Annotated in this window: 44 protein-coding genes and 1 pseudogene (2 of these 45 running past the window's edge); 31 read left to right on the top strand and 14 right to left on the bottom strand. The window is 71.1% G+C overall.

The annotated features are described in order from the left end of the window. Positions 1 to 101: the 5' portion of an aldehyde dehydrogenase family protein gene (locus tag AC0699_RS26820; RefSeq protein ID WP_478664916.1), read on the bottom strand. The gene continues 1,375 nt to the left of window position 1, outside the view; only the first 101 of its 1,476 coding nucleotides appear in the window; it begins with the start codon at positions 99 to 101; its stop codon lies off the left edge, out of view. A gap of 557 nt (positions 102 to 658) precedes the next feature. On the opposite strand from AC0699_RS26820, the gene AC0699_RS26815 reads away from it, so the two are divergent. After that, entirely contained in the window at positions 659 to 1,318 is a 660-nt protein-coding gene (locus AC0699_RS26815) for a TetR/AcrR family transcriptional regulator (protein ID WP_478664915.1), read from the top strand. A 386-nt stretch (positions 1,319 to 1,704) separates the two neighbouring features. On the opposite strand, the gene AC0699_RS26810 is transcribed toward AC0699_RS26815, so the two are convergent. The 6 genes from AC0699_RS26810 to AC0699_RS26785 all read right to left on the bottom strand — a co-directional run bounded on the left by AC0699_RS26810 (position 1,705) and on the right by AC0699_RS26785 (position 7,747). Then, positions 1,705 to 1,971, bottom strand: coding sequence for a hypothetical protein (locus AC0699_RS26810; protein ID WP_478664912.1), 267 nt, complete (start codon positions 1,969 to 1,971; stop codon positions 1,705 to 1,707). Positions 1,972 to 1,987: 16 nt separating this feature from the next. Then, a complete protein-coding gene (locus tag AC0699_RS26805) occupies positions 1,988 to 4,021 on the bottom strand; it encodes an ATP-binding protein (protein WP_478664909.1) in 2,034 nt (677 codons plus the stop codon). A gap of 356 nt (positions 4,022 to 4,377) precedes the next feature. Continuing rightward, positions 4,378 to 4,770 carry a nuclear transport factor 2 family protein gene (locus AC0699_RS26800; RefSeq protein WP_478664908.1) on the bottom strand — a complete coding sequence of 131 codons (393 nt, stop codon included), beginning with the start codon at positions 4,768 to 4,770 and terminating at the stop codon, positions 4,378 to 4,380. Positions 4,771 to 4,877: 107 nt separating this feature from the next. Further along, positions 4,878 to 6,173 (bottom strand): cytochrome P450, cyclodipeptide synthase-associated, encoded by a 1,296-nt coding sequence (locus tag AC0699_RS26795; protein ID WP_478664906.1) that lies wholly within the window; start codon positions 6,171 to 6,173, stop codon positions 4,878 to 4,880. 269 nt (positions 6,174 to 6,442) lie between these two features. Then, positions 6,443 to 6,859: a hypothetical protein gene (locus AC0699_RS26790; protein ID WP_478664904.1), complete on the bottom strand. Its 417-nt coding sequence runs from the start codon at positions 6,857 to 6,859 to the stop codon at positions 6,443 to 6,445. A 588-nt stretch (positions 6,860 to 7,447) separates the two neighbouring features. After that, on the bottom strand, positions 7,448 to 7,747 hold the full coding sequence (locus AC0699_RS26785; RefSeq protein ID WP_478664900.1) for a PadR family transcriptional regulator: 300 nt from the start codon (positions 7,745 to 7,747) through the stop codon (positions 7,448 to 7,450). Positions 7,748 to 8,238: 491 nt separating this feature from the next. On the opposite strand from AC0699_RS26785, the pseudogene AC0699_RS26780 reads away from it, so the two are divergent. Then, positions 8,239 to 8,373, top strand: a pseudogene (locus AC0699_RS26780) (IS5/IS1182 family transposase); the annotation flags it as partial. A gap of 265 nt (positions 8,374 to 8,638) precedes the next feature. Here the strand turns inward: AC0699_RS26780 and AC0699_RS26775 are convergent. The 3 genes from AC0699_RS26775 to AC0699_RS26765 all read right to left on the bottom strand — a co-directional run bounded on the left by AC0699_RS26775 (position 8,639) and on the right by AC0699_RS26765 (position 10,313). Beyond that, positions 8,639 to 9,004, bottom strand: a complete 366-nt coding sequence (locus AC0699_RS26775; protein ID WP_478664899.1) for an MmcQ/YjbR family DNA-binding protein — start codon at positions 9,002 to 9,004, stop codon at positions 8,639 to 8,641. Positions 9,005 to 9,176: 172 nt separating this feature from the next. Continuing rightward, positions 9,177 to 9,656: an SRPBCC family protein gene (locus AC0699_RS26770; protein ID WP_478664896.1), complete on the bottom strand. Its 480-nt coding sequence runs from the start codon at positions 9,654 to 9,656 to the stop codon at positions 9,177 to 9,179. A gap of 144 nt (positions 9,657 to 9,800) precedes the next feature. Next, positions 9,801 to 10,313: a hypothetical protein gene (locus AC0699_RS26765; RefSeq protein ID WP_478664894.1), complete on the bottom strand. Its 513-nt coding sequence runs from the start codon at positions 10,311 to 10,313 to the stop codon at positions 9,801 to 9,803. 774 nt (positions 10,314 to 11,087) lie between these two features. On the opposite strand from AC0699_RS26765, the gene AC0699_RS26760 reads away from it, so the two are divergent. The 21 genes from AC0699_RS26760 (at position 11,088) to AC0699_RS26660 (ending at position 38,646) form a co-directional block, all read left to right on the top strand. Continuing rightward, positions 11,088 to 12,566 carry a sugar transferase gene (locus tag AC0699_RS26760; protein WP_478664890.1) on the top strand — a complete coding sequence of 493 codons (1,479 nt, stop codon included), beginning with the start codon at positions 11,088 to 11,090 and terminating at the stop codon, positions 12,564 to 12,566. 73 nt (positions 12,567 to 12,639) lie between these two features. After that, on the top strand, positions 12,640 to 13,965 hold the full coding sequence (locus AC0699_RS26755; protein ID WP_478664887.1) for a nucleotide sugar dehydrogenase: 1,326 nt from the start codon (positions 12,640 to 12,642) through the stop codon (positions 13,963 to 13,965). A 1-nt stretch (position 13,966) separates the two neighbouring features. Further along, positions 13,967 to 15,220 carry a glycosyltransferase family 4 protein gene (locus AC0699_RS26750; protein WP_478664886.1) on the top strand — a complete coding sequence of 418 codons (1,254 nt, stop codon included), beginning with the start codon at positions 13,967 to 13,969 and terminating at the stop codon, positions 15,218 to 15,220. Then, positions 15,217 to 16,614, top strand: coding sequence for a YveK family protein (locus AC0699_RS26745; protein WP_478664883.1), 1,398 nt, complete (start codon positions 15,217 to 15,219; stop codon positions 16,612 to 16,614). The genes AC0699_RS26750 and AC0699_RS26745 overlap by 4 nt, the downstream gene beginning before the upstream one ends. Continuing rightward, positions 16,611 to 18,131 (top strand): Wzz/FepE/Etk N-terminal domain-containing protein, encoded by a 1,521-nt coding sequence (locus AC0699_RS26740; protein WP_478664881.1) that lies wholly within the window; start codon positions 16,611 to 16,613, stop codon positions 18,129 to 18,131. The genes AC0699_RS26745 and AC0699_RS26740 overlap by 4 nt, the downstream gene beginning before the upstream one ends. Positions 18,132 to 18,134: 3 nt before the next feature. Further along, a complete protein-coding gene (asnB, locus tag AC0699_RS26735; RefSeq protein WP_478664879.1) occupies positions 18,135 to 20,063 on the top strand; it encodes an asparagine synthase (glutamine-hydrolyzing) in 1,929 nt (642 codons plus the stop codon). A gap of 25 nt (positions 20,064 to 20,088) precedes the next feature. Next, positions 20,089 to 22,293: a bi-domain-containing oxidoreductase gene (locus tag AC0699_RS26730; protein WP_478664877.1), complete on the top strand. Its 2,205-nt coding sequence runs from the start codon at positions 20,089 to 20,091 to the stop codon at positions 22,291 to 22,293. Further along, on the top strand, positions 22,290 to 24,296 hold the full coding sequence (locus AC0699_RS26725; RefSeq protein WP_478664874.1) for an alginate lyase family protein: 2,007 nt from the start codon (positions 22,290 to 22,292) through the stop codon (positions 24,294 to 24,296). The genes AC0699_RS26730 and AC0699_RS26725 overlap by 4 nt, the downstream gene beginning before the upstream one ends. Continuing rightward, complete coding sequence (locus AC0699_RS26720) at positions 24,293 to 25,795, top strand: right-handed parallel beta-helix repeat-containing protein (RefSeq protein ID WP_478664871.1); 1,503 nt, start codon at positions 24,293 to 24,295, stop codon at positions 25,793 to 25,795. Before AC0699_RS26725 ends, AC0699_RS26720 begins: the two co-directional genes overlap by 4 nt. A 1-nt stretch (position 25,796) precedes the next feature. Next, positions 25,797 to 27,029, top strand: a complete 1,233-nt coding sequence (locus tag AC0699_RS26715) for an O-antigen ligase domain-containing protein (protein ID WP_478664866.1) — start codon at positions 25,797 to 25,799, stop codon at positions 27,027 to 27,029. A gap of 2 nt (positions 27,030 to 27,031) precedes the next feature. Beyond that, positions 27,032 to 28,273: a glycosyltransferase gene (locus AC0699_RS26710; protein ID WP_478664864.1), complete on the top strand. Its 1,242-nt coding sequence runs from the start codon at positions 27,032 to 27,034 to the stop codon at positions 28,271 to 28,273. Further along, positions 28,270 to 29,505, top strand: a complete 1,236-nt coding sequence (locus AC0699_RS26705) for a class I SAM-dependent methyltransferase (RefSeq protein WP_478664862.1) — start codon at positions 28,270 to 28,272, stop codon at positions 29,503 to 29,505. Before AC0699_RS26710 ends, AC0699_RS26705 begins: the two co-directional genes overlap by 4 nt. Positions 29,506 to 29,516: 11 nt before the next feature. After that, positions 29,517 to 30,347 (top strand): sugar phosphate nucleotidyltransferase, encoded by an 831-nt coding sequence (locus tag AC0699_RS26700; protein WP_478664860.1) that lies wholly within the window; start codon positions 29,517 to 29,519, stop codon positions 30,345 to 30,347. Then, positions 30,344 to 30,991 (top strand): PIG-L deacetylase family protein, encoded by a 648-nt coding sequence (locus AC0699_RS26695; protein ID WP_478664857.1) that lies wholly within the window; start codon positions 30,344 to 30,346, stop codon positions 30,989 to 30,991. Before AC0699_RS26700 ends, AC0699_RS26695 begins: the two co-directional genes overlap by 4 nt. A 3-nt stretch (positions 30,992 to 30,994) precedes the next feature. Continuing rightward, complete coding sequence (locus tag AC0699_RS26690; RefSeq protein WP_478664855.1) at positions 30,995 to 32,020, top strand: NAD-dependent epimerase/dehydratase family protein; 1,026 nt, start codon at positions 30,995 to 30,997, stop codon at positions 32,018 to 32,020. Continuing rightward, on the top strand, positions 32,008 to 33,291 hold the full coding sequence (locus AC0699_RS26685; protein WP_478664853.1) for a DUF4910 domain-containing protein: 1,284 nt from the start codon (positions 32,008 to 32,010) through the stop codon (positions 33,289 to 33,291). The genes AC0699_RS26690 and AC0699_RS26685 overlap by 13 nt, the downstream gene beginning before the upstream one ends. Before the next feature lie 5 nt (positions 33,292 to 33,296). After that, a complete protein-coding gene (locus AC0699_RS26680; protein WP_478664851.1) occupies positions 33,297 to 34,586 on the top strand; it encodes a hypothetical protein in 1,290 nt (429 codons plus the stop codon). Beyond that, complete coding sequence (locus AC0699_RS26675) at positions 34,583 to 35,530, top strand: glycosyltransferase family 2 protein (protein ID WP_478664848.1); 948 nt, start codon at positions 34,583 to 34,585, stop codon at positions 35,528 to 35,530. The genes AC0699_RS26680 and AC0699_RS26675 overlap by 4 nt, the downstream gene beginning before the upstream one ends. Then, entirely contained in the window at positions 35,527 to 36,765 is a 1,239-nt protein-coding gene (locus AC0699_RS26670) for a polysaccharide pyruvyl transferase family protein (RefSeq protein ID WP_478664846.1), read from the top strand. Before AC0699_RS26675 ends, AC0699_RS26670 begins: the two co-directional genes overlap by 4 nt. Continuing rightward, positions 36,762 to 37,313 carry a dTDP-4-dehydrorhamnose 3,5-epimerase gene (rfbC, locus tag AC0699_RS26665; RefSeq protein ID WP_478664843.1) on the top strand — a complete coding sequence of 184 codons (552 nt, stop codon included), beginning with the start codon at positions 36,762 to 36,764 and terminating at the stop codon, positions 37,311 to 37,313. The genes AC0699_RS26670 and rfbC overlap by 4 nt, the downstream gene beginning before the upstream one ends. Positions 37,314 to 37,320: 7 nt before the next feature. Continuing rightward, positions 37,321 to 38,646, top strand: a complete 1,326-nt coding sequence (locus AC0699_RS26660) for a glutamate-1-semialdehyde 2,1-aminomutase (RefSeq protein ID WP_478664840.1) — start codon at positions 37,321 to 37,323, stop codon at positions 38,644 to 38,646. Positions 38,647 to 38,658: 12 nt separating this feature from the next. Here the strand turns inward: AC0699_RS26660 and AC0699_RS26655 are convergent, their stop codons facing one another. Both AC0699_RS26655 and AC0699_RS26650 read right to left on the bottom strand, forming a co-directional pair. After that, on the bottom strand, positions 38,659 to 39,333 hold the full coding sequence (locus tag AC0699_RS26655; protein ID WP_478664839.1) for a phosphatase PAP2 family protein: 675 nt from the start codon (positions 39,331 to 39,333) through the stop codon (positions 38,659 to 38,661). Between the two features lie 409 nt (positions 39,334 to 39,742). After that, on the bottom strand, positions 39,743 to 40,411 hold the full coding sequence (locus AC0699_RS26650) for a TetR/AcrR family transcriptional regulator (protein ID WP_478664837.1): 669 nt from the start codon (positions 40,409 to 40,411) through the stop codon (positions 39,743 to 39,745). A gap of 56 nt (positions 40,412 to 40,467) precedes the next feature. Here AC0699_RS26650 and AC0699_RS26645 point away from each other — a divergent pair, with 56 nt between their 5' ends. The 4 genes from AC0699_RS26645 (at position 40,468) to AC0699_RS26630 (ending at position 51,918) form a co-directional block, all read left to right on the top strand. Then, the gene (locus AC0699_RS26645) at positions 40,468 to 41,916 is read left to right on the top strand and encodes an MFS transporter (RefSeq protein ID WP_478664835.1); all 1,449 of its coding nucleotides are present in this window, start codon (positions 40,468 to 40,470) and stop codon (positions 41,914 to 41,916) included. Further along, positions 41,913 to 42,305, top strand: coding sequence for a cupin domain-containing protein (locus tag AC0699_RS26640; protein WP_478664834.1), 393 nt, complete (start codon positions 41,913 to 41,915; stop codon positions 42,303 to 42,305). The genes AC0699_RS26645 and AC0699_RS26640 overlap by 4 nt, the downstream gene beginning before the upstream one ends. Positions 42,306 to 42,451: 146 nt before the next feature. After that, positions 42,452 to 50,395, top strand: coding sequence for an SDR family NAD(P)-dependent oxidoreductase (locus AC0699_RS26635; protein WP_478664832.1), 7,944 nt, complete (start codon positions 42,452 to 42,454; stop codon positions 50,393 to 50,395). Continuing rightward, a complete protein-coding gene (locus AC0699_RS26630; protein ID WP_478664830.1) occupies positions 50,392 to 51,918 on the top strand; it encodes a tryptophan 7-halogenase in 1,527 nt (508 codons plus the stop codon). The genes AC0699_RS26635 and AC0699_RS26630 overlap by 4 nt, the downstream gene beginning before the upstream one ends. 268 nt (positions 51,919 to 52,186) lie before the next feature. Here the strand turns inward: AC0699_RS26630 and AC0699_RS26625 are convergent, their stop codons facing one another. Continuing rightward, on the bottom strand, positions 52,187 to 52,615 hold the full coding sequence (locus AC0699_RS26625; protein WP_478664827.1) for a DUF5959 family protein: 429 nt from the start codon (positions 52,613 to 52,615) through the stop codon (positions 52,187 to 52,189). Between the two features lie 405 nt (positions 52,616 to 53,020). On the opposite strand from AC0699_RS26625, the gene AC0699_RS26620 reads away from it, so the two are divergent. From AC0699_RS26620 to AC0699_RS26605, 4 genes are read left to right on the top strand one after another with little or no spacing between them, the layout of a single operon-like run. Then, the gene (locus AC0699_RS26620; protein ID WP_478664824.1) at positions 53,021 to 53,356 is read left to right on the top strand and encodes a hypothetical protein; all 336 of its coding nucleotides are present in this window, start codon (positions 53,021 to 53,023) and stop codon (positions 53,354 to 53,356) included. Positions 53,357 to 53,392: 36 nt separating this feature from the next. Then, positions 53,393 to 53,938, top strand: coding sequence for a hypothetical protein (locus AC0699_RS26615; protein WP_478664823.1), 546 nt, complete (start codon positions 53,393 to 53,395; stop codon positions 53,936 to 53,938). A gap of 14 nt (positions 53,939 to 53,952) precedes the next feature. After that, positions 53,953 to 55,167, top strand: coding sequence for an MAB_1171c family putative transporter (locus AC0699_RS26610; protein ID WP_478664821.1), 1,215 nt, complete (start codon positions 53,953 to 53,955; stop codon positions 55,165 to 55,167). Next, positions 55,164 to 56,732, top strand: coding sequence for an amidase (locus AC0699_RS26605; RefSeq protein WP_478664819.1), 1,569 nt, complete (start codon positions 55,164 to 55,166; stop codon positions 56,730 to 56,732). Before AC0699_RS26610 ends, AC0699_RS26605 begins: the two co-directional genes overlap by 4 nt. A gap of 721 nt (positions 56,733 to 57,453) precedes the next feature. Here the strand turns inward: AC0699_RS26605 and AC0699_RS26600 are convergent. Beyond that, positions 57,454 to 57,671, bottom strand: the 3' portion of a protein-coding gene (locus AC0699_RS26600) for a DUF2000 family protein (protein ID WP_478664817.1). It continues 262 nt past the right edge of the window; only the last 218 of its 480 coding nucleotides appear in the window; its start codon lies beyond the right edge, outside the window — the gene reads right to left on this strand; the stop codon is at positions 57,454 to 57,456.

The following is a 57,671-nucleotide window of genomic DNA, read 5'->3' as shown; positions in this document are numbered from 1 at the left end:
ACCTTGGCCTCGTCGTCCGCCGGGAAGGCGGCCATGGGCCGGGAGCCGGCCGGGGAGTGCGAGGCCGTCTCCGTCGCGCCGGATTCTACGGTGGAGGCCATGTGGAAGTGCCCTTTCGTGGAGGTGTGACCGAGCGGACCGGCCGCGGCGACGGATGCGCATCCGTGGTGCATGGCGGTCGACGGCCTTCAGCACCATGCGGTTGGACCAAGCGCCGGCCGACGGCTCACGCCCGAGGGTCCTGCGGTTCTCCCCGCACATGCACAACATTCCGCTACGGCAGCCTTGACAGTGCCGTGGCGCCGTTTCTACTGTAAAACGAAACGAGCCGTTCTGACCAGGGGGCCGGGAACCCTCTCCCCCACATGACACGGGCCCCCGGCGGGACGCGCTCGCTCAACTCCACCCCCCGGGTCGACTCCCCGCCGTGGAACTGACGCGCAATCACACGAGTGAGGACCTGCGACTTGCCAGCCCGCACATGCCGGCGCGCCCGGACGTGCACGGCTGACTACCGGCCACAGCCACCGGTTGCGCTGGGCACCCGGTGGGCCACAGCTGCACTCTTGCGGCCCATAATGAATACGAACCGACTCGTTCTGGCATGAAGCAGTCGGTCATCCAACCCACCCCTGAACACGTGTTGGAGGAGAGGCGAATGGGGACCAAGCGGACCTTGCAGAGCGTCGTGGACATAAGCGGCCCGCATCGCCGGGACCTCGAGGCGAGGAGGCGCATCCTCACTTCCACCCTCGATCTGCTGGAGGAGCGCGGGTACGCCCGCATGACCATCGAGCAGGTGGCTGTCAGCGCCAAGGTCGGCAAGGCCACCCTTTACCGGTCATGGCCCAACAAGGCTGCGCTGGTTCTCGACGCTGTCCGCAGCCAGCTCAAAGAAGTGCCCACCGCGGAGACCGGGAACACACGCGAGGAACTGCTCAGTGTGGCAAAGGAAGCTCTCGCCAGCTTCTTCGGCTCACCACAGGTACAGGCCATCCTTCCCGCGCTCGTCGCCGACACCGCGCAGAACCCCGAACTGCGCCGGCAGCTCCGCGAAGAGGTGATCGAGCCACGCCGAGCCCGGTCACGCACCGTACTGGAACGGGCGATCAGCCGAGGCGACCTCCCCGAGGACACAGACATCTCCCTGGCCCTGGAAATGTGGGCGGGTGCGATGATGTTCCGCAGTGTCTTCTACGACAGCGGGTACGACGACGACATCCTCGCCCGACTGGTGGACGCCACGCTGGCCTCCCCGCCACGCTTCCACGCCGACATCGCAAACGGACCCATTGACGACGCTCGCCAAGGCTCCTGACCCCTCGCCACCAACGCGTTCACCTTTACGGTGCGACGCCCACCCGGCTCGCCAGCCCCTTTATCCTCACCGAGCACACATCCCGCGTCCACTGGGGAATCCCCAAAATGCCGTCGCCCGATCCCGTGGATTCCACAGGTACCGGCGGGACGGTCCGGCGCCCCGGGGCTGTGCCGCGCGACGCCTGCCCGTGCCGGACGGAGGGTTCGGACGTGGGGAGGAGCCGTGGAGCCTCGCCCGCCGTGGCCCCGCCCCCCCGAGGTCTTGCGGCTGCCCGCACCGCCGAGGACCGTTCCGCGAACATGTGGCTCCTCGCCCCCAGCTGTGGAAGGACCACCTGGCCAAGTAGGCCTCACCGTGGAGACGATCACTGCGATCGGGGACCGTCAGTGCCGGGGATGCCCTGCGTGCTGTACGAGGCGGCGGCGTTCGAGGGCCGCGGCGAGGGCGTAGGCGCCGCCGACTGCGATGGCGAGGACCCAGTAGAGGCCGGGGGTGCCGAGGAAGAGCGCCGCGGTGGAGGTCAGGGCCAGCCGGACGCCGAGGCTGTAGTGCACCAGGTTGCGGCGTGCGGCGCCTTCGGCGAGGTAGAGCAGGCCGACGATGAGGCCGGAGCCGGCGAGCCAGAGGGCCAGGCGGGACTTTCGCAGCACGCCCTACGGCTCCGGATCAGACCTCGTGCGCCTGTGGTTCCCGTCGGGGCTCGCCGTGCAGTTCCCACTGCCACAGGGCCTCGCAGAGCAGGTCCAGGCCCTGCCGGAGGTGGCGGCGGTAGGTGCCGTAGGGCAGGCCGAGGCGGCGGGCGGCTGCTTCCTGGGTGGGTGCACCGGAGAAGTACCCCGCGGTCAGGGCTTCGCGGGCGCGCACTCCACGCGGGTCGCTGGCGAGTTCGTCGACGGCTTGACGCAGCAGGGCGCGCAACTCTTTGACGGGGTCGGCGAAGTCGGCCGCGAGGCGGGCGCGCATCAAGGCACAGGCGGGGAAGGCGCCCGCATCGCGCCAGTGCGCCAGGGCTTCGCGTACGGCCTGGTCGAACGTGGTGCGTGAGATACCCGGGGGTCCCGACTGGGCGGGTACGTCGGTGGCTGATATGAAGCGGCGGAGCCAGGTTTCGACGGGCACCTGGCGCCAGTCGACGCTGAACAGTCCGTAGGTGTGCTCGCCGATTCGCGGTCGCGCACCGGTGTCCGCGAGGGTGCCCTTGACGCGCACGGCCCAGGCGTCGGCGTCCTGGTAGACGGCGAAGCCGTACGCGCGTCCGCGGGCACGGGCGGCTTCCGCCTGGGCCCGGGAACTGCTCAGGTCGATGACGCGTGAGGGGACCTGGTACCGCTCGGGGTAAATCGAGAAGCGGCTTATGCCGATGTGCTCGCCTGGGCTGACGGGCACGGTGGCGTCGGTGTGCTCCCAGGCTGCCGCGACGACGGGATCGGTGGCCAGGTCCTGGGGGTCGGGTGGGGCCGGCAGGACGAGTCGGGCCGTGAACGCCACGATCCGGCCGGTGCTCACGAGACGGTAGACGCTGAATGCCTGCGGTTGGCGCTGCGCCCAGTAGCGGACGAGATCCGCGGAGGCGGGCCCTTCGGTCTGCTCGGCCATGCGGAGCACGACATCGAGGTCACCCGGCTGCAGCGGACGGTCGTGCACCTCGTCCTCGCGGGACCATGTGCGCAGGCGCGCCAGGGTTTCCACCTCCTTGAAGAGGTAGAAGAGTTCGTCGGTGACGGTCCACACACGCTCTTCGGATGCCTCGCGCAGGATGCGCAGGTACTCCTCCGCCAATCGCTCGCGGATCGTCACGAAGGCATGGGGTGCTCGCCAGCGCAGGTCGGCGGCCAGCGTCTCGCGTGCGGCGTCGTGCGGGTGGAGCCCTCGATGCGTGGACTCCATGAAAGGCAGGTCCCTCAGCCACGAGAAGAGCAGGTGGGCGTCTTCCTCGGGCAGTACCGAGGAAAGCAGTTCCTCGGACGTGGAGTGTGCCTGTGCCGCCACCTCCAGGGCTCGGCGGTGGGCTGCCGTGGGCACCTCGCCGATCAGCCCTGCCAACAGGGTTCGCAAAACGTCGGCCGAGGGAGCCCAGATCTCCTCGTTGCTCCAGCCTGCCGGTCCTGCTCCTGCGGCGGCTGCAAGGGACAGGGCCAGCGGATTGCCTCCGGCGAAGCGGAGCACCCGGTCACGCAACTCGGGCCGGAGCCGCGCCGAGGCCAGCAGACTGCGGGCTTGTTCTTCGGCGAACGGCTTCAGTTCGGTGACGTGCAGGACCCCGGCCCATGCGGGGTCGGCGCTCCACTGCGCCTGCGGGGCGAGGCGGCCGGCCAGAACAGCCAGGGCGCCGTCCGCGGCGCGAGGAAGGAAGTGCTGCCACAGCCAGCTCTCCAGCCACTGGCAGTGCTCGAAGGAGTCGACGAACAGGACCGTGCCGGGAACGTCCAGGAAAGGGGCGGCCGCGCGCTCGAAGTCGGCGGGGTCGCGGCTGACGAAACGGCCGTCGAGTTCGACAGCCGACCGACCTGCCGAACGGGCCTGGTCCGCCAGACGCCGCACCAGAGTCGACTTGCCGATGCCACCCGGCCCGAACGCGTAGAACACGAGGGGCGCCTGTGGATCGCCGGTCAATGCCTCCGCGAAGCGCCCGAGTTCGTCTTCCCGGCCGATGAAAGCCCGCACTCGCGCGCTGCTCAGTCTTTCCCCCACGGACCCCATGACGGCTCCTTTCCCCGAACCGGCGCCGGACGGTCATGCCCGGACGTACCCATCGAGCCTCGCGACGGGCGGCACCGGGACGAGGCACGGATGGCGGCGGTCCGGTCCCCCGTTCTTCGGCGCCGCGCTCCCCATGGACGACGGCCGTTCCTCGCCCGTCATCGAAGTGGTGTCGTGTCCGGCACGTCTGAGGGTCGCCATCGATGAGCCGCTAATCCTTTCGGGATCGTAACAACAGCGTCCACGTGTCCATGGCCGGTCCTTGACGCCGGGAAGGCCGTTGCGGAAAGTGCCGGCTTCGGACGGCTCTGGGGCAGGTCCGCAAGTACAGAACTCTTTCTGCGCGCTCCGTGGCGTCAGGTGATGAGTCCCAGGTTTCGGTCGTCGGGGTGCCCGGTGAGCAGGAGGGTGGTTTCTTCGACGCGCTGGAAGCGCCCGTCTGGGGCGTACTGGCCGAAGAGGTACACCTCGGTGCGGGAGGTGCGACCGTTGTGCTGGGCGAGGGTGACGGTGTGGCGGTCGGCGTAACGCAGACCGTCGCGGAATTCGTCGTGGACCTCGATGTGGCCGCTGCGGACCAGGGAACGGAGGCGTGTCATGTGCTGGGCGAAGGCGGCACGGTCGCTCCACACGCCGTCGGTGCGCTGACGGTAGTCGGGGGTGAAATGCCGGTCGAGGGCTTCGGCGAGGTCGAGACCCGGGGTGAACAGCAGGTCGTTGATGGCTCGGGTGATGTCGGTCGGTGTCACTGAGGTCTCTTCCTGGAGGGGTGGCGGGTCTGGGCGGTCCCGGCTCCGGGAGCCGCGGAAGGTTGATCGTCGGCCGGCCTGCTCGAGGCCGGGACGGGGGGCCGGTGTCAGTCGTGGCTCGGGACGCCTTCGCGGACGGGGACGCCTCCGTGGCCCGTGACGCCTTCGTGGCCCGGGACGCCTTCGTGGACGGGGGTGAAGTCCAGGGACAGGGAGGCGGGGCCGCGGGTGTACAGGCCGGTCTCCCGGTAGCGGAAGTCGGGGCTGTAGCGGACCTGGTCGAGCAGGGGGAGGAGCATCGCGGCGACGGTCTCGATCTCGGCGCGGGCGAACGCCGCGCCGACGCACTGGTGGAGTCCGGTGCCGAAGGCCAGGTGCTGGGCGGCGGCGGTGAAGGAGCGGGCGGTGCCCAGGTCCGGGCGGTGGATGTCGAAGGTGTCCGGGGCGGCGAAGGCCTCGGGGTCGCGGTTGGCCGCACCGATCATGCAGAAGACGGTGGCACCTGCCGGGACGGTGGTACCGGCGAACACGGCGTCCTTCTCCGACTGGCGGGGAATGAGCTGGACCGGCGGGGTGTAGCGCAGGGTCTCGGCGATCGCGGCGGACAGCAGGGTCGGGTCCTGGCGGACCTGGGCCATCTGCTCGGGGTGGTCGATCAGGTGCTTGATGAGCAGGGCGAGGGTCTTGTCGGCGGGCTCGGTGGCGGCGGCCAGGACATTGATGATCAGCGCGGTGACTTCGCGATTGCTCATGGCTATGCCGTCGAACTCGGCGGTGCACAGCTTCGATATCAGGTCTTCGCCGGGGTGGCGGCGCCGCTGCTCGATGAGGGGAACGAGGTAGGCCTCCAGCTGCTCGGCGCAGTCCAGGCAGTGCCGGCGGCGTTCAGGGGTGAGGACGATGCTGGTGATGAACTCGGCGACCCCGCTGTGCCAGGCGGCGACCTGCTGCCAGTCCTTCTTGTCCAGGCCGAGGACGTCGAGCGTCACGTAGACGGCGAGGGGCTTGCCGAAGTCGTTGACGAGGTCCACCCGGCCCCGGGGCAGGAACGGTGCGATGAGCTCGGCGGCGTTGGTGTGGATGGCGCGTATCTGCTCTTGCAGGGCCTGCCCGGTGAAGCCCCGGACGACGATCTTTCGTTTGGCCGTGTGCTCGGCCCCGGTCATCTGGGCGAGGACCGGTCCGCGCATCACCGGCTCGGCACGTACCTGCAGCGTCTCGGTACTGAACGCCAGATGGTCGGTCAGCACCCGCTTCACGTCCTGGTAGCGGGAGAGGAAGTAGCTGTCGATCGCCGGCTCGTAGTGCACCGGTGCACGTTCCCTCAGCCCGGCGAAGTACCGGTACGGGGATGCGGCGAACTCGTCGGACAGGACACTGATGCCGGACTCGGCTCTGAGCATGGCAGGAGATCTCTCGAGGGAAGAGGCAAGGAGGGCACGGTATCCGCTCGCCGAGTTCTCAGGCTGGCGGGGCGTCGGCGTCCTGGACCGCGAGGGTCTGGCAGGCAACGGTCGGTTTGGCTGGACTGAGGCCTGTGTCGGGAGCCGTGTCGGCCCCTGCGTGCGCTCCGGTCGACAGGTCTCCCCGTCAGGGGTGGCCGCCAGGGTGGCCGTCAGGGTGGCCGTCAGGGGTGGCCGTCGACACCTACCCTATGGAGCCGGTAGTGCGGCTATCGCTGGGGTGAGCTGTCGCGTTGCTTGCGCACCAGGGAGACGGCGAGGAGCGCCAGGTCCACGGCGAGTGCGCCGGCGGCGAGTGCGGTCAGCCAGACCGGGCCGCCGGAGGCGAGATTGCCCACCAGATATCCGGTGAGGATCACGGCAAGTATCGCGTTCTGGATGTCGCTGCGCAGCCACCACCGTGCGCGGGGAGACTCCTCCTCGGACAGTCGCAGCGCGTACAGCTCTACGGGCCCGAACTCCTCTTCGGGCGCGCGTTCGGTGGCGGCGAGGTGGTCGGCGGCTTCCCCGGTGAGCTCTGCGGCGCGTGCCCGGGGCACAGCGTGGCGCTCTTCGAGCAGCTGGGTCAGTCGGCGGAGCCAGTGCTCACTCCCGATCGTGTTCTGAGCGTCCGTCCGAGGTTGCATGGTGACTCCTTCAGGGTCTGCGGTTGGTTTGTCCCGTGTGGCCCACCCGAGCAGCGCGAGGCCCAGTAGGCACAGGACTGGGGCGGGTAGGTGGCCGAAGGCCTCTCTGGAGAGGACGGTGAAGGCCGTCGCGCCCAGCACCGTTGCGGCGGGCCACGAGCACCCACCCCGCGGCACGCTGTCGCGATCGCGAGGCGGTGGCCGCGAGGTGGCCGCCCGTCAGGGCTATGGCGATGGACGATGAGCCGACCAGCCCGCCAGGGGTCAGAGCCAGCGTGTATCCGTTTGCGACCCACAGGCAGGCGCCGGCCACCAGAGCGGCCGTACCGATCGGGGCGAGTGCGGCGTGGAATGTCCCCGCAAGTGTCTGGCCGCCCCGGTGCCGAAGACGCTCCTCGGGCGGGACGCGCTCGCTGACCACAGTGGCGGCGTACGCCTCCGGCATGCCGAAGGCGTCCTCAGGGCTCTCACCGCTGTCCGCGCAGTGCTGTGCGACCTCGTCCAGCACCGTGTCCGTGAGGGTGCTGTCCACCGATTGTGCAGCCAGTGCCAGTCGAACCCGTGCGTTCCACCGGGTGACCTCATTCGTCATGGCAACTCCTCCATACTGTCGGCGAGGAGTTGATCCATCGCGTCGGAGAACTGCTTCCAGCTGGTGATCTCTTCACGCAGCCGGGCCCGCCCCGCGTCGGTGAGCCGGTAGACCTTGCGTCCCGGCCCGCCGTCACCGGGCTCCCACCGCGCCTCCACCACCCCTTCGGTCTCGAGTCGGCCGAGCACCGGATACAGGGCGCCGCCACGGACCGTGCCGAATCCACGGGCAGTCAACTCCTGCACCAGCGCATACCCGTGCCGGTCGCCTTCGGCAAGCACGGCGGCGAGCGCCATTGGTAGCACCCCACGCAACCAGCCGGACTCCACAGCGACCATCGATAGTCAACTCTACTTTCTACTCCGCGAGTCCGACTAGTTCGTTCTCAGACTAGAGAACCATGTGTCGGTACCACGTCAACAGCCACCCGACGGAACAACCTCGCCGACCGGTGCCGGCCCGGAGCCGAAGGCCGCTGTCCGAGCTTCGTCTCCGTTCGACTCCCACCGGTCGTCGTGCGGCAGCGGCCACACGCCCGCCTCGACGGGGAGCTCAACGCGCCCCTGACGCCGTGGGATTGCGATGGCGGGTGCGGCCGTCGTGGGCTGCTCGCAGGGGCTGCCCGGCAAGGGACCGATGCCCGGCACGAGCGGCGGGCCGGTGCCCGGCGTGAACGGCCCGGGGACCGTGCCCAGGTCGCCGGGCAGGACGGGCCTCGAACCGTCCACGGGCGCCAAGAGGCGCACGCTTGCCGGCCGTACGGACGTCAGACTGTCCAGGACGGTTCGGTGCCCGTGATGAGCTGGACCGGTCGCGGTGTGCGTTCGACTCCGTCGGTGTGGGGCGGCGAGAGGGGCCACTGACCGGACCGAGTCCCACGGACCGGGGCAAGGCTGGATCGAAGATCCACCTGATCACCGACATCGGATCACGGAGAGCCTCGGAGACATCGCACAACGCATCCGAGCACTCAGAGCCGAGAAAGAAAGGCCCGCTCTGCGGAGCGCTCGGCATCACCATCGCCTACGGCCACAAGGCAGTGGTGTACGCGCGGTGGCGGCTGTGCACCGCACGGGAGACGGCAGCCTTCGGCCGCGAGCGAGCGGGAGGCGATCAGCGCCTTCACCGCGACCTGGCGTGCGAGGACCGGCGTGCGAGGACCGGCGTGCGCACGTGGCCGGAGGCGTTCACTCGCCGCTGCCAGCGCCGGGCCGCAGGTCGGGGTGTTCCTCGGTCAGCCGGTCCGGCGCCGCCTGTCTCCAGGAGTCAACGAGGATGTCACGCAGTTCGTCCAGGTCCTCCAGCGCGGTGAGCCGCACCCGGACCCAGGCCGAACTCGCCTCGTGCGGTGGCACCCAGAACTTCTCCGGCTCGGCAGCGATCAGCTCTGTACGCTCGTGTTTGGGGCATCGCACGGCGAAGGACGTCTGGTCGTCGGGGATCGTGACGTACATCTTCCCGGCGACGCGGAACGTGGGCATGCTCCATGCTTCCTTCTCCACCGTCTCAGGGAGGGACAGAGCAAAACGGCGGACATCCTCGGCATCGATCATGTCCCCCACGGTAGCCAGCGCCACCGACACACTGCCGCACCAGGCGGCCCCACAGCGCCCTCACCGGGAGTCAGCTGGGCCTGCACGTCATGACCGCCGAGCAGTGGCGCCGACGCCACGCCCGCTTCCTGCCGCACGTCATCGTGTGACGCCGAGGGCCCGCCCATCTCCCTCAGCGGGATTCGAGGCTCCGCTTGAGGGCGGAGAGAGTCGCCCGCATGTTCGCCTCGTTGTGCTCTGCGCGGGCACCGTTGCTCAGCAGCCTGTCACCAATCCTGGCGACGTACCGCCAGGGGAATCCCGTCCGCAGGTCCCGCCACGACTGCTCCACCCTGGTGCCGTCGCCGACGGCGACAAGCCGGTACGACCACTCGGCGACCGGAATGCCGAAGCGGACCCGCCAGGCGAAGACCTTCCCGGGCTCGGAGTGGGTGACCGTGCACCGGGTGTTCCAGTGCACCGCCCCTTTGCGGTTGCTTCCCACGAACTGCGCCCCGGGACGGGGCTCCTGGACCGGTCCCACCCAGTGGCACCCCGTGCACTCCGGGCTCCACTCGCCGATCCGGGTCACATCGGCGACGGCCTGCCACACCGCCTCCGGCGGTGCGGCTATCGACTCCGTGACGACGGCGGTGCGGCGTTTGGCTGACATGCGATGATCCCGTCGCGGTCTTCCCCCGCGTGCTCTTTGAAGTCTAGCTCCGGAACAGCCGCACCCCGCGCCCCTCACGTCACCGGGTGACACCCAGCACCGCCCGCAGCTGCTCCTGGGCCCAGGCCAGGTCCTCCTTCTCGATCACCTGGACTCGTCGGAAACCTGCACACAGGGGGCGTAGACGCTGATGGACAGGGTCGTGGTCGAGTCGTTCCACCGCACGTCGATCTGGTCGCCGCCTTCCGGGTTCTCCAATCGGAAGCCCAGTTGGCGGAAGGTTGCGCCTGCGCGGTCGCCTTCGTGGGTGAGTTTCCAGCCCTTCTGCACCGGCTGCCGGCGCACGCGCCGCTGCGCGTCTCGGGCGGTGGCTTCGGGGATGTCGGGCACGCTCCAGTCGAGTCCGAAGCTGCGGACGTCGCTTCGTGCCTCGTCGATGTGGGCGATGCTCCTCAGCCCGCGGTAGTAACAGGCGCCGGTATCGACCCTGCCCGACTCCGCGGCGTACTTTTCGGGCAGCACGAAGCCGTCGTAGACCCCGTCGGACCGGGCCTTGAGCCGTTGCGCGACCGCGTCGGGGTCGGCCGAAGGATACGGCGCGCCGTTCCACACGAAGTTCCCCGCCACCACGGCAGCGGCTGACAGCGCCACCATCACGAGCCCTGTGACGGCGTACAGGACGGACCTCCCGGAGGCCCGGGCTCTGCTTACACGGCTCTTGAACATGCATGTGACGGCAGGCGTCAGCATTGCGCGACGCATGAGTAGCCGTGCCCAGGAGAGATCGGACGCCCGTCCTGAATCACGCCGCACGGTCGCGGAGCGGGCGGTGGCGTCAAGGCACCCGTAGGCGGTGATCGGTCGGTGGATCCAGTCTCAAAGCTTGAACACAAATTACACACATCCCCTCTACACACTGGCCCCGATGGTCTAGATTGACCGTGCTTCAGCTGTTCGATCACGAGGCGACCAACAATGATCTGTAGGTCCGGCGCTACGGAAAGCCAGCAGTCACGTCCCCGGCGCCAGACGTGGGGGTGATCAATTCTTGGAGCCCGAGAGGGGGCCTTGGGTGCGGGGAGCATCCGAGGATTCGACGGGATCCCGCGCACCTTGAGAGGCCAGCAGGACATGCGACTCTGCTGCCGCCAGGGTGAGTTGCTCAAGTAGCTCTGAAGTAGCCGGGATGTCATGCGCGGGGGGCGGGGGCCCTCCGCGGGGAGGAACAGCGCGGCGCGGGGGGCGGGGGCCTCCCGGGGGGGGCGGAACAGCGCGGCGCGGGGGCGGGGGCCTCCCGGGGGACGGAACAGCGCGGTGCGGGGGGCGGGGGCCTCCCGAGGGCGGAACAGTGCGGGGGGGCGGGGGCCTCCCGGGGGGCGGAGGAACAGTGTTGGGCGAACACGTCGAGCCACTGGGGACCTGGGGGGTTCTGTGCGGCAAGGGGGATTAGTCAGCCCGTTTCCGTCGGCGCGCGGGCGTCTGGCGAACGGGGCAATCAGCCAGCCCGCGAGCGACTGGGAGCAGCGGTACCGCCGTACCGTGATCACCAGCGATATGGCGGCCACCGCCTTCGTGGTGGCGGCGATCGGCAACTTCTTCGGGGCCCGGGACGCGGCCAACTGGCACGAGAAGTGGGGAATTCTCGCCTTCGGCACCGAGCTGCTGGTGCTGGGGGCGCTCGCGGTGAGCCGGTCGTGGGCTCCGGCCGTGCTCGGCCAGGGCGCCGAGGAATTCCGCCGGCTCGGACGCTCACTGTTCACGGCGACCGTCGTACTGGCGCTCGGCGGGATCGCCCTCACCTCGCGCAACATCAAGCTCTGGATCTTCGTCGCGATCCCCGCGATCGCGCTCGTCACCATGACCGAGCGGTATCTGCTGCGCCTCCGGCTGCACAAACAGCGGAACGAAGGACGGTGCCTGAGACCGGTGCTCGCTGCCGGGAGCCCGGCCACCGTCCGCGACCTGATCACCCGAACCCGCAAGTTCCCGCACCTCGGCTGGCGGGTGGATGCGGTGTGCACGACGGACGGTCTCGGGCTCGACGGTGACCAACTGGACGGAGTGCCGGTCGTCGGCCGCCTGGCGGACGTAGCCAACCACGTCCGCCGCGACGGCTACCGGGTCGTCGCGGTGACACCGGACCCGCACTGGTCACCGGACCGGCTGCAGCGGCTGGCCTGGAACCTCGAAGGCGGCGACGCCGAGATGGTCGTGGCCCCCGTGCTGATGGAGGTGGCCGGCCCGCGGCTGCACGTCGACGCGGTGCTCGGAATACCGCTGCTGAGGGTCAGTATGCCGACCTTCACCGGGGGTCGACGGGCGGTCAAAGAGGTCGTCGACCGGATGGGCGCGGCGATCCTGTTGATGCTGTTCGCGCCGCTGATGGTGCTCGTCGGGCTGCTCGTGGTGGTGGACAGTCCGGGCGGGGCGTTCTACCGCCAGCGCAGGGTCGGCAAGGACGGCCGCGAGTTCACCATGCTCAAGTTCCGCACCATGGTCGCCGGGGCTCACCGGGCACGTGCCGAGCTCGCCGACCGCAACGAAGGTGCAGGGCTGCTGTTCAAACTCCGCCGGGACCCGCGGGTGACCCGGGTGGGAACAGTGCTGCGCCGGTACTCGATCGACGAGCTCCCGCAGCTCTTCAACGTGCTCGCCGGATCGATGTCGCTCGTCGGTCCGCGGCCTCCGTTACCGGAGGAGTCCGCTGCGTACGACCCGGACATCCGGCGGCGGCTACTGGTCAAGCCCGGACTCACCGGCCTGTGGCAGATCAGCGGACGCAGCGACCTGCCGTGGGAGGAGGCGGTCCGCCTCGACCTGCGGTACGTGGAGGACTGGTCGCTCGCCCTGGACGCAGTGATCTTGTGGAAGACGCTGCGTGCGGTGCTCCATGGGCAGGGGGCCTACTGATGCGCGGGGGTCGTCGTCCGGCCGGCGCGCGGACCGCAGGCCACAAGGGCCTGCCTGGGGGGAGGAACGGGTCATGAGAGTCAGCGTTTTCGGGCTCGGCTACGTGGGCTGCGTGTCGGCCGCGTGCCTGGCCAGCATGGGGCACGAGGTCATCGGGGTGGACGTGAACCAGGTGAAGGTCGACCTGGTCAACGACGGCAAGGCCCCGGTGGTCGAGGAGCGGATCGGCGAGCTCATCGTCGAGGTCGTGCGGACCGGAGCGTTACGCGCCACCGGCGACGTCCGCGAGGCGATCATGGGCAGCGAGGTGTCGCTGATCTGCGTGGGCACGCCGTCGGAGCCCAACGGCAGCCTGTGCACCACGTACTTGGAGCGGGTCACCGAGCAGATCGGCGCCGCACTGGCCGAGGGGGCCAAGCAGGGGGGCCGGCACACCGTCGTGTTCCGCAGCACCATGCTCCCGGGCACCTGCCTGAACCTGCTGGTACCGATCCTGGAGAAGTACGTCGGCGGCACGGCCGGGGTGGACATCGGGGTCGCGGTCAACCCGGAGTTCCTGCGCGAGGGCACGAGCGTGCGGGACTTCTTCGACCCGCCCAAGACCGTCATCGGCGAGCTCGACCCGGCGAGCGGCGACGTGGTGGCGGCGCTGTACGACGGGTTGCCGGGCGAGGTGTTCCGGGTGCCGATACCGACGGCCGAGGCGATCAAATACGCGGACAACGCGTTCCACGGCCTCAAGATCGGCTTCGCGAACGAGCTGGGCGCGGTGTGCCAGGCGCTCGGGGTGGACTCGCATCAGGTCATCGACGTGTTCCTGGCCGACCGCAAGCTGAACATCAGCCCCGCCTACCTGCGGCCCGGGTTCGCCTTCGGTGGCTCCTGCCTGCCCAAGGACCTGCGCAGCCTGGTCCACGCGGCGCAGCGGGCCGACGTCTCGGTGCCCATCCTCTCCCACGTGCTGCCCTCCAACTCCGACCATCTGCAGCGCGCGGTGGAGCTGGTCGAGCGCACCGGCAAGCGCCGGGTGGGCCTGTTCGGGTTGTCCTTCAAACCCGGCACCGACGACCTCCGCGAGAGCCCGCTCGTCGAGCTGGCGGAGAGGCTCTTCGGCAAGGGTTACGACCTGCGGATCCACGACGCCAACGTGAGTCTCTCCCGGCTGCTCGGCGCGAACCGCGAGTACATCGAGACCCGGCTGCCGCACCTCGCGCAGCTGCTCGCGGATTCCGTCGACGAGGTGCTCGAGCACGCCGAGGTGTGCCTGGTCGGGACCAGGGATCCGGCCGTGCTGTCGGCGCTGCCCCATGGCGACGGCCCGGTGATCGTCGACCTCATCCGCCTTCCCGACGCCGAGGCGCGCCGGGCCGAACCGGGATACATGGGCCTTGCTTGGTGACATGACCAGCGGCGGCGGCACTGGCCGGCGCGCGCTGATCCTGGTGGAGAACCTGTCGGTGCCGTTCGACCGGCGGGTGTGGCAGGAGTGCACGACGCTGCGCGACGCGGGATGGACGGTGCACGTCATCTGTCCCCGGGGAAGCAAGCGGGACACGGAGGCCGAGGCGGAGATCGACGGGGTGCGGATCCACCGCTACCCGTTGCGCGCGGCCACCGGAGGGCCGGCCGGCTATCTGCGGGAGTACGGATCGGCGTTGTGGCACACGGTCCGGCTGGCCCGCAAGGTCGGCCCGGTCGACGTGGTCCACGCCTGCAACCCACCCGACCTGCTGTTCCTGCCGGCACTGTGGCTGAAGCGGCGCGGCGCGCGGTTCGTCTTCGACCAGCACGACCTGGTTCCGGAGCTGTACCTCTCCCGGTTCGGCCGCGGCAAGGATCTGCTCTACCGCGCCGTGTGCGCGCTGGAACGGATGACCTACCGGGCCGCTGACGTCGTGCTCGCCACGAACGAGAGCTACCGGGACGTCGCGGTGCGCCGCGGCGGCCGGCGGCCGGCGGACGTCTTCGTGGTGCGCAGCGCGCCCGACACCGACCGGTTCCGGCCCGTACCGCCCGAGCCGGAGCTGAAGCGCGGCAAGCCCCATCTGCTGTGCTACCTGGGCGTCATGGGCCCGCAGGACGGCGTCGACTACGCCTTGCGGGCCCTGGCGAAGCTGCGCGACGAGGTCGGGCGGACCGACTGGCACGCGGTGTTCGTCGGCGCCGGTGACACCTTCGACGCGATGGTGGAGCTGTCCCGGCGGCTCGGGCTGGCGGATCAGGTGGAGTTCACGGGGCGGATCGCGGACGCCGATCTGGTGCGCTATCTGTCCACCGCGGACGTGTGCCTCTCCCCCGACCCGCACAACCCGCTCAACGACGTGTCGACCATGAACAAGGTCCTGGAGTACATGGTGATGGGCCGGCCGATCGTCTCGTTCGACCTCCGGGAGGCGCGGGTCTCCGCCGGTGACGCCGCCGTCTACGCGCCCGCCAACGACGAGGCCGAGTTCGCCGGGCTCATCGCGCAGCTGCTGGACGACCCGGAACAGCGGGCCCGGATGGGCAAGATCGGCCAGGAGCGGATCAACGGGCCGCTCTCCTGGCGGAACTCCCAGCGCTCGCTGCTCGCCGCCTACGGCGCCGCCCGCCTCGACCACGCGCCCGCATCGACGGGCGAACCGCACCGGGCCGGGAAGAGGCCGCGCAGTTGAGCGACGACACGATACGGCTGGTCACGATCGGGCGGATCATCGGCCGGCGCTGGCGGCTTCTCACCCTCCTCGCCGTGGTGGGTGCGCTCGTCGGCTACGGCACCTCTTTGCTGTTTCCGCCGCGCTACACGACGTCGGCATCGGTGCTGTTGCCAGGGGCGTGGGAGGAGCGCGAGCTGCTGACTCAGACGGAGATCGCGACCAGTTCGGTGGTGGTCGACCGCGCGGCCGCCACGCTCGACTGGACCGGGGTCAGCGGCAGCGAGCTGCGGGACCGGGTGAGCGCCAAGGCCGCCGACGGGAACATCATCAAGATCTCGGGCACGGCCGACACCCCCGAGCGCGCACAGCAACTCTCCGACCAGATGGCCCAGCAGTTCGTCACATTCGCCGCGCGGATCGTGGACGACAGCACCGACCCCGAAGCGGCGGCGCAGCTCGAGGAACTGCAGCAGATGGTGGTGCAGACCAACCGACGCATCACCGAGCTGGCCGATGCGGCCGATCCGGGGCAGACCGTGGAGAGCGTGCAGACCCGCACCGAGCTCGAGAAGCTGCGCACCTCGCTGCAGGAGGCCATGAACAAGCTGGACCAGGCCGACCCGGCTGCCAACAAGGCCAACATGGTCGTCATGGGGCCGGCGGCCCGGCCGGCCGGCGAGGCACCACCGACGAGGATCCAGATCATCGTCGCCGGGGCACTGCTGTCCTTCCTGCTCGCGGTCATCGGCCATCTCACCGCCGCACGGATGAGTCGCCGACTGCGCACCCAACCGGAGATCGCCGCGGCGCTGGGCTCGGCGCTGCTGGGTACCGTCGACGTACCTGATGAACGGCCCGCGCACCGGCCGGAGGACCGTGGCCCGCGGGCCCGGATCCGCCGGCTGCTGGGCGTCGACATCCGGTGGGACCTACCGACCCCGCAGACGTCCGGCGACGAGGCCGGCAGGCAGATCCGCTACCGGCGGGTGTGCGCCCGCCTCCGGGACCAGCTACCGGCCCCCCGGCGGCTGCTGGTTGTCGTCCCGGACGGCGACGAGATCGCCCAACGGGCGGCCGGGCAGCTCGTCGCCGAGGCCGAGGGCGACCCTTCCCCAAGCTCTTCGAGCAGGGGATACCCCATGCTGCGGGTGGTGGGGGTTTCGGTGTCCCAGCCGATGGTGCCGGACCGCGACAACGAGTCCGGTGTCCTGATCGTGCTCAGCGCGGGCAACTGGACCGCAGGGGAGCTCGCCGGCATCGCCGAGGCGTGCGCGGACGCCAAGCACGAGATCGTCGGCATCGTCCTCGCCGGCACGGTCCGGGTCCGTGCGACGCGGTCCGCCGGCCGTCCTCGGGATGCCGCCACGCCGGCGCTCGCGGTTGGCGGCGACGCAACGGGAGGTTCAAGGTGACGACGAGTACATCTGCGGAGTCGTCGGCCGCCGCTCCGCTGCTGGACCTGCAGGCGCTGGTGGTGGCGGTGCGGAGGCGGCGCCGCCTCTGGTACTCCATGGCGCTGCTGGGGCTGCTCGCCGGCGCGGCGGTGGCGGTCCTGCTGCCACCGCCGCCGACCGCGGTGACCAAGGTGCTGGTCGCGCATCAGGAGGACCAGCCGAACGACCCCGGAACGCTGATCCGCACCGACGTCGCGCTGCTGCAAACCACGCGGATCGCCGACAAGGCCCTGCAGTCCCTCGACTCCCCCGAAAAGCCAGAGGACTTCATGCGGGACTACGGGGCCATCGGCTTGACCAACAACCTGCTGCAGATCAATGTGTCGGCTGACAGCGACGCGGAAGCGGTGGCCCGCGCCAAGGCGCTGGCCGATGCGTTCGTCGCGGACCATGTGAGGCGGATACAGGAAGCCGCGAACGCCGAGTCCAAGGCCCTGCTCGACCAGCGTGACCGAATGCGGGACGAACTCGCCAAGGTCAACAAGGCGATCGGAAACGGATCGCCGGAGAGCGGGCCGAAGGCGTCGGCGAACCTGGAGTCGCTCTTCGCCCGCCGGGCCGAACTCACCTCGCGGATCACCGATTTCGGCCAGCGCGCCGCGGAGGCACGCATCGGCACACCCCAGCTCATCGCCGGCACACAGATCGTGGACGCCCCGCGCGCGGTGCGGCACTCCCTGCCCAGGACCGCTGCCACCAACGCCGCGATCGGGCTCGTCCTCGGGCTCGTCCTCGGGCTCGCGGTGGCCGCGGTCGGCACGGTGGTGGCGGACCGCCCCGTACTGCGCCGGGAGATCGCGGCGAACCTCGGCGCCTCGGTCATCGCGGAGCTGCCCCGCCGGTCGGGCAGGCTGTGGCAGCGCCGACGGACCCGGTTGGCACGGACAAGGCTCACCGCGTCCCTGGCCCGCACCGTGCGCGGCTCCGCGGAACCGGTGTCGCTGCTGGAACTGGGCTGTGCGCGCAGCACGAGCGTGATCGCCCTGGACCTTGCCAGGGCGCTGGCGCCGGAGGGGCCCGTGGTCATCATCGATGGTCTGCCCGGCCCGCAGCTCGCGGGCCGCCGCCCGAAGCCAGGAGACCCGACCGTGGTCAGCGGCGAGCGTGCCGCGGGCGTGTCGCATCAGGAGCGCCGGCTCGGCGTCGGCTCGGTGGCGCCCGGCGCGGCGTGGACCGAGCTCCAGTACCTCGGCACCCGGACCGTGCTCGTCGTGCGTGCCGGGCACGGCAGCGCCGCATGGCTGCACACCGTGGCGCGGCAGCTCGCGGACCAGAGCATTCCGGTGATCGGCGTGGTGCTGATCGACCCCGATCCGCGTGACCGTACCGACGGCACGCTGTGGGACGGGCTGCACACCGCGTTGCGCGGCCAGAACGAGCGGCCGGCCCGACAGAACGGGACGGGCCGGCGGCGGGCTGAGCGGCTGCCGACATGGTCGGCACGGGTCCCGGACAGCGACCAGGAGGCGCGGTAGAACATGTGTGGCATCGCAGGCACTTACCGATGGCCGGACGGGAAGATCGTGGCCGACCGGCTCACCGATACCCTCGCCCACCGCGGTCCGGACGGGGCGGGCCGGTACAGCCACCCCGCAGGTGACGGCGAAGTGCACCTCGGGCACCGCCGGCTGGCCATCATCGACCTGTCCGAGACCGGCGCCCAGCCGATGGTCTCGGGCGGCCTCGTCCTGACGTACAACGGCGAGCTGTACAACGCGCCCGAGCTGCGTGCCGAGCTGGCAGCCGCTGGAGTGCGCTTCCGCGGTACCTCCGACACCGAGGTGCTGCTGGAGGCCTGGCGGCGCTGGGGCACGGACTGCCTGCCCCGGCTGCGTGGCATGTTCGCGTTCGGGATCTTCGACGAGCGAACCGGTGAACTGGTCCTCGCCCGCGACCAGCTCGGCATCAAGCCGCTGTTCCTGCTCCGGCGCGGCGAGGGTCTGGTGTTCGCCTCCGAGCTCAAGGCGCTCGCCGCCGTGACCGGTGGGGCGCTGCAGGTGGACCATGCGGCGCTGGTGGCCTCGCTGCTGTACTACTGGGTGCCGGACTCACGGTGCGCGTTCCGCGAAGCGGAGAAGCTGCCGCCGGGGAGCTGGCTGAGGTGCCGGCCCGACGGCCGGGTGGAGCGCGGCCGGTTCTGGCACCTCCGGGACGTCGCCGCCGAGGGCCGGGAGCGGGCCCGGGACGGCGAGCGGCCGGATGTCGCTGCCATCGTCGAGGAGTCGACCCGGCGCCACCTGCTCTCCGACGTACCCGTGGCGACCTTCCTCTCCGGCGGGCTGGACTCCAGCTACCTGACCGCGCTGGCGGCCCGCGACCGACCCGGGATCTCCGCGTACACGATCGGGTTCCGCGCCGAGGACGCCAGGTTCGAGGCAATGCCGGACGACCTGCGCTATGCCCGGCAGGTTGCCGAGCGGTTCGGCGTCGACCTGCATGAGATCGAGATCGCTCCGAACGTGCTCGACCTGCTGCCGCAGATGACGTACCACCTGGACGAGCCGATCGGCGACCCCGCCGCGATCAACACTTTCCTGATCTGCTCGGCCGCCCGGGAGGCCGGGGTCAAGGTGATGCTCTCGGGGATGGGGGCCGACGAGCTGTTCGCCGGTTACCGCAAGCACCTGGCCAACCTGATCGCCCTGCGCTACCAGCGCATCCCGCGGCCTCTGCGGCGCGGCCTGTCCGCGACCGTGAACCGGCTGCCGGTCGCCACGGCCCGCCGGGGGTACCGGTCGGTGCGCTTCGCGAAGCGGTTCCTCTCCTTCGCCGATCTGCCGGAGGAGACCGCGTTCCGGCGCAGCTACACCATGTACGACCAGAACGAGCTGCTCGCCCTGGTCGACCCGGACCTGGCCGGGACGGTCGAGGACGTGCTGACCGAGCATGCGGACATCTACCAGGACAACGACCTCGACGACTTCGTCAACCGCATGTGCCTGGGCGACGCCAGGATGTTCCTGCCGGGCCTGAACCTCGCTTACACGGACCGGTCGAGCATGGCCGCCTCGACCGAGGTGCGGGTGCCGTACGTGGACGTCGAGGTGGTCAAGGCGGCGTTCGCCGTGCCCGGCGATCGCAAGATCGTCGGACGACAGGGCAAGGCCATCCTCAAGGAGGCGGCCGTCTCGATCCTGCCCCAGGAGATCGTGTACCGGCCCAAGGGCCTGTTCAGCGCCCCGCTGCGCGCCTGGATGAGCCGGGATCTGGCACCGCTGGTGCGCGAAGTGGTGCACGACGGCGTGCTCGTCGGTTCAGGGCTCCTGCGCCGCGACGCCCTGGCGCGCATGGTCGCCGAGGACGCCGCCGGGCAGCGGGACTTCTCCAAACATCTGTGGCATGTGCTGACCCTCGAGTACTGGTATCGCGGCGCGACCTCTGGCTCCGGCCAGAGCCACGCAGCTTGACGGCGTTGAAACATGAGGAGCTCGGGTGAAACAGGTTGTTCAGAACTACAAGAGCGGCGAGCTGGCGGTGCTCGACGTGCCGGTGCCGGGGTGCAAGCCGGGCGGAGTGCTGGTCCGCACCACCTACTCGCTGATATCCACCGGGACCGAGCTCATGAAGGTGTCCGAGGCCGGGATGTCGATGCTGGGCAAGGCCCGCTCCCGGCCGGACCAGGTGGCCAAGGTCATGCAGAGCGTGGCCACCAACGGGGTGCCCGCCACCTACCGCAAGGTGATGGGCAAGCTGGACTCCTACACGCCGCTGGGCTACTCGCTGTGCGGGGTGGTCGAGCAGGTCGGGGCCGGGACCGACGATGTGAAGGTCGGCGACCTCGTGGCCTGCGCCGGCAATGAGCACGCGTTGCACGCCGAGCTGAACTGGGTGCCGAAGAACCTCTACGCCCGGGTGCCGGACGGCCTCGCGCCGCGCCACGCGGCCTTCGGCACCGTCGGGTCGATCGCGATGCAGGGCGTCCGTCGCGGCGAGCCGCAACTCGGCGACGTGGCGCTGGTCATCGGCCTCGGGCTGATCGGACAGCTGGTGGTGCAGCTCCTTGCCGCCTCGGGGGTCCGCGTCGTCGGGGTCGATCCCGACCCGGTGCGCTGCGAGCTCGCCGAGCGCCTGGGTGCCGCGGCCTGCGGCGATCCCGCGTCCGCGGCCGTGGAAGCCGCCGTCGCCGAACTCACCGACGGGCACGGCGTGGACCAGGTGTACCTGGCCGCCGGCGGCGGCAGCAACCAGCCCGTCGAGCTGGCCGCCCGGCTCTGCCGGGACCGCGGCCGGGTCGTCGACATCGGCAAGTGCCGCCTGGACCTGCCGTGGAACGCGTACTACGAGAAGGAGCTCGACGTCCGGTTCTCGCGCTCGTACGGACCCGGGCGCTACGACCCGGAGTACGAGCTCGAGGGGCGGGACTACCCGATCGGCTACGTGCGCTGGACCGAGCGCCGCAACCTGGCGTGCTTCCTCGATCTCCTCGCCCGCGGCAGCGTCGACGTGGAGCCCCTGGTCTCCCACATCGCCGACTTCGACGACGCCGTCGAGACGTACCAGCGCCTGAAGGACGGCGACCTGAAGGCCGTCGCTGTGCTGTTCCGGTACCCCGACCACCCCGACCGAGCTGCGGAAGCGGAGGCCCCGGCGGTGGCCGTGCCCGCGGTCAGACGCAGCGGCGGAGCGTCCACCCCGGCCCGGTCCGCCAAAGCGCCGGTGCGGCTGGCGTTCGTCGGCGCGGGAAACTACGCGACGTCGATGCTGCTGCCGCACCTGGCACAGCGCGACGGCGTCGAGCTGTCGACCGTCGTCACCACGACGGCGCTGTCCGCGGCCAACGCGCAGCGGAAGTTCGGCTTCGCCGAGGCGACCACCGATCTCGACGCCGTGCTCGGCGACAAGTCCATCGACGCGGTGTTCGTCGTCACCCGGCACAGCTCGCACGCCGAACTGACCCGGAGGGCACTGCTGGCCGGCAAGGCGGTGTTCGTGGAGAAGCCGCTGGCCCTCACCGAGGACGAGCTGGCCGGCGTGCTCGCGGCGGTGGAGGAGTCCGGCAACGACCGGCTGCAGGTGGGCTTCAACCGCCGGTTCGCGCCGCTGCTCCAGGAGGCCAGGAAGCGGTTCGGCGCCCGGACCGGTCCGGCGAGCCTGCGCTACCTGGTCAACGCGGGCCGGCTGCAGCACGGCAGCTGGTACCTCCAACAGGGCACCGAGGGCTCGCGGTTCGCCGGCGAGGGCGGACACTTCATCGACACGGCGAGCTGGCTGCTCGAGGCCGACCCGGTGTCGGTGTACGCGGTCGCCACGTCCGGCAACGAGGACCTGCAGGTCGTGCTGCGCTACCCGGACGGGTCCACCGCCACCATCAGCTACGTCACCACAGGCGCGCCCGGCTTCCCCAAGGAGACGCTGGACCTGGTCGCGGACGGCAAGGTGCTGAAGCTCGACGACTTCGTCCGTGCCTCGCTGTTTGTAGACAGGGGGGTCGGCCGCAAGCGGTGGGTCAGCTCGCGGCTGCCCAAGGCCCGGGACAAGGGCCAGAACGCCGAACTGGCCGCGTTCATCAAGGCCGTGCGGACCGGCGGGCCGATGCCGGTGCCGCTGGAGTCGCTGGTCGCCACCACGGCGGCCACCCTCGCCGTGCAGGCCGGCCTGGCGGGCGGTGCACCCGTGACGTTGGCGAGGGCCCGATGACTGTGAGCTCGGGGAGTCCGGGCTGGTACCTGCGGCGGCTGTCCCGGATGGGACCGCGGGAGGTCGGCGGCCGGGTGGGCGACGCGGTGCGCAGGCGGCGGTGGCGGTCGGCGCGGCCGAACTGCCCTAGGGTGACCGGCGCCCGGTTCACCGCGGTACTGCCCGCCGGGACGATCGCCGCCGTACCTCCGGACGCCGCGAAACGTCTCGTCGCCGAGGCGGACCGGCTGATGTACGGGCACGCGGAGTATTTCGGCGTGGTCCGCGACGACCTGACCGACCCGGACTGGTGGTGCGACCCGAAGACCGGGCGCCGGGCTCCGTGGGGCTACGCCTTCGACGTGCCGTACCGGAACGAGGACGCGGTCGGGGACATCAAGCAGATCTGGGAGCTGTCCCGGCACCAGTACCTCACCGTGCTCGCCGCCGCCTACGCGATCACCGGGAACGAGCGGTACGCCGAGCGAGTGGCCGAGCACCTGCGGTCGTGGTGGGCGGCCAACCCGCCGCTGCGCGGCGTGCACTGGATCAGCGGCATCGAGCTGGGCATCCGGCTGCTGTCCTGGGTGTGGATCCGCCGGCTCCTCGACGGATGGCCGGGCGCGGCCGGGCTGTTCGAGGGCAACCCGGTGGCGCTGAACCAGATCTGGCACCACCAGCGCTGGCTGGCCGCCTTCCCCAGCCGGGGGTCCTCGGCGAACAACCACATCATCGCCGAGGCCGCCGGGCAGTTCGCCGCGGCCTGCGCGTTCGACTGGTTCCCCTCCTCGGCACGTTGGCGAGCCGACGCGCTGCGGTCGCTGGAGCGGCATCTGCGGAGCAACACCTTCGGCTCCGGCCTCAACCGCGAGCTGGCCACCGAGTATCACGGACTGGTGCTGGAGCTCGGCCTGGCCGCGGTGGCCGAGGCGGATGCCGCCGGCGTGCCGGTCCCCGCGTCGATCCGGCTGGTACTGCTGCGGATGACCGACGCGCTCGCGGCCATCGTGGACAGCCGGTTACGGCCGCCGCGCCAGGGGGACGCGGACGACGGGCACGGTCTGGTCGTGGACGGCGCGGGCACCGACCGCTGGGCCTCGCTGCTGGCCACCGGGGACGCCGTGTTCGGCCGGCTCGCCTGGTGGCCGGCGGTGACCGGCACCGATGTGCGCACCCCGCTGCTGGCCGCGCTCATCCGGCCGTACTCGAAGAATGCGATCGCACCGGCCGTGACCCGCCCGGCAAGCCGACCGGCCCATTTCGCCGACGCGGGCATGACCATCCTGCGGGGTCCGGGAGGCACAGGAGAGATCTGGTGCCGCTGCGACGGTGGTCCGCACGGATTCCTGTCCATTGCCGCGCATGCCCACGCGGACGCGCTGTCCGTGGAGGTCCGGCACGACGGGGTCGACGTGCTCGCCGACCCGGGGACGTTCTGCTACCACGGGCAGCCCGAGTGGCGGCAGTACTTCCGGTCGACCCTCGGCCACAACACCCTGCAAGTGGACGGCGGTGACCAGTCCGTCTCCGGCGGCCCGTTCCTCTGGACCCGGCATGCCCGCAGCCGCGTCCTGGTCGCGGACACATCCGGCGCCTCCGACGGCGGGACGGCCCGCTGGTGCGCCGAGCACGACGGCTACCAGCACTCCGTGCACCGCCGCCGGGTGGAGCTGACAGCCGCGAGCCAGGAGCTGAGGGTGGTCGACGAGGTGCGCGGCCCGCGCCGGTCCGTGCACCTGGCGTTCCACCTCGGCCCGGCGATCGCCGCGGACCTGACGGGCAACCGGGCAGTGCTCACCTGGACCCGGGACGGCGAGGAGCGCTCCGCGGTGCTCGACCTGCCCGGGCAGCTGTCCTGGCGGGCGCATCGCGGCGAGACCGACCCGCCGCTGGGCTGGTACTCCGCCGGCTTCGGGCGCAAGGAACCCAGCACCACCCTGATCGGCACCGGCTCCACCGACGGCACGGAGGGCTTCACCACCGTGCTCGGGTTCCGCGGCCATAAGGGCGCGTGCGGATCATGAGGCAGCACTGGGCGGCGGCGTCGGCCCTGGCTCTGCTGGCGGCGACCGGCTGTGAGAGCACGCCGGGCGCCCCGGCAAAGGCGGCCGCTGCGCCGTCCACGTCCGTGGCCCGGGTGTGCGCCAAGCCCGCGGCCGGGCCGGCGAAGGCGCCGGCGGGCGCGGTGACGGTCGACCCCGCGGTGGTCGGTGACCTGGCTGCGAAGACCAAGAGCAGCCCCCCGAACACCACGTTCTGGCTTCGACCGGGCAAGCACAGGCTCGAGCCGGACCGCTACGCCCAGGTCATCCCCAAGGAGGGGAACAGCTACCTCGGTGCGCCGGGCGCGGTGCTCGACGGCCGGAAGACCAACCAGTACGCGTTCGGCGGCACCGCCCGCAGCGTCACCATCCGCCACCTGACCGTGCAGGGTTTCGTCGCGCCGCACAACGAGGGCGTGGTCAACCATGATTCGGCCGACGGGTGGGTGATCGAGCACGCGACGATCCAGCACAACTCCGGCGCCGGGCTGATGGCCGGTGACGGCCAGCGGGTCCGCGCCAGCTGCCTGCGCGGCAACGGTCAGTACGGCATGAACGCGTACAAGGCCACCGGCCGTATCAGCGGCCTGGTGGTCGAGGGCAACGAGATCGTGGGCAACAACAGGGACGGCTGGGAGCGGCGGCGGAAGGGCTGCGGCTGCACCGGAGGCGTCAAGTTCTGGGCCGTCAACGGCGCCGACGTACGCGGCAACTGGGTGCACGACAACCGCGGAGCCGGGTTATGGGCGGACACCAACAACAACGACTTCCGCATCGAGGACAACGTGCTCGAGGCCAACGACGGTGCTGCGCTGATCTACGAGACCAGCTACAACGCGGTCATCCGGAAGAACACGATCCGGCGGAACAACTGGGTCGAGGGCCGCAGGTACGCCGACCGCGGCGACAACTTCCCGTTCGCGACCGTCTACCTGTCCGAGTCCGGCGGCGAACCACGGATCCGAGCCCGCACGGACAAGATCGAGATCTACCGGAACGTGCTGGAGAACAACTGGTCCGGGATCACCCTGTGGGAAAACGCCGACCGGTTCTGCAACAGCCCGGCCAATACCTCGTCCACTGACTGCACGTTGCTGGTGAAGGACTCTGACCGCTGCGCACAGCCGGCGATCGCCACCGCACCGCTCTACGCCGACTGCCGGTGGAAGACCCAGCGGGTGGACATCCACGGCAACCGCTTCGTGCTGGACAAGTCCGTCGTCGACTGCACGGTGAGGTGCGACCGAATGGCGGTGCTGGCCAACTACGGCACCTATCCGGACTGGTCGCCGTACCAGGGCGAGCGGGTGGCCGAGGCGATCACCCGCAAGCAGCACAACCGCTGGCACGACAACGTCTACCTCGGACCATGGAAGTTCGTCGCCCACGACCCGAGCCGGATACTCGACTCCGCGCAGTGGCAGGGCACGCCGTACCAGCAGGACGCGGGCAGCACCTTCCGCGCACGGGACGGTGGTTGAGATGGGCACGGACCACACGTCGAAGATCGTCGGGACAGTCTGGGGTTTGCTGGTCCTCAACACGCTCGGCTCCGCCGGGGCGAAGACCATCATCCCGCTGCCCCGCTCCCTCATCCAGATGGTCACCATGGGCGCGCTGGTCGCCGCGTTCGCGCTGGCGCTCGCGCTCAATCTCCGGCTGCGCATCCGAGCCAGCGCCTTCCTGTTCCTGCTCACCCTGCTGCTGGTGCTGAGCGTGATCTCCAGCGCGCACCTGGAGTCCGGTTTCGGCGCGCTGTTCCGCTGCGCCCGGCTGGCTCTCTTCGTCGCCACGCTGTGGCTGCTCAGCCGCTGGTGGGACGGCAGCCCGACGTTCGTCCGGCACCACATCCGGATGTACTTCGCGGTGCTCGCGTCGGTGGCCGCCGGCTTGCTCATCTCACCGGGCGCGGCCATGCCCGAGCTCTACGGAGGACGGCTGGTCGGCGCGCTGTGGCCGCTCACCCCGCCGCAGATCGGACAGTACGCCGCGGTGATCACCGGGCTCACCGTGCTGCTCGTACTGGGCCGCCGGACCACCGGGGCCGGCGCGGCGGCAGTCATCGTGCCGTCACTCGTCCTGCTCGCGCTGACCCATACCCGGACGGCCACGCTCGGCCTGCTCATCGGCCTGGTGTTGGCGATCGGCTCGCTCGTCCTGACCAGCGCCGCCGCCCGCCGGTTCTTCGCCTGGGCGGTGCTGTGCGCCACCGTGGCCGCGGTGGGGTTGAGCTCCGCGCTACAGGCGTGGTTCCTGCGCGGACAGAGCAAGGAGAACTTCTCCAACCTCACCGGTCGGGCCAAGGTCTGGGACGCCCTGCTGGCAGCGCCCCGGACGACCTCGGAGCAGCTGTTCGGCGTGGGCCTGGGCGACAAGTCGTTCGGCGGGCTGCCGATCGACAACAGCTGGCTGGCCGTTTACCACGAGCAGGGTCTGACCGGCGCCGCCATCGTGGCGGCGATCATCCTCGTGCTGGGCGGCGTCGCGTTGCTGCGGCCGCCGTCGCTGTCGAGGGCCTGCGCGATCTTCCTGATCAGCTACTGCGCGATCGCGTCGTACACCGAGGCCGGGCTGGGCGACGCCTCGCCTTATCTGCTGCATCTGGCCGTGGCCGCCTCGCTGCTGGCGGCACCTGCCGCAGCCACTCCCCTGTCCACGCCCGAAGTCCCTCGACGACGCATCCCGCGATGGGCCCAGAGATCGGAGGTGACCTGAGCATGCACATCCTCGTGGTGCACAACCGCTACGCCTCGGCGCAGCCGAGCGGGGAGAACAAGGTCGTCGACCAGGAGGTGGCGCTGCTGCGCGGGGCCGGCCACCGGGTCGAGGTGTTCGAGCGGCGCAGCGACGACATCGCCGCCCGGTCCCTGCTGGGCAAGGCCGCGGTGCCGCTGCTCGTGCCGTGGAACCCGGCGGTCCGCACGGAGCTCGCCGCCCGGCTTCGCAGCGAACGCCCGGACGTGGTGCACGTCCACAACGTCTTCCCGCTCCTGTCGCCCGCCGTGTTGGCCGCCTGCGCCGACGCCGGCGTGCCCGCCGTCGCCACGCTGCACAACTACACCCAGGTCTGCCCGCCCGGCACGCTGCAGCGGGACGGCCGGCCGTGCACCGAGTGCGTCGGGTCGACGCCGCTGCCCGCCGTCCGGCACGGCTGCTACCGGAGCTCCCGGCTGGCGACGGTGCCGCTCGCGGTCAGCCTGTCGGTCAACCGGCGGCGGTGGTGGTCCGGCGTGGAACGGTTCTTCTGCATCTCCGCGGCGCAGCGCAACGTCCTGGTGCGGGCCGGCATGCCGGCCGAGCGGCTGGCGGTGAAGCACAACTTCGTGCCCGACCCGGTCGCGCGCCGATCGGGCGCCGGCGAGCATCTGCTCTATCTCGGCCGGCTCGCGGAGGCCAAGGGCGTGCGGCTGCTCATGGCCGCGTGGGACGAGATCGCAGCGGACGGCGGTGTGGGCGTGCCGCTCGTGATCGCCGGCACGGGACCACTGGAGGCAGAGGTCACCGCCTGGGCGGCGGGCCGGGACGACGTGCGGTACGTCGGCCTGTACGACACGGCGGAGTGCCAGAAGGCCATCGCGCGGGCGGTCGCCGTGGTGGCTCCCTCGACCTGGCTGGAGGCGTTCGGCCTGGTGGTCGTGGAGGCGATGGCGGCGGGGGTCCCGGTCGTCGCCGCCGGTCACGGCGCGTTCGTCGAACTCGTCGAGGACGGGGTGACCGGGCTGCTGCACCGGCCGGGCGAGTCCGCCTCGCTCGCGTCCTGCCTGCGCCGGCTCGCGGCCGAGCCGGCCCGCAACCGGGAGATGGGCCAGGCGGCCCGGCGCCGTTACGAGCAGGGGTTCAGCCCGGCCGTCGGCCTGGAGCGCCTTATGGAGGAGTACCGCACCGCGATCGCGGGGCGGTCGGCACTGGCTCGCGACGGGGACACCCTCGCGGGCAGGGGGGATGGGAACAGCAGATGACACGATGCCGACTCTGCGGCTCGGAAGCGATGGCCAGCGTCGTCGACCTCGGGGCGACGCCACCATGTGAGAGCTTCCTCGCCGCGGACCGACTGGATCAGCCGGAGCCGGCGTACCCGCTGCACCTGCGGGTCTGCACCGACTGCTGGCTGGCGCAGATACCTCCGTTGATCACGCCGGAGGAGACGTTCAGCGAGTACGCGTACTTCTCCTCCTACTCCACCTCCTGGGTGGAGCACGCGCGCACGTTCGTCGCCGACGCCGTGCAGCGGCTCGCTCTCGGCACCGACGCCTTCGTGGTCGAGGTCGCGAGCAACGACGGGTACCTGCTGAGGCATGTGGTGGACCGGGGGATCCGCTGCCTCGGCGTCGAGCCGTCGGTGAACGTCGGCGCAGCGGCGCGGGACGCGGGTGTGCCCACGCTCACGGAGTTCCTGAGCCCGGACACCGGCTCGGCCGTCCGCGAAGAGCACGGCCCGGCGGACCTGGTCGTGGCCAACAACGTGTACGCCCACATCCCCGACGTGGTCGGGTTCACCCAGGGGCTGCGCGCCCTGGTCGCCGACGACGGCTGGGTCTCCATCGAGGTGCAGCACCTGCTGACCCTGATCGAGGAGAACCAGTACGACACGATCTACCACGAGCACTTCCAGTACTACACGGTCGCGTCCGCGATCCGGGCGCTGGCGAGCGGCGGACTCGCGCTGGTGGACGTCGAGTTGCTGCCCACGCACGGCGGCTCCATCCGGCTGTGGGCCCGGCCGGCCGAGGTGGCCGGCGAGCCGACGCAGCGGGTGGCCGACGTGCTGGCCCGGGAGAAGGCCGCCGGGCTGCAGGAGCTGTCCGGGTACACCGAGTTCTCCGCGCGTGTGGCCAAGGTACGCCGGGACCTGCTGCGGTTCCTCATCGAGGCGGCCGAGCGCGGCGAGACGGTCGTCGGCTACGGCGCCCCGGGCAAGGGAAACACCCTGCTCAACCACTGCGGCATCCGGCCCGACCTGCTCCCGTACACGGTCGACCGCAACCCGTACAAGCACGGCAGGTTCACCCCGGGCACCCGCATCCCGATCCTGCCGCCCGAGCGGATAGCCGCCGACAGACCGGACTACGTCCTCGTCCTCCCGTGGAACCTGCGGGCCGAGCTGGTCGAGCAGCTGTCGTTCGTGCACGAGTGGGGTGGCCGGCTGGTCTTTCCCATCCCTGAACTGAGCATTGTCGAGGTCGCGTCTTGAAAGGGCACAGCATGAAGGTCGTTCTGTTCTGCGGCGGTTACGGGATGCGCATGCGCAACGGTGCCTCCGACGACGTGCCCAAGCCGATGGCGATGGTCGGCCCGCGACCGCTGATCTGGCACGTCATGCGCTACTACGCGCACTTCGGGCACAAGGAGTTCATCCTGTGCCTCGGGTACGGCGCGCACCACATCAAGGACTTCTTCCTCAACTACGAGGAGACGACGTCCAACGACTTCGTGCTGCGGGACGGGCAGACCGAGCTGCTGTCCACCGACATCGCCGACTGGACGATCACGTTCGCGCAGACCGGCATCGAGTCACCGATCGGGGAGCGGCTGCGCAGGGTGCGGCACCACCTGGACGGCGACGAGATGTTCCTCGCCAACTACGCCGACGTGCTCACCGACGCCCCGCTGCCGGAGATGATCGACCGGTTCGCCCGGCGTGACGCCGGGGCGTCGATGATGGTGGTGCCGCCTCAGTCCTCGTTCCACTGCGTGGAACTGGGCGAGGACGGCCTGGTGGGGGGCATCACCGCGGTGAGCGAACTGCCGCTGTGGGAGAACGGCGGGTACTTCGTGCTCCGCCAGGAGGTCTTCGACCACATCCCGGAGAACGGGGACCTGGTCGCCGACGGATGCGCCCAACTGGCCAAGCGCGGCCGACTGGTGGCGCACCAGCACCGCGGCTTCTGGAAGCCGACCGACACCGTGAAGGAGCGGGCCGCGCTCGACGCCGCCTACGCCCAGGGCGACCGCCCGTGGGCCGTGTGGGAACGGGACGGCGCGGGGGCGAGCGCGACCGGCAGCAGGAGCGGCGCCGTAGTGGGGACCGCGTGATCCGGCTCGGGGCCGGGCGCCTGGACCGGATCGTCGCGGTAGGTGCGCACTGTGACGACATCGCCATCGGCGCCGGCGGCACGCTGCTGACGATGTGCCTCGCGCAGCCGGGTATCCGTATCGACGTGCTGGTGCTCTCCGGCGGTGGCAGCGAGCGCGAGCAGGAGGAGCAGGCCGCGCTCGCCGCCTTCTGCCCGGGCGCCGACCTGCGGCTGACCGTGCACAAGCTGCCGGACGGCCGGCTGCCGGCGCACTGGGAGGAGGCCAAGGCCGCGGTCGAGGAGCTGCGCGCGCGGACCGAACCGGATCTGGTCCTTGCGCCGCGTACCGATGACGCGCACCAGGATCACCGCGGCCTGGCGAAGCTGATGACCACCGCGTTCCGCGACCACCTCGTGCTCGGCTACGAGATCGTCAAGTGGGACGGCGATCTCGGCCGTCCGACGGCGTACCAGCCGCTGTCGCCTCAGATCGCCGAACAGAAGGTGCGGCTGCTGCAGGAGCACTATCCCTCGCAACGCCACCGGCCCTGGTACGACCGGGAGGCCTTCCTCGGCCTTGCGCGGATCCGCGGCATCGAATGCCACGCGCGCTACGCCGAGGCGTTCTCCGTCACCAAACTCACTCTCGACCTGGGGGAATGAACCTTGCGCGTACTGCTGACCGGACACCAGGGCTACCTGGGCACCGTGATGGCCCCGGTCCTTAGCTCCGCCGGGCACGAGGTCGTCGGCCTGGACGCCGGACTGTTCGCCGACTGCGTGCTGGGCCCGACGCCCGCCGACCCGCCGGGACACCGGGTGGACCTGCGCGACGTCACGGCCGACCACGTGGCCGGGGTCGATGCCGTCATCCATCTGGCCGCGCTGTCCAACGACCCGCTGGGATCGCTGGCGCCGGAACTCACCTACGACATCAACCACCACGCGTCCGTGCACCTGGCCCGGCTCGCCCGCGACGCCGGGGTGCGGCGCTTCCTGTACGCGTCCACCTGCTCGGTCTACGGCGCCGCCGGCGGTGACGACCTGGTGGCCGAGGACGCGCCGCTGCGCCCGGTGACGCCGTACGCGGAGTCCAAGGTGCGGGTCGAGGACGACCTGCACGCCCTGGCCGACGGCGACTTCAGCCCGGTGTACATGCGCAACGCCACCGCCTTCGGCTTCTCGCCCCGGCTGCGCGCCGACATCGTGCTCAACAACCTGGTGGGCCACGCGCTGCTGTCCGGCGAGGTGCTGGTGCTCTCCGACGGCACCCCCTGGCGCCCGCTGGTGCACGCCGCCGACATCGCACGGGCCTTCACGGCCGCGCTGACCGCGCCGCGCGAAGCGGTGCACGACCGGGCGTTCAACATCGGCAGCGAGACCAACAACGTCACGGTCGCCGAGATCGCCGAACAGGTCGCCGAGGCGGTGTCCGGCGCGAAGGTGGTGATCACCGGGGAGACAGGGGCCGATCCGCGGTCGTACCGGGTGGACTTCTCCCGGTTCCGCGCCGCGGTACCCGGCTTCGACTGCGAGTGGACGGTGAAGCGGGGCGCGCTCGAACTCGCCGACATCTACCGGGAGTTCGGGCTGACCCGCGAGGACTTCGAGCGACGCTTCACCCGCCTTGCCGTGCTGCGCGCGGCGTCCGACGCGGGCGCCGTCGACGACACCCTCCGGTGGCGCCGATGACCGCGGCCGGCGAAGAGATGCACGCGCTGGTGGAGCGGTTGTACCCGCTGTGCCGGAGCATCACCGGCGACGGTGTGCGCGCCACCCTGGAGATCGTCGGCGAGTACGTCCCTCTGCAGGTGCACGAGGTGCCGACCGGGACTCAGGTGCTCGACTGGACGGTGCCCCAGGAGTGGAACATCCGGGACGCGTACATCGCCGACTCCACCGGCAACCGGGTCGTCGACTTCGCCGCGTCCAGCCTGCACGTGCTCGGCTACAGCGTGCCGGTGTCGGCGACCATGCCGCTGGCCCAGCTGCGTGGACACCTGCACACCCTGCCGGACCACCCGGCCTGGGTGCCGTACCGCACCAGCTACTACACGCCGGACTGGGGGTTCTGCCTGGCCCAGGAGACCCTGGACGCGCTGCCGGACGGCGAGTACGAGGTGTGCATCGACTCCACACTCGCCGACGGCCACCTCACCTACGCCGAGCACGTGGTCCCCGGGCAGGTCGCCGACGAGGTGATCGTCTCCTGCCACGTCTGCCACCCGTCGCTGGCCAACGACAACCTGGCCGGCATCGCGGTGGCGACGTTCCTGGCGCGGGCGCTGGCGGAGGAGACGCCGTGGTACACCTACCGGTTCATCTTCGCGCCCGGCACCATCGGGGCGATCACCTGGCTGGCCCGCAACGCGGAGCGGGTGGAACGGGTCAAGCACGGGCTGGTGCTGGCCTGCGCCGGTGACCGGGGCCGGCTGACGTACAAGCAGAGCAGGCGCGGCGACGCGGAGATCGACCGGGTGATGCGGCACGTGCTGGCCGCCTCCGAACGCCCCCACAGCGTCGCCGAGTTCACTCCGTACGGCTACGACGAGCGGCAGTTCTGCTCGCCCGGGTTCGATCTCGGCGTGGGCTCGCTCAGCCGGACCCCGTACGCCGGCTACCCCGAGTACCACACCTCGGCCGACAACCCGGACTTCGTCTCCCCGGAGGCGATGGCGGACACGCTCGCCGTCTGCCGCGAGGCATTCGCCCTGCTGGACCGCAACCGGCGGTACGTCAACCTCAGCCCCTACGGCGAGCCACAGCTGGGCCGGCGCGGGTTGTACGACTCGCTCGGCGGCCGCAGCGACGCGAAGCAGGCCCAGATGGCCATGCTCTGGGTGCTCAGCCTCTCCGACGGGGAGCACAGTCTGCTGGACGTCGCCGAGCGGTCCGGGCTGTCGTTCGACACCGTCGCCGACGCCGCCGACGCCCTGCGCGGCGCCGAACTGATCAAGGCGTGACGCCGATGACCACCGAGGAGGAGAAGGCGACGGCACCGGCCGGATCCGCAGGGCGGGCCTTCGTCGGCCGGCTGTCCTGGGGACTGGCCGACCAGGCGGCCTCCAGCATCAGCAACTTCGCGGTGGGCATCTACGTGGCGCGCTCGCTGGGGGTGACCGCGTTCGGCGTGTTCAGCCTCGCCTGGGTGACCTACGGCGTGGTGCTCAACGTCTCCCGCGGCCTTGCCACCGATCCGCTCGTTGTGCGCTTCAGCGGGGTGCCGGACGCGTCCTGGCGCAGGGCGGTGGCCCGGTCGTCGGGCACCGCGCTCGGCGTCGGTGCCGCCATCGGTGCGGCGTGTCTGGTGGCCGGCCTCGCTCTCGGCGGCCGCGTGGGGCCCGCGTTCGCCTGTCTCGGCGTCATGCTGCCGGGGCTGCTGCTGCAGGACGCCTGGCGGTACGCGTTCTTCGCCGCGGGCACCGGACGGAAGGCGTTCGTCAACGACGTCGTGTGGGGCGTCGCGCTCGTCCCGGCCATGGTCGTGGCGGCCCGCGTGGGCAGCGTGGCCGCGTTCGTGCTCGCGTGGGGCGCGTCCGCCACGGTGGCCGCGGGGTACGGCTACGTCCAGTCCGGCATCAGGCCCCGGATGTCCCGGGCTCGCGCGTGGCTGCGCGAACAACACGACCTCGGCTACCGGTACCTGGTCGAGAACGTCAGCCTCAGCGGCGCGAGCCAGCTGCGCGCGTACGGGCTCGGTGCGATCGCCGGGGTCGGCGCGGTGGGTGCGGTCCGGGGCGCCGAGCTGCTGCTCGGCCCGTTCCTCGCCGTGCTGATGGGGCTGTCGCTCGTCACCGTCGCGGAGGCGGCACGGGTGCTGCGGCGGGCCCCGCACCGCCTCGGCAGGTTCTGCCTCCTGCTGGGGGGCGGGCAGGCCGCCGCCGCGCTGCTCTGGGGCGGGGCACTGCTCCTGATACCGGACCGGCTCGGCGAGCTGGTGCTCGGCGGCGTCTGGCACTCCGCCTCGCAGCTCATCGTGCCGGTCACCCTCGGCGTCGCGGGCGCCGGCCTCGGCACCGGCGCGGCGGCCGGGCTGCGCGCGCTCGCCGCGGCCCGGCGCAGCCTGCGCTGCCAGCTGTTCGCCTCCGCCTGCTACGTCGCCGGCGGGCTCGGCGGCGCGGCCCTGGGCGGCACGGTCGGCTCGGCCTGGGGCGTCGCCACCGCGACCCTCGCCGGCTCGGCCGTGTGGTGGCTGCAGCTGCGGTCCGCCCTCCGCGAGCGCCTGAAAGAACCTATCTGTGAAGTGAGGACGTCATGACCGCCCATCCCCGGCTGAGCCTCGGCCTGCCCGTGTACAACGGCGAGGAGTATCTGGCCGAATCGCTCAACGCCCTGCTCGGCCAGACCTACGAGGACTTCGAGCTGGTCATCTCCGACAACGCCTCGACCGACGGGACCGAGAACATCTGCCGCACGTACGCCGCGCAGGACTCGCGGATCCGGTACATCCGGCTGCCCCGGAACATCGGCGCCGCGCCGAATCACAACTATGTCTTCACCGAGTGCCGCGGCGAGCTGTTCAAATGGGCCTCGCACGACGACCTGTACGCCCGGGACCTGCTGGGGCGCTGCGTCGAGGCGCTGGACGAGAGGCCGGACGTGGTCCTCGCCCACTCCGGGCAGGCGGTCATCGACGGCGACGGCCAGGTGAAGGTCCCCTACGAGTACGGGCTCGCCACCGACTCCCCGCACGCGCCGGAGCGCTTCCGCAGCCTGCTCTTCGAGCCCGGCGGCGACGACTTCTACGGGGTGATGCGGGCCGACATGCTGCGCCGGGTGAAGCCGCACGACAGCTACCACCACGCGGACCGCACGTTCGTCGCCGAGATCACGCTGCACGGGCCCTTCCACCAGGTGCCGGAGCTGCTGTACTTCCGCCGCGACCACCCCACCCGCGCCGAGCGGGCGAACCCTTCCAAGCGCTCCCGGTGCATCAATCTGGACCCCCGCCGGGCGGGCCCGCTGCACCCGACGCCGCGGCTGCTCGCCGAGTACGTCTGGGGCTTCGCCTCGGCGATCCGGCGGGCGCCGTTGTCCCCGGCCGACCGGCGCGCCTGCTACCGCCACCTGGCCGCGTGGATGACCAGCCGGGTCCGGCCGGGCGCCGGCGAGCGGGTCGAGGACCGCGCCCCGGTCGACCCGGCCCGGCTCACCGTCTCCGTCGACTCCCTCGTCGCCGGCCGTCAGAGGAGGCGGGCGTGACGCCTCCGCCCGGAACCCCGGTACGCGTCGGGGTGTTCGGTCTGCTCGGCTCCGGCAACCTCGGCAACGACGGGTCGCTCGAGGCCGTGCTCGGGTACTTGCGCGCCGACCACCCGGAGGCGGTCGTGGACGCACTCTGCGGCGGACCCGAGGCCGTCGCGGCCCGGTACGGCATCCCGGCGACGCGGCTGCACTGGTATCGCGGGGAGTACCGGACCGCGTCACGTGCGGGCGCGATCGCGGCGAAGGGGCTGGGCAAGCTCGTCGACGTCGTCCGCACTGCCGCATGGGTGCGCCGGCACGACGTGGTGATCGTGCCGGGCATGGGCGTCCTTGAGGCCACGCTGCCACTGCGGCCGTGGGGCTTCCCGTACTCGCTGTTCCTGCTCTGCGCGAGCGGCCGCCTGTTCGGCACCCGGGTCGCCCTGGTCGGCGTCGGCGCGGACGCGATCGCCGACCGGGCGACGCGAGCCCTGGTGCGCCGGTCTGCGCGGCTGGCCGCCTACCGGTCGTACCGCGACACCCTGTCCCGTGACGCGATGCGGGCGATGGGCGTGGACACCACGCGCGACGAGGTCCACCCGGACCTCGCGTTCGCCCTGCCGGCGCCGCCGACGAGCATGCCATCGGGCGCGCCGGGCACGGTCTGCTTCGGCGTCATGGACTTCCACGGCGGCAACGACGACCGGGCCCGGGCCGAGGAGATCCACCGGCGCTACCTCGAGGGGACGACCCGCTTCGTCCGCGCGCTGGTCGAGGAGGGCAGACCGGTCCGGCTGCTCACCGGCGACGCGTGCGACGCGCCGGTGGCCGCCGCGATCGTCGGCGCGGTGGACTCGCCGCTGGTCACCGCCGCCGAGGCGGCCTCGCTGGCCGACCTGATGAAGGAGACGGCGGCCGCCGGCACCGTGGTGGCGACCCGGTACCACAACCTGATCTGCGCGCTGAAGGTCGGCACACCGACGCTCGCCCTCAGCTACGCGGCGAAGAGCGACGCGCTCATGGACCGGATGGGCCTGGCCGCGTACTGCCATCCGGCGCGCGAGGTCGACGCCGACCGGCTGCTGGAGCAGTTCCGGGCGCTGGAGAAGCGATCGGCGGAGCTGCGCCGGACCCTCGCCGAGCGGAACCTGGTCGCCGCCCGGCAACTCGAGCGCCAGTTCTCCGCCCTGACGGCGGCCCTGTTCCCGACGACCGACCACGCCGACGCCCACGCGCGGCAGGAGGCTCCATGAAAGCGACCGAAGTCCCGGCGATCGCCGGCGCGTACCTCTTCGAGCCGACGCCTTACGCCGACGAGCGCGGCTTCTTCTGCCGCACCTTCGACGCCGACGTGGTCCGCTCGGTGGGCCTCGACCCGGACGCCTTCGTCCAGGACAGCCTGTCCCGCTCGGTCCGGGGCGTGCTGCGCGGCCTGCACCTGCGCTCCGGCGCCGGCGAGGCCAAGCTCGTGCGGTGCTCGTACGGGAGGATCTTCGACGTCGTCGTGGACCTGCGGCCGGACTCGCCGACCTTCCTGGGCCGGGCCTTCTTCGAGCTGTCCGGTGAGACGCAGACGACGCTCTACATTCCGGCGGGGTGCGCGCACGGCTTCCAGGCGCTGACCGAGACCGCCGACACCTCGTACCGGATCGACCGCCCGCACGACCCGGCCGAGGACGTGACGATCGCCTACAACGACCCGGAGCTCGCCATTCCCTGGCCGCTGCCGGTCACCTCGATGTCCGAGCGGGACCGGAAGGCGCCGAGCCTCGCCGAGGTCCTCCAGCACAAGGAAAGGTGAAGCCGGCGTGGACACCGAAGAGTTCCTCCTCCCCCGGTCGCGGACGGCGAACGAGCGGCTGCACGCCCTGATCCCCGGGGGCGCGCACACCTACGCCAAGGGCGACGACCAGTACCCCGAGAACCTGGCCCCGGTCATCAGCCACGGCCGCGGTGCCCACGTGTGGGACGTCGACGGCAACCGCTACATCGAGTACGGCTCCGGCCTGCGGTCGGTCAGCCTCGGCCACGCCCACCCGCGCGTGATCGAGGCGGTGCGGCGGGAACTCGACCGCGGCAGCAACTTCGTCCGGCCGTCCATCGTGGAGGTCGAAGCCGCGGAACGCTTCCTGGCCACGGTGCCGACCGCCGAGATGGTGAAGTTCGCCAAGAACGGCTCCGACGCCACCACCGCCGCGGTGCGCCTCGCCCGCGCCGCCACCGGGCGCCCGCGGGTGGCCATCTGCGCCGACCATCCGTTCTTCTCCGTCGACGACTGGTTCATCGGCACCACGCCGATGTCCGCCGGTGTTCCGGCGGCCACCAACGAGCTCACCGTGGCGTTCCCTTACGGGGACCTGGCCGCCACGGAGGAGCTGCTCACCCGGTACCAGGACGAGGTCGCCTGCCTGATCCTCGAACCCGCCACCCACACCGAGCCGCCGCCCGGGTACCTCGTCGGCCTGCGCGAGCTGGCCGACCGGCACGGCTGCGTACTGATCTTCGATGAGATGATCACCGGCTTCCGCTGGTCCGAGGCGGGCGCCCAGGGCCTGTACGGCGTCGTCCCCGACCTCTCCACGTTCGGCAAGGCGCTCGGCAACGGATTCGCCGTCTCCGCGCTGGCCGGGCGCCGCGATCTGATGGAGCGGGGCGGGCTGCGTCACTCCGGCGACCGGGTGTTCCTGCTGTCCACCACGCACGGTGCGGAAACGCACTCTCTGGCAGCCGCGATGGCCGTGCAGACCACCTACGCCGAGGAGGGCGTCACCGCACAACTGCACGCCCTCGGCGATCGGTTGGCGGCTGGTGTCCGCGACGCCGCGGCCGGCATGGGCGTCGGCGACCACATCGTCGTCCGGGGCCGGGCCAGCAACCTGGTCTTCGCCACCCTCGACGAGAACCGGCAGCCGTCGCAGCAGTACCGCACCCTGTTTCTGCGCCGGCTCCTCGCGGGCGGGGTGCTGGCCCCGTCGTTCGTGGTGAGCAGCGCACTCGGCGAAGCCGACATCGATCACACCGTCGACGTGGTGGCCCAGGCATGTGCGGTGTACCGGAAGGCACTGGACGCCGCTGACCCCACCCCCTGGCTGGCCGGACGACCGGTGAAGCCCGTGTTCCGCCGCTTAGGGTGACGTGACGTGACGTCAGCGGCGCTCCCGCCGACCGGCGTCGGCCATCCGGTCGGCCATCCGGTCGACCAGCCACGCGGCCGCCGGTATCACCGCCAGCGCGGTGCACCAGCCGCCGAGGACGTCGGTCGGGTAGTGCGCGCCCAGGGCGACCTGCGCCCAGCCCATGGCGGCGCCGGCGACCAGCGCCGCGGCGAGCACGAGTAGCGTGCCGGCCGTCCTGCCGAGGCCGGACCGGCCGGTCGCGAACAGGGCCACCATGAGGGCGAGCGCGGTGAGGAAGGCGGTGTGCCCGCTCGGATAGGACAGGTTGCCGTCGCCGTGGATGGTGCGTCCCACCAGGGGCTTGAGCAGCGTAGTCGTCCCCACGGTCATGCCGGCCCCCGCAACGACGAACGCCGCCGCGCGAGGACGCCGAAGCAGCAGACAGGCCGTGACGGCGGCCCCGACCAGCGTCGCCGCTCCGGCGGGCTCCCCCAAGAAGTCAACGGCCAGAGCGAGGGCCCGCCACGGCGGCCTCACACTGTCTGCCGTCGGCTCGATGACCCACCTGTCCACCCGTCCAGGCTCGCTGTGGCCGGAGTACAGCACCCCGAGCACGACGACCACCAGCGCGGCGAGCGTCGCAACAGGCCCGAGCCACACGCGCAGCGATGGGGGCAGCACCGCGGGCGCCGACCGGCCGGTCACACGCTCACCACGTCCGGTCGACCTGCGGTGCTCTGCCGTGATCGGTAGATGGTGTTCCGGATCTCGACTTCTTGAGGCAGGGAGAGGGTGCGGCCCTTCATCCGACCGATGGGCAGCCATGAATCAGCGGCTTCCTGTCCGACGCCACTGACGCCGGTCGACGTGGCCTTCGGCTTCGGCCGACGCCAACTTCCCCACCAACGAGCCCCCGTCGTATCTGACTTGGCCCGCGCGGGAGCCATCAGCCTGTGCAGCCCCGAACTCGCCGGCCTGTCCATCACCCTGGTCAAGGGCAGCCGAATCAGTCTCTGCTTGCCACCCTAACCAACAATGCGGACGCGGCAAACCGCCGTCGGAAAGTCCGCATGTCAGCACTCCGCGAATCTTGGTCGTCGTCGGCTGCGGGCCGTCAGTGGGCGGCGAGGAGGCCGTCCACCAGGGCCCGGAGTCCGTCCACGTACGTGTCCTCGGCGGTCAGCGGCGCCCACTGGTCCGCGACCTGCGCCAAGCGGGGAAGCTCGCCCGGATCGATGCCGGCGAAGACCTGGTCCCGGTAGGTCGCACGGTCATCGTCTACGCGCCGCCGGGCCGCTGTCGTCCGGACCACGATCTCTCCGGCGGTGTAGTACCAGATCGCGCGGTAGCCGTGCACGGCCCGCCCGGGGGGCAGTCCGCATTCGACCAGGCCGTCGACGATCTGCTCGACGAACCACAGTGCGGACGTGGACATCAGGTCGTCGGCGGTCAGCACCTCCACGATCCAGGGGCAGGCGGCGAGCGCCTCGTGGATCGCGGCGGCGGCGGTGATGATCCGCTCGCGAGGGAGGGCGGGTGGTTCGGGTTGGCGCAGTGTCCGCGCGGCGTAGTCGTCCAGCAGCAGGACGAGCAGTTCTTCCTTGTTGCGGACGTGATGGTAGAGCGCCATCGGCGTACTGCCGACCTCCGTGGCCAGCCGCCGCATGGTCAGCCGGTCCACGCCTTCCTCGTCCACGATCCGTCGGGCCGTCTCGACGACTTCCGCGCGGGAGATACGGGGTGGTCGGCCGCGGGCTTTGCGCGGTGCGGACGGTTGCGGCATGTCCCCATCATCCCCCAGGTGTCGACAGTGGCGATCCCCTGGGCTAATTTACTTACATGTATAAAAACTTACCGGGGCGCCCTGGTGTGGTGCTGGCGGCGGCGGCCGTCGCCCAGTTCGTCGTCGCCCTGGACATGTCGGTGGTCAACGTCGCACTGCCCGCGATCCGCACCGCGCTGGGATTCGCGCCGCTCGACCTGTCGTGGGTCGTGCACGTCTACGCGCTCACTTTCGGCGGGCTTCTGCTGCTGGGTGGCCGCGCCTGCGACCTGTACGGCCGACGCCGGCTGTTCGTGCTGGGCCTGGCCGTCTTCGGGCTGTGCTCGCTGGCCGGCGGGCTGGCCCAGGCACCCTGGCAACTGATCACCGCCCGCGCCGGACAGGGCCTGGGGGCCGCCGCGGCAGCGCCGGCCGCACTGGCCATGCTGACCACCGCCTTCCCTGAGGGTCCCCGGCACGTCCGCGCGCTCGGGGTGTGGAGCGCGGTGAACGCCGCAGGGGGAGCGCTGGGCGTGCTGGCCGGTGGGCTGCTGACCGAGTACGCGGGCTGGCGCTGGGTGATGCTGATCAACCTGCCCGTCGTCGCGGCGGCACTCGCGCTGGTACCCGCAGGGGTGCCCGCCGGTGCACAGCCCGCCCGGCGTGAAAGGCTGGATGCGCTCGGGGCAGCGCTCGCGACGGGTGGAATCGGGCTACTGGTGTTCGGTGTTGTCCGCACCGACACCCTCGGGTGGGGCTCCCCGGCCACGCTGGCGACTCTCGCCGCCGCGGCCGCGCTACTGGCCGCTTTCACCTTCGCCGAATCCAGGACGCCCACCCCGCTGCTGCGCCTCGGCCTGCTGCGCAGCCGCTGGGTCGCCGGTGCCAACGTGCTGGTGTTCTTGGCCGCGGCCGGGCAGTTCGCGGCGTTCTACTTCGTGTCCCTGTACATGCAACAGGTCCTGGGAATGGGTGCCGCAGAGACCGGCGCCGCGTTCCTGCCCTTCTCCGTGGGCCTGGTCGCGGGCACCGTCGTGGCGACCCGCGTCACCGCCACCCGCACCCCACGGGCGTGCCTGGTGCCCGGGGCCCTGCTGGCCGCCGCCGGCCTGGGCTGGTTCGCCTTCATCAGCCCCGGCGGCGGCTTCCTCACCGACGTGCTCGGCCCATCCGTCGTCACCAGCATCGGCGCCGGACTGGTGCTGGCCCCGGTCGCCGCCGCGGCAACCACCGGCATCGCCCCCCGCGAGGCCGGAATGGCCTCCGGCGTGCTCAACAGCTCCCGCCAACTCGGCGGCTGCGTCGGCCTGGCTGCCCTCGCCACCATCGCCGCACACCGCACCGGCACGGCCACCGACCCCTCCGCGGTCACCGACGGCTACGCCGCGAGCCTGGCCGTCGCTGCCGCCCTGTTCGTGCTCGCGGCGGCCGTGGCGATCGGCGTACTGCCCGGCCGCCGAGTCGCCACACCTCTCCCGCAACCCGCCGCCCCGGCAGAGAACCGACTGGAAGGAAAGCCGTCATGACGACCCCCATCGACCTGTTCGCCTCGGCACTGCATTTCCACCCCGACGGCGACGTCCGAGCCGCCGAACGCCGGATGACGAGCAGCGACTCCGGCGCTTGGCAGGTCGCAACCTTCCACGTGGAGACCGACGCCGACGTCCACGCCGACCACTGGGAGATGCACCCGGAGGCCGAGGAGGCGGTGTGCTGCCTGACCGGAGGCGTCCGCCTGTACTTCCGTCCCACCAGGCCCGACGACGCCGAGGACATGGTGCAGTTACGGGCAGGCACCGCCGTGATCGTCCCCCGCGGGCGCTGGCACCGCTTGGAACTGGACACCCCCAGCGACCTGATGTCCATCACCCTTCGTCACGGCACCCGCCTCGAAAGGTGCACCGACACTCGCTGAAACCCTCGCCAAAGATAACGGAGAGTTACCGGACCGTTGTGGCATGTGGACACGGCGAGCCGGCCCGGGGTCGTCCGGAACATGGCGGCTACGAGTCGGCGTAGGCTCAACGTCGGTGCAGCGCAGAGGATTTGGAAGGCGGGAACGTGAGGCGTGACGAGCTGATCCGGCCGGTGCCGGAACTGTTGAAAGAGCACGCCGAGCTGGCGGCGGAACGAGTCGCGTACTCCGACTCCTCGCGCAGCGTCACCTACTTCGAGCTGGAGCGTCGCACCCGCGCGCTGGCCGCGTACCTCACCCGGACGGGGCTCGGCCGCGGCGACCGCGTCGCGATCTGCCTCGGCAACTGCGTGGAGATGGTGGAGAGCTGCCTCGCCGTCCTGCGGGCCGGGATGGTCGGCGTCCCGCTCAATCCGCGCTCCTCCGACACCGAACTGGCTCACTTCCTCCAGGACAGTGGCGCCGCCTTCGTCATCACGGACTCCGCGCACCTCGCACAACTGCGGCGGCTGGGACCGTCGTACGACCGCTTGGGCGTCCTGGTCACCGGGACCGGCCCGGTCCCGGACGGCACCCAGCTGTTTCAGAGCGCGGCCGAGAGCTACGGTGCCGCGGAGATCGACATGCTCGGGCTCGACGATCCGGCCTGGATGCACTACACCTCCGGCACCACCCACCGGCCCAAAGGCGTACTGTCCACGCAGCGGGCCGCGCTGTGGTCCGTGGCCGCCTGCTACGCCCCGATCTTCGGTCTCTCGTCCGACGACCGGCTGCTCTGGCCGCTTCCGCTGTTCCACAGTTTCGGCCACTCGCTTGCGATCCTGGGCGTGACAGCCGTGGGCGCGAGCGCCCGGATCGCCGGTGAGCTGCTGCCGCCGGGCGGTCTGCGGCAGGAGCTGCTCACGGCGTACGAGGGGCTCGGCGGGCCCTTCACCATGCTGGCCGGCGTGCCCACGACGTATCACCGGCTGGTCGGCGCGGCCGGCAAGGCCCCGCAGGCGCTGCGGATGTGCGTCGTGGCCGGTGCGCCGAGTGGTCCCGCTCTGCGCACGGCCGTGGAGGAGACCCTTCGGGCGCCGCTGCTCGACGCGTACGGCAGCACCGAGACCTGCGGCATGATCGCGGTGAATCGTCCCGAGGGGCCCTGGGTCGAAGGTTCCTGCGGGCCGCCTGTCCCGGGCATGGACGTACGCGTCGTCGATCCGGGGAGCGGCGCGGACGTCCCGGACGGGACCGAGGGCGAGGTCTGGGTGCGTGGGCCGAGCCTGATGACCGGGTATCACGAGCAGCCCGAGGCGACGGCCGCCGCGCTGCGGGACGGCTGGTACCGCACCGGCGACCTCGGCCGCCGGGTCGAACACGGCCACCTCAAGCTCACCGGCCGGGTCAGCGAGCTGATCATCCGCGGCGGCGAGAACATCCACCCGACGGAGATCGAGCAGGCGCTGCTGGAATGTCCCGGCGTGTCCGACGCCGTGGTCGTGGGTGTGCCGCACGACGTGCTCGGCGAGGTGCCGGTCGCCCTCGTCGTACCGGGTCCGGACGGGATCGACGCACGGCGGGTGCTCGCCGAGTGCCGGACCCGACTGGCCGACTACAAGGTCCCGGTCGAGATCCGGGAGATCGCCGCCGTTCCGCGTACGGCATCCGGCAAGATCACCCGGCACGCGCTGGTCGTCCCTGCGCCGGCCGCCCCGGTCGCTGCCGGCACCGCCCTGCGCGAGCGGCTTCTCGCTCTCTCACGCGACGAGCAGGAACGTGCGCTACGCGAGACCGTGCTCACCGAAACGGCCGAGGTCTGCCGGTGTACGCCGGGCGATCCGCCGGACGCGGACAGTCCGTTCGCGGATCTCGGCATGACGTCCGTCGGCGCGGTCGGGCTGCTGGACCGGCTCGGTGCGCTGACCGGACTGAGCCTGCCGACGACGCTGGTCTTCGACCACCCGACGCCGGCCGCGGTGGCTCGGTACCTGCGCGTCGCGCTCTTCGAGCGCGAGCCCATGGGGCACCCGCAGTCGTACGACCGACAGGTCCGGTCCTCCGAAAACGACGAGGACGATCCCGTCGTGATCGTCGCCATGGGCTGCCGGTACCCCGGTGACGTCAACTCCCCCGAGGATCTTTGGGAGTTGGTGTCGCAAGGCCGGGACGCCATCTCGGAATTCCCTACCGACCGCGGCTGGGACCTGAACGCCCTGTACGACCCCGACCCCGACCGGATCGGCACGTCGTACACGCGCCACGGCGGATTCCTGCACCGGGCCGCGGAGTTCGACGCCGGGCTGTTCGGGATCTCGCCGCGCGAGGCGCTCGCGATGGATCCGCAGCAGCGACTGCTCCTGGAGACGTCCTGGGAGGTGTGGGAACGGGCCGGGATCGACCCGGCGTCGCTGCGCGAGAGCGACACCGGCGTGTTCGTCGGCGTGATGCACGGCGACTACTCCGCCCGCTTCACCCGCTGCCACGAGCTGGAGGCGCACCTGGGCCTGGGTTCGACGGGCAGCGTTGCCTCCGGACGGATCTCGTACGTGTACGGTCTGCACGGTCCCGCGATCACGGTCGACACCGCCTGCTCGTCCTCGCTGGTGGCACTGCACTGGGCGGTGCGGGCGCTGCGCTCGGGCGAGTGCTCGCTGGCGCTGGCCGGCGGGGTCACGGTGATGTCGACGCCCAAGCCGTTCCTCGCCTTCAGCCGACAGCGCGGGCTGTCGCCGGACGGGCGCTGCAAGTCGTTCTCGGCGGCGGCCGACGGTACGGCCTGGGGCGAGGGCGTGGGACTCGTCCTGCTGGAGCGGCTGTCCGACGCGCGGCGGGGCGGCCATCCGGTCCTGGCCGTGCTCCGCGGCTCCGCCGTCAACTCCGACGGAGCGTCCAACGGGCTCACCGCACCCCACGGCCCGGCACAGCAGCGGCTGATCTCGCAGGCGCTGGCGGACGCGGGGCTGCGTGCCGGTGATGTGGACGTGGTGGAGGCCCACGGCACGGGCACCAAGCTGGGCGACCCCATCGAGGCGCAGGCCCTCCTGGCCACGTACGGACAGGACCGCGAGCAGCCGCTGTGGCTCGGGTCGGTCAAGTCCAACCTCGGGCACACACAGGCGGCGGCCGGAGTCGCCGGCGTCATCAAGATGGTGCAGGCCATGCGGCACGGCGAACTGCCCCGCACCCTGCACGCCGACGCGCCCACACCGCACGTCGACTGGTCCTCGGGCCGCGTGGAACTGCTGACCGCCCCCCGGCCCTGGCCGGCCTCGGACCGGCCACGGCGCGCGGGGGTCTCGGCCTTCGGGATCGGCGGGACCAACGCGCATGTGATTCTGGAAGAGGCACCGGAGACAGAAACGGCGGCCTCCGAGGAGACGGCTGCGACGCCGCCCGTTCCGTGGCTGCTCTCCGCCGCCGACGAAACCGCCCTGCGCGCCCAGGCCCGACGGCTCGCGACCGAAGTCACCGACCGTCCGGGCCTGTTGCCCGCCGATGTCGCTCACTCGCTCGCGGTGTCGCGCTCCGCCCTCACCCATCGGGCGATGGTGCCGACCGGTGACCGGACACGGATGCTGGACGCCCTGAGCGCACTCGCGGAGGGCCGGGACGCACCGGGAGTCGTACGAGGACTGGCGGACCCGGAGATCCGTACGGCCTTCCTCTTCACCGGACAAGGTGCCCAGCGCCCCCGGATGGGCGCCGAACTGCGCGCCGTCTTCCCCGTCTTCGCCGAAGCCTTCGACGAGGTCTGCCGGTACCTGGACGACCGTCTCCCACAGCCGCTCAGTGCGGTGCTGTCCGCCGAGCCGGGCTCACCGGAAGCAGCTCTTCTGGACCGTACGGACGTCACGCAGGCCGGACTGTTCGCCTTCGAGGTGGCGCTGTTCCGGCTGCTGGAGTCGTGGGGCGTTCGAGCCGACCGTCTTGTGGGCCACTCCGTCGGCGAACTGGCGGCTGCGCATGTCGCCGGCGTACTCGATCTGCCCGATGCGGCGAGGCTCGTCGCCGCTCGCGGCCGGCTGATGCAGGCGTTGCCCGAGGGCGGCGCGATGGTGGCACTGGACGCGGCCGAGGAGGAAGTCCTCCCGGTGCTGGCCGAGTTCAGGGCGCAGGTGGCGATCGCATCCGTCAACGGGCCACGCTCGGTCGTGGTCTCGGGCGCGGAGGACTCGGTGCTCGCGGTGGCGGGCGGCTTCGAGGCGCGCGGCCGCCGGGCCGTACGGCTGCGGGTGAGCCACGCCTTCCACTCACCCCTGGTGGAGCCGATGCTTGACGAATTCCTGGTCGCTGCCCGGGAGTTGACCTACCGGCCGCCGCGCATCCCGATCGTCTCCACCCTGACGGGCCGGCCCGCCGAGGCCTCGGACCTGTGCTCGCCCGGGTACTGGGCGCGGCACGCCCGGCTTCCTGTGCGCTTCGCCGACGCCGTGCGCCGGCTCGCGGACGACGGAGTCTCGGCCTATCTGGAACTCGGTCCCGGGCCCGTGCTGACCGCGGCGGCCACCGACTGTCTGACGGACGGGGTCACGAGGGGCCCCGTGCTCGCCGTGGCGACACGAGGCGGTGAGTACGAACCGGAGACGCTCCTGTCGGCCGTGGGGCGGCTGCATGTGGCCGGGGCCCCCGTCGACTGGGCGGCGGTGTACGCGGGGTCCGGCGCGCGGCGCGTCGACCTGCCGACGTACGCCTTCCAGCGGCAGCGGTACTGGCTGGACGCGCCGCGCCCGGCGGCGGCCGGTGCTCAGGCGCTGCTGAGCCCGGCCTTCCCGGTACCGGACACCGAGCGGACGGTGCTGACCGGCCTGTTGTCCCTCGCGACCCACCCGTGGCTCGCGGACCATGTCGTCGCCGGGAGCGTGATCGTGCCGGCGACGGTGTTCGTGGAGATGGCCGTGCGAGCGGGCGACGAGGTGGGCTGCGGTGCGGTCGACGACCTCGTGATGCTGTCGCCGCTCGCCCTGCCGGCTTCCACGGGGGTGCGTGTCCAGGTCGTGGTGGGTGCGCAGGACGACTCGGGCCGGCGACCGGTCGACATCTACTCCCGGCCGGAGGAGTCCGCCGAGGACGTCCCATGGATGCGGAACGTCTCCGGACAACTGGGCCGACGTCGTGCCGCGGAGGACGAGCTGACCCAGTGGCCGCCCCAGGGCGCCGAGGCCCTGGATCTCACCGACGCGTACGCCGTCCTCGCCGACGCCGGGCTCGCCTACGGGCCTGCCTTCCAGGGGGTCAGTGCGGTCTGGCGGCGCGGCGACGACGTCTTCGCCGAGGTCCGGCTGCCCGCGTCGCACACCTCCGAAGCGGGCCTCTTCGGACTCCACCCGGCGCTGTTCGACGCCGCGTTGCACGCGCCGCTGTTCGCCGCACCCACCGACACGAGCACTGTCCGGGTGCCGTTCGCATGGAGCGGAGTGAGCCTGCACGCCTCCGGAGCCACCGAGTTGCGGGTCAGGGTGACGTCAATGGGCCCGGACACGGTCTCACTCACCCTGGCCGACCCGTCCGGCCGGCTCGTGGCACGTGTGGACTCCCTGACCACCAGGGAACTCCCGTCCGACCAGGCCGACATGACGGACGACATCGCACGAAGGGCCCTGCTGCGCCCTGAATGGGCCGCCCTCGCGCTCTCCGGCGACGCCGGTGAGCGCGCCTGGGCGGTGCGGGGGCCGGACGAGCTGAACCTCGCCGGGTTCCTGGCCTGCGCCGCCGGCCCCGAGTCCGTCGCCGTCACAGCCGTCGCCCGTGCGGCCGACTCCGATCCGCTGCCCGCCGTGTACGAGTTGACCGGCAGGGTGCTCAAGACGCTGAAGGACTGGCAGGACGATCCGGACTCGGCGAATTCACGGCTGGTAGTGGTGACGAGGGACGCCACCGCGCCGGTACCGGACCTGGCGGGTGCGGCGGTCTGGGGACTGGTGCGTACGGCCCAGTCGGAGCTGCCCGGTCGTGTCGTCCTGGTGGATGTGGACGGGCGGCCCGAGTCGCTGCGGATGCTTCCCGCGGCCGTCGCCACCGGTGAGTCGCAACTCCGCGTGCGGGACGGGCAGGTGACGGTTCCGCGACTGGCCGCGGTCAGTGATGCCGCAGGCGCGGGGACTGGCTTCGGTGCGGACGGTACGGTGCTGATCACCGGAGGCACCGGTGCGCTGGGCGCGGAGCTGGCACGTCACCTGGTCGCCGCACACGGCGTACGTCATCTGCTGCTGACCGGACGCCGTGGGCCTCAGGCGCCCGGGGCGGAGGAACTGCGCGGCGAACTGGAGGGGTTGGGGGCGCAGGTCGGCATCGTCGCCTGCGACGCGGCCGATCGTGCCGCGCTGGCCGAGGTGATCAAGCGCTGCGAGCCGCCGCTGACCGCCGTGGTGCACGCCGCCGGGGTCCTCGACGACGGCGTGCTGGACTCGCTGACCCCCGAGCGGATGGCGGCCGTACTGCGGCCGAAGGCCGACGCGGCCTGGAATCTGCACGAACTGACCCGGGACATGGACCTTTCGGCGTTCGTCGTGTTCTCCTCCGTCTCCGGTCTGCTGGGCCGGGCGGGCCAGGGCAACTACGCGGCCGCGAACTCGTTCCTCGACGCCCTCGCCCACCGCCGCGCCGCCGAAGGACTGCCGACGGTCTCGCTGGCATGGGGTCCGTGGGAGCACGCCGGCGGCATGGCGGCGGGGCAGCCCCAACAGCGCCCACAGCCACGTGACGTGCTCGTGCCGCTGTCCACACAGCAGGGCCTGGCCCTGTTCGACGCCGCGCTGCGCTCGTCGGAGCCGGTACTGGTGCCGATCCTGCTGGACCGGGCCGCGCTTCGGTCCGGTGCGGGGCACCTGCCACCGGCGTTGCGCGGACTCGTCCGTCAGAGCCGGCCGACCGCCGCGGCGGCGGACTCCGGCTCCGAGCAGCTGCTGGAGCCGGGAGCGTGGCGGAAGCGGCTGGACCGGCTGCCTGCGGGCGAGCGGGAGGCGGCGCTCGTGGAGCTGCTGCGGGCCGACGTGGCCGCGGTGCTCGGATACCCGCGCGCCGACGCTCTCCCGGCCGGCAGGACCCTCGCCGACCTGGGTTTCGACTCCCTCACCGCCGTGCAGGTCCGCAACCGGCTGAGCATGGCACTCAAGCTCCGGCTGTCGGCTGCGGTGGTGTTCGAGCACCGCACGGCCGAGGAACTGGCACGCCACCTGCTCGGCCTGCTGGACGGCGGAACGGCCGCTGTAGCCACCCCCGAGGCCACAGAGGCGGAGCGGCCCGCGTACACCCTCTCCTCACTGTTCCGGACGGTCAGTGCCTCCGGACAACCGGTGGCGGCGATGCACCTGCTCGTCACCGCGTCCTGGGCGCTGCCCACCTTCACGGCCGCCCAAGGCCGCGAGCACGCTCTGTCCCCGATCCGCCGCTCCCACGGCCGCCCCGGCGCCGGAAGGCCGACGGTCGTCTACTTCCCGGCCTACCATCCGTCGCTCGCGTCGGACGGCGGCGACTTCCCTCGCTTCCACCACGCCTTCCAGGACGACCTGGACGTCCTGGAATTCCCGCACCCAGGTATCGGCGCCGGTACCGCCGTACCGGAGGACCGCGCCACGCTGGCGCGTACCCAGGCCGAGAGCGTGCTGCGGCACGTCGGGCACGGGCCCTTCATGCTCGTCGGACGATCGGCGGGCGGCAATGTGGCGCACCTGGTGGCCCACCAGCTGGAACGCATGGGCCGGGCACCGACCGGCTTGGTGCTGCTGGACACGTACCACATCACGCCGGACAACAGCGGCGAGGACTGGCTGCTGTCCCTGGCCGCCCCGCCGCCGCAGGACACCGGACGGCCCGTCTTCACCGCGGACGACGACAGCGCCCTGGCCGCGATGGGGGCCTACAACCGGATCTTCCTCGGCTGGGACCCGGAGCCGGTCGCCACGCCCACGCTCCTGGTGCGCGCGCTGCGGCCCACGCACGCCATGGCGGCCTCCGCGGAAGCTGACGACTGGCGGACGACCTGGCCACCGGCGCACGACGTGGTGGACGTCCCCGGCGACCATCTGACGATGATGCGGGAACACGCGGAGACGACCGTGTCGGCGATCCGCGCCTGGACCGAGGCGCGCACGGCGAAGGCAGCCCCATGAGCATCGACGCAGGAACGGAAGGGAGACCAGTGAGTTCCGCCAATTCCGAGCAGGACTTCGACGTCATCGTGGTCGGCGGCGGCCCGGCCGGGGCCACCGTCTCGGCGGCCGTCGCCCTGCGCGGCCATCGTGTCCTCCTCGTCGAGAAGGAGACCTTCCCCCGGTACCAGATCGGCGAATCCCTGCTCCCCTCCACCGTGCACGGCGTGTGCCGGATCCTCGGTGTCGAGGACGAGATGGCGCGTGCGGGCTTCAAACTGAAGCGGGGTGGCACATTCCGCTGGGGCCGGAACCGGGACCCCTGGCAGTTCTCCTTCGCGCTGTCGCCCCGGCTCGCCGACCCGACCTCGTTCGCCTACCAGGTCGAGCGGTCCCGGTTCGACGCGATCCTCCTGGACAACGCCCGCCGGGTCGGCGTCGACGTACGGGAGGGCTGCCGCGTGACCGGCGTGATCGCCGGCGAGGAGCGGGTCCGCGGAGTGCGCTGGACCGGGCCCGACGGCGAGATCCGCGAGGCCGGCGCCCGGTACGTCGTGGACGCCTCCGGCAACGGCAGCAGGATCCACCCGCACGTCGGCGGGAAGCGGACCTACTCCGACTTCTTCCGCAACATCGCGGTGTTCGGCTACTTCGCCGGCGGCGCGCGGCTCCCGGCACCCAACGACGGCAACATCTTCTGCGCCGCCTTCGACGAGGGCTGGATCTGGTACATCCCGCTCCGGGACGACCTCACCAGCGTCGGAGCCGTGGTCGCCCGCGAGAACGCCGAGGCGATCCAGCGGGACCCGGCGACCGCCTGGCGCCGCCTCGTCGACGCCTGCCCGGAGGTACGCGGCTTCCTCGACGGCGTCCCGCAGGCCACCGAGCCACCGTACGACCAAGTCCGCGTCCGCAAGGACTGGTCGTACTGGAAGTCACGGCTGTGGCGTCCCGGCATGGTGCTCGTCGGAGACGCGGCGTGCTTCGTCGATCCGGTGCTGTCCAGCGGAGTCCATCTCGCGACCTACGGCGCACTGCTCGCCGCCCGCTCCATCAACGGCGGCCTCGCCGGAACCCTGGACGAGGACCGTCTGTTCGCCGAGTTCGAGGCCCGCTACCGGCACGAGTACGGCCTGTTCCACGAGTTCCTGGTCTCGTTCTACGACATGCACCAGGACGAGCGGTCGTACTTCTGGAAGGCGCGCAAGGTCACCAACGTCGGTACGACGGAACTCGAGGCGTTCGTCGAGCTGGTGGGCGGTCTGGCATCCGGCGACGCGTCGCTCACCGGGGCGGGGCCCTCGGGCTCACGGCTGACGGCCGTCGCCGACGACTTCGAGCGAGCCGTGCGCCGTCTTCCCGACGCCGACGACCTGCGCAATCCGCTCTACGAGTCCGAGAGCTTCCGGCAGGTGTTCCAGGAGGGGACCGTCCTGCAGGAACGCGGACTGTTCGGCGGGCCGTTGGAGGAGGAGACGCCGCTGCGGCCCGGCGGTCTGGTGGCGTCGGAGGACGGGCTGGCCTGGGTCGAACCTGGGCCGTAGGGGGCGGAACCGGGTTGGTAGTGGGTGGACGGAAACCGGCCGGCCCCGGCCACGAGCCGCCTCTGCCCAGCCGTCGATCGCACCACGCCCCAGGGAACGGAGCAGCACGAAACGTGCCAGCTGCGGCCCCAACGCTGGCTCGCAGAGCGCACGTTCGCCCACTTGCATTGGTCCGCCGACTGCGGGTCCGCTGGGGAGATCCCGCGACATCCACGATGCATTCCTTGCCCTCGGGTGCGCGCTCATCTGCTGCCGACGTCTTGTCTCCCTACGCTGACAGCATCGGAACCCAGTGAGTCATCACCCGGTGCAGCCGCTGTCGGTGGTCAGCGATCCAGTCGTGCGGCAGGGCGATCGGCACGCGCACGGTGACCATCGATCCCGACTCGTCCTCCACGACCACCTCCGGACAGTCGCGCTCGCCGACGAGCTGGATGAAGATGGACGCCCCCCTGCTCATCTCCGTCCAGGCGACATCCTCGCCTGCGTCGAGCCTGTTCAGCGTGTCGGACCAGCTCTCCAACTTCGCAATGCACAAAGCCAGGTAACAGCTGCCGGATACGAAGGGCGTCCTGACGACGATCTCGGCATCGAGGCCGGCGGCCCACCTGGGGCTCCGTCCCAGAACGTTGACCGTAACGCTGTTTCCCTCGTCATCGGCAAGGGAGATGAGCTCCCTCGGAACGATGTCGCCCATAGCTGTCCCTTCATCGGCGAGTACCGCGAATCCTCGCCCGGCAGGGGCATCCGCCATCCATTGGTCAGCGGTTCCACGTCAGGGACTTGGTCCAGTGTTGCAGCGCGCGATCGAACGAACTCGGCCCGCCGACGTCGCAGCCCATGACATCACCACGGCCACGAAGGGGCCGACGGCTTCCCTTTTCCGGTGCGTCAACTATAGTTACGCACAACGAGCGTCAACTATAGTCACGCCCGAGGGCTGGGAGGCGGTGCAGTGGTGGAACCAGGGGATGGTCCCAACGCACCGGAGACAGCTCGACCAGTTCCCGTCCCAGGCTCTGGCGCTCCTTTCAGCGACCGCCTCAACTTCCTGTTCGATCGGGTGCGTCCTCCGGGAGCGGAGGAGTACACCAACGCCCACGTGGCTCGCACGATCTCGTCGTACGGGGAGGACAGCTACACGCGGTCCCACATCAGCCTGCTCCGTGCGGGCAAGCGGACCCCGACCATCACCATCGTTCCGCTCCTCGCCCGGTTCTTCGGCGTGGAAGCCGCCTATTTCGTCGAGGACGAGGCCACGCGGAAGATCACGACACAGTTCGAGATCCTGCGAAAACTGAAGGAGAACGGGGTCGAGCAGATCGCGCTGCGGTCGATGGGCGTGTCCGCCGCCGGACAACGCAAGGTCCTGGCAGCCCTCGAAGCCGTACGCAAGGAGGAAGGCCTGCCCGACGACCCCGCAAGGGATTCGACGTGACCGGCGACTGGTGTCTCCAGGAGGAGGAGAAGCTCCGTGTGGCTCAACCGTCGTAACCGCGGACCCGGCCGCGACGCCGACAAGGTCGAGCGCCGGAGCAGAGAGTTCGTGGCAAGCCTCGACCTGCCTGCTGTCGACAGCGTCCTGGACCTGGTGCCGTTCATGGAGGAGCGCCTCGGCCGGTCGATCCGGCTCATGCCGTTCGCCTCCGACCCGGCCGACCCCGACTCCCTCGACGCCTCGGCCCCGTGCGGTCTGTGGCTCGCCACCGGAGACACCGACTACGTGTTCTACGACACGGCCGTCAGCCTGGCGCACGCCGAGATCATCGTGGGCCACGAGTTCGGTCACATGCTCAAGCGTCACCGGGGTAACGCCCCGCTCGAGGCCGGCAGCCTCGGCGGTCTGATCACCGACATCGATCCCGCCACGGTGCAACTCGTCCTGGGGCGGACCCGTTACAACGAACCGGAGGAGTTCGAGGCCGAGATGCTGGGCTCTCTCCTGCAGGAGCACGTGAGCGCGTCCCGCACGCCGGATTGCCGGGAAGCCGACCCGATAGCCCGCACGTTGCTGCGCTGACCGAATAGGGCCCCGTGAAAGACATCCTCCACCCCCTGTGCCTCGCCATCGCCGGCACCGGATTCCTCATCCTGGTGCGTGACCTGGGCAAGAGCCGCCGCGATCCGGCGCTCGTCGCGCTGGCCTTCACGTACGGCTTCTCCGCGCTCAGCTACGCGGTCTCCCTCACCTGGGTGTGGGTACGCATCGACGGCCTCTTCGGCGTCCCGAACATCGTCGTGCCGATTGCCCAGGGCTTCGTGATCGTCGTCCTCGCCCTCCAGGCGACCGTCCTCGCACACTGGTCGAAGCCGCCTGCGGAAGCGCGCCGGCGCAGCCGACTCCTCCTCGTCGCAGCCCTGGCGGTCATCGCGGCCATGGCGGTGTTGTTCGCGTCGCTCACTCCGGCCGCCACCCGGCCCACCGACTTCTCCCTGTACTACGCGCACGACCCCGTCTTCCAGACCTACGTGCTCCTGTACTTCGGGACGTACAGCGTCGCCGAGATCTACCTGGCACTGTCCTGCTGGACCTATGCGCGCAGCGCCACGAACCGGTCGATCGCCTTCAGCTTGCGTCTCGTGACCGTCGGCGCGGTCGTCACCCTCGGATACAGCGGCATCCGGATCGCCGGCATCATTGGGGCCGAGGCCGGGTTCAGCGTCAGCCACCTCAACGACTTCGCCTGGGCCTGCGGGGACATCGGCGCGACGCTCACCCAGATCGGCTATCTCATCCCCACCGTTGCCCGGCGTGCCACCAGCGTCCGCGACTGGGCCATCGCGCACATCCGTTACCGGCGCCTGGGCCGACTGTGGTCCGCTCTCGACCAGGCCGACCCCGGCATCACGCTGCGCCGCCCGGCTCGCCAGGGCCAGGACGTCCTGCGCCTCCGCAGCGCCCATTTCCCCCTGCTGCGCCGCCGAGTCGAGATCCGTCAGGGACAGAAACTGATGCGCCGCTACCTCGATCCGGCCGTGCGGGTGCAGGCCGAAGCCCGCCGCGCGTCCGAAGGGCTGTCCGGCACCGAGTTCGTCGCAGCGGTCACCGCCGACCAGATCCGCGCCGCCCTCGGCCGGCACGCGGCGGATGAACTGGTCGACAGCCCGGCCGAGTTCGCCGACGCCGAGCTCGCCCTCGCCACCACAGAGGACGAGCTGCTGCACCTCCAGCGCGTCGCCGCGTACTTCACGCCCCCTGCGAGCAATGCCTCCGACGTCCGTAGCCCCATCTCAGGAGCCCGTTCGTGATCCTCCGTCGCACCCTGCTCATCGCCTCCACGGCCATCGCCGCAGCGGCGTCCATGGCCACCATGTCCGCGGCTGCGCGCTCCCGCGCGGGTGGCGCGCCGCCCCCGCGCACCGACCTGCACCTGGCTTCCGCCCGCGAGCAACTCCGCGCGCTGCGCCGGCGCACGATCACCAGCCGCGCCCTGCTGGAGCAGTACCTCCAGCACATCGCCGAAACCAATCCGGACCTCAACGCCGTGATCACCCTGGACGCCGACGGCGCACGCGCGGCGGCCGACGAGGCCGACCGCCACATAGCCAGGACCGGCAAGCCGCTCGGCGCACTCCACGGCCTGCCCCTCACGGTCAAGGACGCTCTGGAGACGAAGGGTCTGCGCACGACCTGCGGTTCACCCGACCTCACCGCCCACGTCCCCGACCGGGATGCGGATGCCGTCGCGCGCCTCCGCTCCGCCGGGGCCGTGATCGTCGGCAAGACCAACGTCCCGGTCATGTGTCAGGACCTGCAGACCTCGAACCCGATCTTCGGCAGGACCAAGAACCCGTTCGACGACGCCAAGACCCCGGGCGGATCCTCCGGAGGCCCGGCCACAGCCGTCGCCACGGGCATGACCAGCCTCGAACTCGGTTCCGACCTCGCGGGCTCCCTCCGCCTCCCGGCCGCCTACTGCGGTGTGTACGCGCTGCGCCCCAGCGGGGGCATCGTCCCCACCCGGGGACACATCCCCCGGCCTCCGGGGTGGCTCTCCAGCTCCGACATGCTCACCCTCGGCCCCATCGCCCGGAACGCCGACGACCTCGACGCCCTCCTCGACGTCCTGGCCGCCCCGGCCCCGGCCGAGGCCGCCGCCTGGAGGATCGAACTCCCGGCGCCCAGGCGCAGCCGGCTGGCGGACTACCGCTTCGGGATGTGGCAGGACGACCCGTACTGCCGCGTCGACGAACACATCCGCCGGCTCTTGGACCAGGTCTCCGAGCTCCTGCGGTCCGCAGGTGCCACCGTTGACCACAGCACGCGGCCCGTGGCACTCGCCGACAGCGACAAGCTCTTCCAACGGCTCATGTACGCCACGGCGAGCGCCACCGCCACCGACACCGGCTTCGCCGACGACATCGCCGCCGCCGCCAAGATTCCCGTCGACGACCCGAGCGGCCTCTTCCTGCACTCGCGCACGATGCGGCACCGGGACTGGCTGCGCGCGAACGAGGAACGCGAGAAGCTGCGCGGCCGCTGGGCGGACTACTTCGCCACCCATGACGTCGTCATCACACCGGCCGTTCCTTCCACGGCCGTCGACGACCAGACGTCCACACCGGTTCCCGAAAGGTTCATCACCGTCGACGGCGAGCGACGCCCGTACTTCGACCAGACGGCGTGGCTGAATCTGGCCGGCCACGTCAGGCTCCCGGCCCTGGTCATGCCCGCGGGGAAGACCGCCGACGGCCTGCCGCTGGCCATCCAGATCATCGGCCCTTACCTGGCCGACCGCACCGTGATCGACACGGCCAAGCACCTGGCTCGGCACCTTCCCGGACCCTCACAACCGCCCGTGTCCGCCTCATGACCGGGCGCCCATGACGGGGCTCGCTCTGCCCCCACGGGGGTGGGGCGGGGCGAGCCCGCACAGCAGCAGGGACCCGGGTGCACCGGGCTCCTGCTGAACTGTGCCGGTCAACGCCGGGTAAACCACTGAAGGTTGGTCGGAGACGGAATCCTACGAGGACCGTTCGCGTCGGTGGCGAACAACCGGCCAGGACCTGCCGAGAAATGAAGGGCCCGGATACCGACGGGGGATGCAGTACCCGGACCCTCGCGATCATCATAATCCCACAGGTGCGGGAAGCGAGCATCAGCACCGCCACCCGATGACCGGATCCGACACGGCACGGAACGCCGTCGAGAGCGAGGGTCCGGCGATAACAGCCCCCGCCTCGGTCGGTGTTGCCTCCTGCGTGTTCGGCACGAATACGCCCGGCACGGAGGACGCGGGTGGATGGCCCGGCATCGTTGTGCAGTTGTCGGTTCATGACCTGGCCTCTGCCGACCTGAAGTGCGCCGGATGGTCAGGGGCTGGCCGTCACCCGGCCTACCTGGCCCTCAAGTTGGAGCGCTCCGACCTCGCCGTGGCCGGAGGCGTTCACTCGCCGCTGCCCGCGCCCGGCCGCAGGTCGGGGTGTTCCTCGGTCAGCCGGATGGTGAGCAGTTCTGTGCGCGGGCCCCGTTGGACATCCAGCTGGTCCGGATGACCTGGTCCCGGTAGGTCGCGCCGTTGCCACCTCTCCTGCTCAGGGGTGCATCCGCGCGCCTTTGAGGACCTTGTCCACCGCGTTGCGCGGCCCGTAGACGGCCATCCCCACCAAGTCGAGCTGGTCTGCGCCAACCGCACGTACGGCCGCCCGGTTGTCCCGGTCGTTGCCCGTGCTGAACAGATCCGAGGTGAACAGAGCCCTCGGCAACGAGCGGGACAGCGCTCGACCATGCGCGGTGGTCAGCATCTCCTTCG

This window comes from Streptomyces sp. NPDC043870 (assembly GCF_056435785.1).
Note: the sequence above shows the minus strand (reverse complement) of the source record. Positions and strands in the feature narration are given on the sequence as shown.

Coding starts and splice junctions, on each gene's coding strand:
- AC0699_RS26815 (WP_478664915.1), top strand. CDS start 659: ATGGGGACCAAGCGGACCTTGCAGAGCGTCGTGGACATAAGCGGCCCG.
- AC0699_RS26805 (WP_478664909.1), bottom strand. CDS start 4,021: ATGGGGTCCGTGGGGGAAAGACTGAGCAGCGCGCGAGTGCGGGCTTTC.
- AC0699_RS26795 (WP_478664906.1), bottom strand. CDS start 6,173: ATGCTCAGAGCCGAGTCCGGCATCAGTGTCCTGTCCGACGAGTTCGCC.
- AC0699_RS26790 (WP_478664904.1), bottom strand. CDS start 6,859: ATGCAACCTCGGACGGACGCTCAGAACACGATCGGGAGTGAGCACTGG.
- AC0699_RS26785 (WP_478664900.1), bottom strand. CDS start 7,747: ATGGCGCTCGCCGCCGTGCTTGCCGAAGGCGACCGGCACGGGTATGCG.
- AC0699_RS26775 (WP_478664899.1), bottom strand. CDS start 9,004: ATGATCGATGCCGAGGATGTCCGCCGTTTTGCTCTGTCCCTCCCTGAG.
- AC0699_RS26770 (WP_478664896.1), bottom strand. CDS start 9,656: ATGTCAGCCAAACGCCGCACCGCCGTCGTCACGGAGTCGATAGCCGCA.
- AC0699_RS26755 (WP_478664887.1), top strand. CDS start 12,640: ATGAGAGTCAGCGTTTTCGGGCTCGGCTACGTGGGCTGCGTGTCGGCC.
- AC0699_RS26750 (WP_478664886.1), top strand. CDS start 13,967: ATGACCAGCGGCGGCGGCACTGGCCGGCGCGCGCTGATCCTGGTGGAG.
- asnB (WP_478664879.1), top strand. CDS start 18,135: ATGTGTGGCATCGCAGGCACTTACCGATGGCCGGACGGGAAGATCGTG.
- AC0699_RS26725 (WP_478664874.1), top strand. CDS start 22,290: ATGACTGTGAGCTCGGGGAGTCCGGGCTGGTACCTGCGGCGGCTGTCC.
- AC0699_RS26720 (WP_478664871.1), top strand. CDS start 24,293: ATGAGGCAGCACTGGGCGGCGGCGTCGGCCCTGGCTCTGCTGGCGGCG.
- AC0699_RS26715 (WP_478664866.1), top strand. CDS start 25,797: ATGGGCACGGACCACACGTCGAAGATCGTCGGGACAGTCTGGGGTTTG.
- AC0699_RS26710 (WP_478664864.1), top strand. CDS start 27,032: ATGCACATCCTCGTGGTGCACAACCGCTACGCCTCGGCGCAGCCGAGC.
- AC0699_RS26705 (WP_478664862.1), top strand. CDS start 28,270: ATGACACGATGCCGACTCTGCGGCTCGGAAGCGATGGCCAGCGTCGTC.
- AC0699_RS26700 (WP_478664860.1), top strand. CDS start 29,517: ATGAAGGTCGTTCTGTTCTGCGGCGGTTACGGGATGCGCATGCGCAAC.
- AC0699_RS26680 (WP_478664851.1), top strand. CDS start 33,297: ATGACCACCGAGGAGGAGAAGGCGACGGCACCGGCCGGATCCGCAGGG.
- AC0699_RS26675 (WP_478664848.1), top strand. CDS start 34,583: ATGACCGCCCATCCCCGGCTGAGCCTCGGCCTGCCCGTGTACAACGGC.
- rfbC (WP_478664843.1), top strand. CDS start 36,762: ATGAAAGCGACCGAAGTCCCGGCGATCGCCGGCGCGTACCTCTTCGAG.
- AC0699_RS26650 (WP_478664837.1), bottom strand. CDS start 40,411: ATGCCGCAACCGTCCGCACCGCGCAAAGCCCGCGGCCGACCACCCCGT.
- AC0699_RS26645 (WP_478664835.1), top strand. CDS start 40,468: ATGTATAAAAACTTACCGGGGCGCCCTGGTGTGGTGCTGGCGGCGGCG.
- AC0699_RS26640 (WP_478664834.1), top strand. CDS start 41,913: ATGACGACCCCCATCGACCTGTTCGCCTCGGCACTGCATTTCCACCCC.
- AC0699_RS26630 (WP_478664830.1), top strand. CDS start 50,392: ATGAGCATCGACGCAGGAACGGAAGGGAGACCAGTGAGTTCCGCCAAT.
- AC0699_RS26625 (WP_478664827.1), bottom strand. CDS start 52,615: ATGGGCGACATCGTTCCGAGGGAGCTCATCTCCCTTGCCGATGACGAG.